The organism is Acidovorax sp. LjRoot74, assembly GCF_964254355.1.
Lineage (GTDB): Bacteria > Pseudomonadota > Gammaproteobacteria > Burkholderiales > Burkholderiaceae_C > Acidovorax.
Window position 1 is genome coordinate 5,615,011 of the sequence record NZ_CAXUTI020000001.1, and the last position, 56,385, is coordinate 5,671,395.

Annotated in this window: 46 protein-coding genes and 1 riboswitch (2 of these 47 cut by a window edge); of the genes, 14 read left to right on the forward strand and 32 right to left on the reverse strand. The window is 66.5% G+C overall.

The genetic code is table 11. The annotated features are described in order from the left end of the window. The 7 genes from ACSQ3O_RS26570 to cysC all read right to left on the reverse strand — a co-directional run. Positions 1-585: the 5' end (the start) of an HlyD family type I secretion periplasmic adaptor subunit gene (locus ACSQ3O_RS26570; RefSeq protein WP_137749436.1), read on the reverse strand. 774 nt of this gene lie to the left of the window's left edge; 585 of the gene's 1,359 nt are visible here — the first part of the coding sequence; its start codon is at positions 583-585; its stop codon lies off the left edge, out of view. A 49-nt stretch (positions 586-634) separates the two neighbouring features. Next, positions 635-2,380 (reverse strand): type I secretion system permease/ATPase, encoded by a 1,746-nt coding sequence (locus ACSQ3O_RS26575; protein ID WP_436141007.1) that lies wholly within the window; start codon positions 2,378-2,380, stop codon positions 635-637. Positions 2,381-2,407: 27 nt separating this feature from the next. Next, positions 2,408-4,135 (reverse strand): type I secretion system permease/ATPase, encoded by a 1,728-nt coding sequence (locus ACSQ3O_RS26580; protein ID WP_436141008.1) that lies wholly within the window; start codon positions 4,133-4,135, stop codon positions 2,408-2,410. 106 nt (positions 4,136-4,241) lie between these two features. After that, a complete protein-coding gene (locus ACSQ3O_RS26585) occupies positions 4,242-4,997 on the reverse strand; it encodes a hypothetical protein (protein ID WP_436139071.1) in 756 nt (251 codons plus the stop codon). Between the two features lie 65 nt (positions 4,998-5,062). Then, complete coding sequence (locus ACSQ3O_RS26590) at positions 5,063-11,665, reverse strand: DUF4347 domain-containing protein (RefSeq protein WP_436141009.1); 6,603 nt, start codon at positions 11,663-11,665, stop codon at positions 5,063-5,065. A 70-nt stretch (positions 11,666-11,735) separates the two neighbouring features. Further along, positions 11,736-12,596 (reverse strand): sulfotransferase family protein, encoded by an 861-nt coding sequence (locus tag ACSQ3O_RS26595; protein ID WP_436141010.1) that lies wholly within the window; start codon positions 12,594-12,596, stop codon positions 11,736-11,738. Next, positions 12,593-13,138: an adenylyl-sulfate kinase gene (gene cysC, locus ACSQ3O_RS26600; protein WP_436141011.1), complete on the reverse strand. Its 546-nt coding sequence runs from the start codon at positions 13,136-13,138 to the stop codon at positions 12,593-12,595. The genes ACSQ3O_RS26595 and cysC overlap by 4 nt, the downstream gene beginning before the upstream one ends. Before the next feature lie 398 nt (positions 13,139-13,536). On the opposite strand from cysC, the gene ACSQ3O_RS26605 reads away from it, so the two are divergent. The 3 genes from ACSQ3O_RS26605 (at position 13,537) to ACSQ3O_RS26615 (ending at position 17,102) form a co-directional block, all read left to right on the forward strand. Then, positions 13,537-15,882, forward strand: a complete 2,346-nt coding sequence (locus tag ACSQ3O_RS26605) for an NADP-dependent malic enzyme (RefSeq protein ID WP_436141012.1) — start codon at positions 13,537-13,539, stop codon at positions 15,880-15,882. 243 nt (positions 15,883-16,125) lie between these two features. Continuing rightward, positions 16,126-16,536 carry a ribonuclease domain-containing protein gene (locus tag ACSQ3O_RS26610; RefSeq protein WP_137746009.1) on the forward strand — a complete coding sequence of 137 codons (411 nt, stop codon included), beginning with the start codon at positions 16,126-16,128 and terminating at the stop codon, positions 16,534-16,536. A gap of 140 nt (positions 16,537-16,676) precedes the next feature. Beyond that, positions 16,677-17,102, forward strand: a complete 426-nt coding sequence (locus ACSQ3O_RS26615) for a barstar family protein (protein ID WP_063461487.1) — start codon at positions 16,677-16,679, stop codon at positions 17,100-17,102. A 469-nt stretch (positions 17,103-17,571) separates the two neighbouring features. On the opposite strand, the gene rsmA is transcribed toward ACSQ3O_RS26615, so the two are convergent. The 3 genes from rsmA to ACSQ3O_RS26630 form a co-directional block, all read right to left on the reverse strand. Next, positions 17,572-18,351: a 16S rRNA (adenine(1518)-N(6)/adenine(1519)-N(6))-dimethyltransferase RsmA gene (rsmA, locus tag ACSQ3O_RS26620; RefSeq protein ID WP_137746008.1), complete on the reverse strand. Its 780-nt coding sequence runs from the start codon at positions 18,349-18,351 to the stop codon at positions 17,572-17,574. Positions 18,352-18,416: 65 nt separating this feature from the next. Then, positions 18,417-19,835 (reverse strand): peptidylprolyl isomerase, encoded by a 1,419-nt coding sequence (locus ACSQ3O_RS26625; RefSeq protein ID WP_436141013.1) that lies wholly within the window; start codon positions 19,833-19,835, stop codon positions 18,417-18,419. Between the two features lie 4 nt (positions 19,836-19,839). Beyond that, complete coding sequence (locus ACSQ3O_RS26630) at positions 19,840-22,254, reverse strand: LPS-assembly protein LptD (protein ID WP_436141014.1); 2,415 nt, start codon at positions 22,252-22,254, stop codon at positions 19,840-19,842. 119 nt (positions 22,255-22,373) lie between these two features. On the opposite strand from ACSQ3O_RS26630, the gene ACSQ3O_RS26635 reads away from it, so the two are divergent. From ACSQ3O_RS26635 to ACSQ3O_RS26645, 3 genes are all read left to right on the forward strand, one after another. After that, positions 22,374-23,516 (forward strand): aminoglycoside phosphotransferase family protein, encoded by a 1,143-nt coding sequence (locus ACSQ3O_RS26635; protein ID WP_436141015.1) that lies wholly within the window; start codon positions 22,374-22,376, stop codon positions 23,514-23,516. A 91-nt stretch (positions 23,517-23,607) separates the two neighbouring features. Beyond that, positions 23,608-24,348: a 16S rRNA (uracil(1498)-N(3))-methyltransferase gene (locus ACSQ3O_RS26640; protein ID WP_436141016.1), complete on the forward strand. Its 741-nt coding sequence runs from the start codon at positions 23,608-23,610 to the stop codon at positions 24,346-24,348. Between the two features lie 86 nt (positions 24,349-24,434). Further along, on the forward strand, positions 24,435-25,598 hold the full coding sequence (locus ACSQ3O_RS26645) for a diguanylate cyclase (RefSeq protein WP_436141017.1): 1,164 nt from the start codon (positions 24,435-24,437) through the stop codon (positions 25,596-25,598). On the opposite strand, the gene ACSQ3O_RS26650 is transcribed toward ACSQ3O_RS26645, so the two are convergent. Then, on the reverse strand, positions 25,582-26,142 hold the full coding sequence (locus ACSQ3O_RS26650) for a DUF3617 domain-containing protein (RefSeq protein ID WP_436141018.1): 561 nt from the start codon (positions 26,140-26,142) through the stop codon (positions 25,582-25,584). The two genes, ACSQ3O_RS26645 and ACSQ3O_RS26650, sit on opposite strands and share 17 nt — an antisense overlap. A gap of 120 nt (positions 26,143-26,262) precedes the next feature. Next, positions 26,263-27,561, reverse strand: coding sequence for an acyl-CoA dehydrogenase family protein (locus ACSQ3O_RS26655; protein ID WP_436141019.1), 1,299 nt, complete (start codon positions 27,559-27,561; stop codon positions 26,263-26,265). A gap of 187 nt (positions 27,562-27,748) precedes the next feature. Here ACSQ3O_RS26655 and ACSQ3O_RS26660 point away from each other — a divergent pair, with 187 nt between their 5' ends. Continuing rightward, positions 27,749-28,480: an SOS response-associated peptidase gene (locus ACSQ3O_RS26660; protein ID WP_436141020.1), complete on the forward strand. Its 732-nt coding sequence runs from the start codon at positions 27,749-27,751 to the stop codon at positions 28,478-28,480. Positions 28,481-28,511: 31 nt separating this feature from the next. On the opposite strand, the gene ACSQ3O_RS26665 is transcribed toward ACSQ3O_RS26660, so the two are convergent. Both ACSQ3O_RS26665 and ACSQ3O_RS26670 read right to left on the reverse strand, forming a co-directional pair. After that, positions 28,512-29,771 carry a branched-chain amino acid ABC transporter substrate-binding protein gene (locus tag ACSQ3O_RS26665; RefSeq protein WP_436141021.1) on the reverse strand — a complete coding sequence of 420 codons (1,260 nt, stop codon included), beginning with the start codon at positions 29,769-29,771 and terminating at the stop codon, positions 28,512-28,514. A 73-nt stretch (positions 29,772-29,844) separates the two neighbouring features. Then, a complete protein-coding gene (locus tag ACSQ3O_RS26670) occupies positions 29,845-31,485 on the reverse strand; it encodes a long-chain-fatty-acid--CoA ligase (RefSeq protein WP_436141022.1) in 1,641 nt (546 codons plus the stop codon). A 265-nt stretch (positions 31,486-31,750) separates the two neighbouring features. Between ACSQ3O_RS26670 and ACSQ3O_RS26675 the strand changes: the two genes are divergently transcribed. Then, entirely contained in the window at positions 31,751-32,326 is a 576-nt protein-coding gene (locus ACSQ3O_RS26675) for an HNH endonuclease (protein ID WP_436141023.1), read from the forward strand. A 116-nt stretch (positions 32,327-32,442) separates the two neighbouring features. On the opposite strand, the gene ubiD is transcribed toward ACSQ3O_RS26675, so the two are convergent. The 7 genes from ubiD to ubiU form a co-directional block, all read right to left on the reverse strand. Continuing rightward, complete coding sequence (gene ubiD / locus ACSQ3O_RS26680; RefSeq protein WP_436141024.1) at positions 32,443-33,930, reverse strand: 4-hydroxy-3-polyprenylbenzoate decarboxylase; 1,488 nt, start codon at positions 33,928-33,930, stop codon at positions 32,443-32,445. A 78-nt stretch (positions 33,931-34,008) separates the two neighbouring features. Continuing rightward, a complete protein-coding gene (locus ACSQ3O_RS26685; RefSeq protein ID WP_436141025.1) occupies positions 34,009-34,593 on the reverse strand; it encodes a UbiX family flavin prenyltransferase in 585 nt (194 codons plus the stop codon). Continuing rightward, entirely contained in the window at positions 34,586-34,993 is a 408-nt protein-coding gene (locus ACSQ3O_RS26690; protein ID WP_436141026.1) for a putative zinc-binding protein, read from the reverse strand. The genes ACSQ3O_RS26685 and ACSQ3O_RS26690 overlap by 8 nt, the downstream gene beginning before the upstream one ends. Then, positions 34,990-35,547 (reverse strand): ubiquinone anaerobic biosynthesis accessory factor UbiT, encoded by a 558-nt coding sequence (gene ubiT / locus ACSQ3O_RS26695; RefSeq protein ID WP_436141027.1) that lies wholly within the window; start codon positions 35,545-35,547, stop codon positions 34,990-34,992. The genes ACSQ3O_RS26690 and ubiT overlap by 4 nt, the downstream gene beginning before the upstream one ends. 44 nt (positions 35,548-35,591) lie before the next feature. Continuing rightward, complete coding sequence (gene trhA / locus ACSQ3O_RS26700; protein ID WP_436141028.1) at positions 35,592-36,212, reverse strand: PAQR family membrane homeostasis protein TrhA; 621 nt, start codon at positions 36,210-36,212, stop codon at positions 35,592-35,594. A 2-nt stretch (positions 36,213-36,214) separates the two neighbouring features. Next, positions 36,215-37,174 (reverse strand): U32 family peptidase, encoded by a 960-nt coding sequence (locus tag ACSQ3O_RS26705; RefSeq protein WP_436141029.1) that lies wholly within the window; start codon positions 37,172-37,174, stop codon positions 36,215-36,217. 193 nt (positions 37,175-37,367) lie between these two features. Then, positions 37,368-38,423 (reverse strand): ubiquinone anaerobic biosynthesis protein UbiU, encoded by a 1,056-nt coding sequence (gene ubiU / locus ACSQ3O_RS26710; protein ID WP_436141030.1) that lies wholly within the window; start codon positions 38,421-38,423, stop codon positions 37,368-37,370. A 166-nt stretch (positions 38,424-38,589) separates the two neighbouring features. Between ubiU and ACSQ3O_RS26715 the strand changes: the two genes are divergently transcribed. Then, a complete protein-coding gene (locus ACSQ3O_RS26715) occupies positions 38,590-39,774 on the forward strand; it encodes an MFS transporter (protein ID WP_137745992.1) in 1,185 nt (394 codons plus the stop codon). On the opposite strand, the gene ACSQ3O_RS26720 is transcribed toward ACSQ3O_RS26715, so the two are convergent. Next, positions 39,758-40,675, reverse strand: coding sequence for a LysR substrate-binding domain-containing protein (locus ACSQ3O_RS26720; protein ID WP_298454139.1), 918 nt, complete (start codon positions 40,673-40,675; stop codon positions 39,758-39,760). The genes ACSQ3O_RS26715 and ACSQ3O_RS26720 overlap by 17 nt on opposite strands. 162 nt (positions 40,676-40,837) lie before the next feature. Between ACSQ3O_RS26720 and ACSQ3O_RS26725 the strand changes: the two genes are divergently transcribed. Together ACSQ3O_RS26725 and ACSQ3O_RS26730 are read left to right on the forward strand one after the other, a co-directional pair. Next, entirely contained in the window at positions 40,838-42,205 is a 1,368-nt protein-coding gene (locus ACSQ3O_RS26725; RefSeq protein WP_436141031.1) for a M20/M25/M40 family metallo-hydrolase, read from the forward strand. 301 nt (positions 42,206-42,506) lie between these two features. Then, positions 42,507-42,986: a YidB family protein gene (locus ACSQ3O_RS26730; protein WP_436141032.1), complete on the forward strand. Its 480-nt coding sequence runs from the start codon at positions 42,507-42,509 to the stop codon at positions 42,984-42,986. Between the two features lie 58 nt (positions 42,987-43,044). Here the strand turns inward: ACSQ3O_RS26730 and ACSQ3O_RS26735 are convergent, their stop codons facing one another. From ACSQ3O_RS26735 to otnI, 6 genes are all read right to left on the reverse strand, one after another. Next, positions 43,045-43,914: an alpha/beta hydrolase gene (locus ACSQ3O_RS26735; RefSeq protein WP_291468152.1), complete on the reverse strand. Its 870-nt coding sequence runs from the start codon at positions 43,912-43,914 to the stop codon at positions 43,045-43,047. A 132-nt stretch (positions 43,915-44,046) separates the two neighbouring features. Beyond that, positions 44,047-44,571, reverse strand: coding sequence for a TlpA family protein disulfide reductase (locus tag ACSQ3O_RS26740; protein ID WP_436141033.1), 525 nt, complete (start codon positions 44,569-44,571; stop codon positions 44,047-44,049). Positions 44,572-44,632: 61 nt separating this feature from the next. Further along, entirely contained in the window at positions 44,633-46,123 is a 1,491-nt protein-coding gene (locus tag ACSQ3O_RS26745; protein ID WP_137745986.1) for a M20 family metallopeptidase, read from the reverse strand. A gap of 201 nt (positions 46,124-46,324) precedes the next feature. Next, positions 46,325-47,584 carry a GGDEF domain-containing protein gene (locus ACSQ3O_RS26750; protein ID WP_436141034.1) on the reverse strand — a complete coding sequence of 420 codons (1,260 nt, stop codon included), beginning with the start codon at positions 47,582-47,584 and terminating at the stop codon, positions 46,325-46,327. A 143-nt stretch (positions 47,585-47,727) separates the two neighbouring features. Further along, positions 47,728-49,752, reverse strand: a complete 2,025-nt coding sequence (locus ACSQ3O_RS26755) for a methyl-accepting chemotaxis protein (protein WP_436141035.1) — start codon at positions 49,750-49,752, stop codon at positions 47,728-47,730. Between the two features lie 164 nt (positions 49,753-49,916). Continuing rightward, complete coding sequence (otnI, locus tag ACSQ3O_RS26760) at positions 49,917-50,744, reverse strand: 2-oxo-tetronate isomerase (RefSeq protein WP_436141036.1); 828 nt, start codon at positions 50,742-50,744, stop codon at positions 49,917-49,919. 191 nt (positions 50,745-50,935) lie between these two features. Here otnI and ACSQ3O_RS26765 point away from each other — a divergent pair, with 191 nt between their 5' ends. Both ACSQ3O_RS26765 and ACSQ3O_RS26770 read left to right on the forward strand, forming a co-directional pair. After that, positions 50,936-51,382, forward strand: a complete 447-nt coding sequence (locus tag ACSQ3O_RS26765) for a MerR family transcriptional regulator (protein WP_436141037.1) — start codon at positions 50,936-50,938, stop codon at positions 51,380-51,382. A gap of 62 nt (positions 51,383-51,444) precedes the next feature. Continuing rightward, positions 51,445-52,107 (forward strand): NAD(P)H-dependent oxidoreductase, encoded by a 663-nt coding sequence (locus ACSQ3O_RS26770; protein WP_436141038.1) that lies wholly within the window; start codon positions 51,445-51,447, stop codon positions 52,105-52,107. On the opposite strand, the gene ACSQ3O_RS26775 is transcribed toward ACSQ3O_RS26770, so the two are convergent. From ACSQ3O_RS26775 to ACSQ3O_RS26790, 4 genes are all read right to left on the reverse strand, one after another. Continuing rightward, positions 52,073-53,221: a glycerophosphodiester phosphodiesterase gene (locus ACSQ3O_RS26775; protein WP_436141039.1), complete on the reverse strand. Its 1,149-nt coding sequence runs from the start codon at positions 53,219-53,221 to the stop codon at positions 52,073-52,075. The genes ACSQ3O_RS26770 and ACSQ3O_RS26775 overlap by 35 nt on opposite strands. An 83-nt stretch (positions 53,222-53,304) precedes the next feature. Further along, a complete protein-coding gene (gene metW / locus ACSQ3O_RS26780; RefSeq protein ID WP_298454157.1) occupies positions 53,305-53,889 on the reverse strand; it encodes a methionine biosynthesis protein MetW in 585 nt (194 codons plus the stop codon). Beyond that, positions 53,886-55,016, reverse strand: a complete 1,131-nt coding sequence (metX, locus tag ACSQ3O_RS26785) for a homoserine O-succinyltransferase MetX (protein WP_436141040.1) — start codon at positions 55,014-55,016, stop codon at positions 53,886-53,888. Before metX ends, metW begins: the two co-directional genes overlap by 4 nt. Before the next feature lie 144 nt (positions 55,017-55,160). Continuing rightward, on the reverse strand, positions 55,161-55,730 hold the full coding sequence (locus ACSQ3O_RS26790; RefSeq protein ID WP_436141041.1) for a TMEM165/GDT1 family protein: 570 nt from the start codon (positions 55,728-55,730) through the stop codon (positions 55,161-55,163). 5 nt (positions 55,731-55,735) lie between these two features. Next, positions 55,736-55,927, reverse strand: a riboswitch (yybP-ykoY riboswitch). Positions 55,928-56,172: 245 nt separating this feature from the next. On the opposite strand from ACSQ3O_RS26790, the gene ACSQ3O_RS26795 reads away from it, so the two are divergent. After that, positions 56,173-56,385, forward strand: partial view of an RNA recognition motif domain-containing protein gene (locus ACSQ3O_RS26795; protein WP_108616140.1) — the 5' portion only. The gene runs 195 nt beyond the window's last position; 213 of the gene's 408 nt are visible here — the first part of the coding sequence; it begins with the start codon at positions 56,173-56,175; its stop codon lies beyond the right edge, outside the window.

The window sequence follows — 56,385 nt, forward strand, 5'->3', positions numbered from 1 at the left end:
GCCCGCATAGGCCTGCAGCAAGGCGTTCTGGCCCTGGATACTCTCTTCGATGCCCTGCAGGTCCGCACGCAGGGCCGCGCGCCGCGATTGGATCAGTTGCTCCTGATTCTTCATCTGCTGCTGAATCAGCGGGTCTGCCACCGCAGCCTGCAAGTCCGGGTGAAACACGATGGCGGCAGCACCCGACTGCTCGGCCAGCAACCGCCCCTGGACCGCCCGCAAACCCAGGTACCGCTGGCGGACCGCCTCGTAGTTGGCTTTGGCCACCGCGTCATCCAGAGATATCAACGGTTGCCCCGCCTGCACCACGTCACCCTCGCGCACAAAGACCTGCTTGACGATGCCCCCGCTGAGGTGCTGCACCGCTTTGCGTTTGGTGTCGATCGCAACCACGCCCTGACTGGGCACCCCCTCGTCCAGGGGAGCAACAGCCGCCCACAGCAAAAATCCCCCCAGGCCCAGGCCCAGCACCCACAGCCCAGTGCGCGCCGCACGCCCGGTATCCGAGGGAGGCAGGGGCGCCGATCGGGCTCCCGGCAGTGAGGAGATCGAAGGTGCTTGTTTCAAGGGTTCAGTGTGGGCCATGGGCGGATGTTCAGAAAATGTTCGCTCGTATCGAATGCGCACAACGCGCTCAGGCGGGCAGCGGCTGCGGGGCAGGCAAAGACCCAGCAGCTGAAGGGGAGGGGGCTTGGCGTGCCGCCTGCAGCTGCGCCAGGACTTCGTCACGCGGGCCTTTCAGCTGTACCTGACCGTCCTGCAGAACCAGCACCTGATCTGCAAGTGCAAGCACTCCCGCCCGATGCGTCACCATCACGACGGTCTTGCCGCGCTCCTTGAGCTGGCGCATGGCCCCGAGCAAGGCCGCTTCGCCCACGTCGTCCAGGTGGGCGTTGGGCTCATCGAGCACCAAGAGCGCTGGATCACCGTACAGAGCCCGGGCCAGTCCGATGCGTTGGCGTTGCCCCCCCGAAAGCAAGCGCCCGCCCTCTCCAATCGGCGTGTCATAGCCTTTGGGGAATCTCAGCACCATCTCATGCAGGCCCGCGCATTGGGCCGCAGCAATGACCTTGGCAGAATCCACCGCTGCAAAACGTGCGATGTTCTCGGCAATCGTCCCGCCGAACAAAACCGTATCCTGTGGCAGGTAACCTACCTGAGGGCCCAAGGTCTCATGGCTCCAGGCGGTGGGGGGCTGGCCATCAAACAACAACTCTCCCTGCGATACGGGCCAGACTCCCACCAGCACGCGCGCCAGCGTGGATTTGCCGGAACCCGAGGGGCCCAACACCACCGTCAGCGAACCCGGCGGAGCATGCAGGTCCACCTGCTGAAGAATCGGCGTCACCCGCCCCGGCGCAGTGGCATGCACATCGCGCAGCTGAACATCCCCTTGCAGACGCGGGGCTGCAGAGATCTTGGGCAACGGCGGATGCTCTTGCAGCAGTTGCTCCAACCGAAAGAAGGCCGCGCGGGCCCCCAAAAAGCCGCGCCACGCACTCACCACCTGGTCAATCGGAGCCAAGGCGCGGGTCATCAGCACGTTGGCAGCAATCATGGCTCCGGCCGATAGCTGGCCATCGATCACCAGCAAAGCACCCACCGCCAGCGACAGCGCCTGCTGCGCATAACGCACAGACTTGCTCCAGGCCGTGATGCGGTGCGTCAGGCCCTGGGCTGCCGCGTGCAGTTCGGCATAGCGCGCTTGCAGCAACGCCCAACGGTGGTGCAACTGCTGCAACATGCCCATGGCCTCAACCGCCTCGGCATTGCGCAACTTGCCATTTAGATAGGCATGCGACCGGCCCTGCGCCTTGGCCAGGGATTCGGAAGGCTCCACCGTGCGCTGGTGCCCCAGCCATGCCAAGGCGGCCTGGATCAGAGCAAAGACCACGGCCACGGCGCCCAGCAGGGGGTGCAGCAAGAACAGCACCCCGATGTAGATAGGGGCCCATGGCAGATCGAAAAAGGCAAAAATGCTGGGGCCCGTCAGGAACTGGCGCACCTCCGTCAGGTCCGTGAACGACTGGCCAGGGCTTCCCCCGCCCTCACGGACGCTGCGCGCGAAACCTGCCGAGAAAACACGCTCCCCCAGCAACCGGTCCAGACGCACCCCCGCGCGCACAAGCAGCCGGGACCGCGCCCATTCCGCAAATGCCATGGCGGCAAACAGGAACAGGATAAGCAGCGAGACCACCAGCAAGGTGAGCTCGTTGCGGCTGACCAGCACACGGTCGTAGATCTGCAGCATGTACAGCGTGGGTGCCAGCATGAGCAGATTGGCCACCATGCTGAAAATTGCGATCACGACCCATTCACGCTGCAGGCTCCGCAGGGCCTGGGTGATTTCGCTGCGCGAGAAAAATCCGCTGATGGACATGGTGTCAGTTGGGTTGGAAGAAGGGGATCAGGCGGCACGCGGCGCGATGGCGGCAGCCGGAGCACCCGCAGAAGCATTTCGCAATGCCGCCAGCACATCATCTCGGGGGCCAAAGGCCTGCTGCCCCCCACCCTGCATGATGAGTAATTTATCCGCCACCGCCAGCACGCTGGGCAGATGGGTCATCACCACAAAAGTGGTGCCCCGGGCCTTGAACTCCTGTAAGGCCCGGCTCAATGCGATATTGCCATCCTCGTCCAGGCTGGCGTTGGGCTCGTCCAGCACGACAAAAACCGGATTGCCATAGAGAGCACGTGCCAACGCGATTCGCTGGCGTTGCCCGCCGGAGAGCATCACGCCGGCCGCCCCCACAGGGGTGGCATAACCTTGTGGGAGCGATGTGATCCAGGTGTGCACACCCACCGCCTGTGCGGCATCCACCATGGCCTTTTCGTCCACCTCGCCAAAGCGGACGATGTTCTCGCCCAGCGTGCCTTCCAACAGTTCGACGTCCTGCGGCACATAACCCACGTGGGGCCCCAGCTCCGCCTTGTTCCAAACACTGACATCCACTCCGTCCAGCCGGACGCTGCCCGCCACGGGAGGCCACAGCCCCATCAGCATGCGGGCCAAGGTGGTCTTGCCCGCAGCAGACGCGCCCAGGACCGCAAGCACTTCCCCCGGTTGCAATGAAAAGGCAACCCCTTTGACAAAAGGCGGTGCACCAGCAGAAGCCCCTGCGACCAGGCTCTCGACCGTCACACGCCCCCGTGGCTTGGGCAGTGGCATCCCCTGCACAGGGGGCGGCAACCGCTCCAGAAGCTGCCCAAGCCGCCCCCATGCAGCCTGCGCCTGCACCACCGCACGCCACTGCGACACCATTTGCACCAGAGGCGCCAGTACACGCCCGCCCAGCACCGACCCCACGATCAGCATCCCAGGCCCGCCGAGCAACTGGTCATGCATCAAAAGCCAGGCACCCAAGCCCAAAAGCGCCGACGACAAAGTCGTCTGCAGCATCTTGCCCAGCGCCTGCAACACCCCTGCACGGTCAGACGCCAGTGACTGCAATCCCAGACCCTCCTCGTGCTGTGCCAACCAGCGGCGGCGCATGTTTTTCTCCATGCCCATGGCCGCAATCACGTCGCTGTGGCGCAAGGTGCCATCCACATAGGCCCGCGCGCCCATGTCCGACTGATTGGCCCGCAGCAAGGCTGGACTGGTGCTGCGCTCGTTCAGCCACGAGAGTCCAACCTGAAGCAGAGCACCAGCAAGGGATACCCACCCCAGCAGTGGATGAATCACAAACAGAAGAACCAACATCACCAGGGCCACCGGCGTTTCCATCGCAGCCCCCAGTGCAGGTCCGTGAAAAAAGTCACGCACGGCCCGCAAATCCATCAAGGGTTGGGCTCCCGCAGCCCCCCCCTGCCTCAGATGCGCAGCATGAATGGCTGTGAAAACACGGGGGGCCAACGCACGGTCCAGGGCCGCACCCGCCTCACGCAAGGTTTCCGAACGAGCCCATTCCAGCACTTCCATCACACCGATGGCCAAAAACACGGCCAGCGTCAGCATGGCGAGGGTCATGGCGTTGCGGCTGTTCACCACGCGGTCGTACACCTCGAACATGTAGACAGTAGGCGCCAGAACCAGAAGCCCCGCCAGCACACTCAGGCAGAGAGCCCGCCAAAAATAGGGCGTAAGCCTTGCCAGAGCCTGGTGGATTTCGGATGGCGCTGCAGATACGGACATGCGGAAAAGATCTGGTGAATGTGTACTCTTCTGTGCACACAGTACAAACGCCCGGCATTTGCCAATGCAAAGCCAGGCCCTGGGATGGTTTTAATTGTCCGTGAAATTACTTTGCGAAGAAGACCGCAGTCCCTCGGGTCTCGTCCGCGCTCGTCACCACCACCGTCAGCCCATTCTTGGCCACGTTGAGCGTACCCACCCCATTGAATGCAGTCTTGCTCCCGTCCGCGCAGCTTTCGTTGAAGCTGACGCTGTACGCAGCCGTGCTGGCCATCGCCGCTACGTTGCCCGTGTAAGAACACCCCGTGGTCGAGCTCCCTGTCATGCTGCCGGTCGCCGCAAGACTCCACTGCACAGTCTGGGCATTGCCTCCCAATGTGGCACTCCAGTTGCCCTGCACTTCTGCCTGGACTGCAGGGGTCGCCAGTGCATCGCTCTGGGTCAAGGTCCCCGTGTTCAGGCCCGTGAATGCAATCGTCTTGGGGCTGGCCGCAAGTGCCGCGTTGACCTGGCCTGTCACCGCCTGGCCTGTGGCGTTGGCTTGCCCCAGCGCGTAGCTTTTCCCGTTGGCGCTGCTGTCACTGCGCACCACCAGCTTGACCAGCCGGCTGGCGTCCTGGGCCAGCAGCCAGGCGCTGGCGGTTCCGTTGGCCTCGGGCACCACCACGGCGGTCGTGGCCGGTGCCACGCCTGCAGCGGTGACCCAGCGTCCCTTGAGCTGGGCGGGGTCGATGGTGGGGCCGGAAGCATCGCCCCCACCACCGCCTCCGCAAGCCGCCAGCAGGCTGCTCAGGACGAGTGCTGCTGCAGGCAGCTTGCGCAAAGCGCGCCGAGGTGCCGCCATGGGCGTGTTGGTTGTCATCGATGTTCTCCGTTTCATGTTGTCAGATCTGTCAGGACGAGGCTATTGCCAGTATGCGGGGCTACTCAGAACCAGAAAGGATGGGATCCCACATCCGGCGCCAGCCCCACAATCGACAGCGCCATGTGCCCTGGCGCCCCTGGGTCCGTGATGATGCCGTCCGCCTTGCCGTCCGCATCGAACTGCCCTCCGTCCTCGATGTGGAAGTCCAGCCTTACCCGCCCCCCTTCCATCACCATCTTGCCCCCATACGGCTCGCTCGCAAGGTTCACCCATTGCCCGTGGCTGTCCTGCTTCCAGTAGCCGTTCACCCCCAGCGCCGGGTCTACGTACAGGCTGAAGTTCTCTCCTGTCTTGCCCGCTCCAAGCTGCACCGTGAAGCTCACCAGCCCTATCGGCATTTGCAGGCCCGCTGGCAGCCCCGTCGGTGCATCCTTTTGCACCAGGCTCGTGATGCGTGCATTGTCGTTGCCGCTGCCCACCTTGCCATTGGTGCTGCTGGCCACCAGTGTCGTGAAGGTGGGTGGCGCACTTCCGGGGTTGCTCTGCCCTGTGGGGCTGAGCACGAAGCCTGTCGAGGCCACTCCCGGCTGTTCGCTGTCCCTGACGCCGTCTCCGTTGCCGTCCCCGGGGGTTGTGGTGCCACCGGGGCCAGGGATCCCTGGGGTCAGGTCTTCTATGGCGTTAGGTACTCCGTCGTTGTCCGGCACTCCGGGTACCGGGTCAGGCGTGGGCACAGGGGGGACCGGGGTCGGGTCAGGGTCTGCGGGGGTGAGGTTGGTCACGGGCCGCGCGGCGAAGCTCGCTGCGTCATTGCCTGCTGCGTCCTGGACAGCATTGGCGTCGTTGCCGCCTGTGGGATCGGTGTAGGCGACGGTGACGGTCTGGCCGGCGCCTACTACATAGGTCAGGGTCAGAGTGACGGTTTTAGCGGCTGCGTTGACCGCTACGGCAGTGACGGCGTTGGCAGAGCCTCCCGCCGTCACCGCAAAGGCGCCAATGGGCGCGGTGTTCACGGCGTCCAGTGTGGTCGCTTCGGTGTAGCTCAGGACCAGCTGGTTGGCGGTGACGGTGGCTGTGCTCACCACCGGGGGGGTGGTGTCCAGTGTGTTGTTGGTGACCGGTGTCACGCCCAGGCTGGCGGCGTCGTTGCCCTGGATGTCCTGGATGGCGTTGGCGTCGTTGCCTGCCGTGGGGTCGGTGTAGGCGACGGTGACGCTCTGGCCATAATCCACCGGGGTGCCCAGGGTCAGGGTGACGGTTTTAGCGGCAGCGTTCACGGCCACGCCGGTCACGGTGTTGGCGATTCCACCGGAGACCACGGCGAAGGCGCCTGTAGCTGGCGGGTTGACGGCGTCCAGGTCGCTGGCGTCGGTGTAGGTCAGCACCAGGCTGGCGCCGTTGGCGCTGGCTGATGCGAATACGGGGGCGTTCGGGTCGTTGCCGGCCACAGTGACGCCGTTGCCTGTGAGGTCGGCGATGGCCACGGCAGGGTCGGCGCCTGCTGCCCAGTCTTCGGCGAAGGCCAGGTTGTAGGTGGTCCCACCCAGGGAGGCTGTGCCGTCTTTGTTGAACAGCAGGGCGACTGCGGCCTTGTCGGTGGCCGACAAGGTCAGGGTGAAGCTGGTGGCTGAGGTGATATCGACGTTGCCGGTATCGGTCAAGACATAGGTCGCGCCCCCCTGGCCCAGCAAGGTGAGCTTGTTGGCAATGATGTCGTTCAAGGCTCCTGCCGCGGAGGTGAGTCCTGTGCCGGTCACGACCAGCACGCCTGTGCCTACGTTGTAGGTGGCGCTGGTGACGGTGGGGACTGCGACGTTGCTGACCGTAACGCCGTTGCCGGTGAGGTCGGCGATGACCACCGCAGCGTCTGCACCCGCGCTCCAGTCTTCTGCGGCGATGAGGTTGTAGGTGTTGGCACTGGTGGAGCTGGTGCCGTTCTTGTTCAGGATCAGGTTGGCAGCCGCCCTGTCCGCCGCGCTCAGGCTCAGGGTGAAGCTGGTGGCAGAGGTGATCTCCACGTTGGCCGTGGTGGTCAGTGTGTAGCTGGCACCTCCTTCGCCTTGCAGGCTGAATTTGTTGGCCACGATGTCATTGATGGCCCCCGCCAGGCTGGAGAACCCGGTGCCCGTCACGACAAGCGCTCCGGTGCTGGCGTCGTAGGTGGCAGATGTGATGGCCGGTACTGCAACGTTGCTGACGGTGAGTGCGTTGGTGCCATCAGCGATGTCGCTGCCTGTGATCACGCTGTTCCAGTCGTCCGCAGCAACCAGGTTGTAGGTGCTGCCGCCTGTGGACGTGGTGCCGTTCTTGTTGAGCAGGGCTTCTACGGCTGCGATGTCTGCACCCGAGAGGGTGACGCTGAAGCTGGTGGCCGAGGTGACTTCCACATTGCCTGTGGTGCTCAGGGTGCGGGTGGCTGCGCCTTCGCCAACGATGGTGAGTTTGCTGACGGTAATGTCGTTGGTGGCGCCCACGGTCTTGACCAGGTTGGTGCCGGTCACGGTCAGCACGTGGGTGCTGGCATCGTAGGTGGCGCTGGTGATGGTGGGGGCCGCAACGTTCGATACCGTCACGCCGTTGCCGGTGAGGTCTGCACTCGATGTGGTGCTCGCATCCCAGTTGGCGGCTGCCGCCAGGTTGAAGGTGGTGGTGTCCACCGCGCTGGTGCCGTTGTTGTTCAGGATGCCGTTAATGGCCAATTTGTCGGCGGCGTTGAGCGTGACCGTGAAGCTGGTCGCACTGGCTGCGGTGACATTGGGGCTGGTGAGGGTGTAGCTGCCGCCTTGGCCTGCAAGACTCAACTTGCTCACGTCGATGGTGTCGCCGCCGACAATGTTCAGTGCCGTGACCGTGAGCACGCCGGTGCTGGCGTCGTAGCTGGCCGACTGAATGCCAGGTGCAGCGTTGCTGACGGTGATGCCGTTGCCGGTAAGGTCGGCGATGTTGCCGCCGGTGACGACGCTGTTCCAGTCATCTGCCGCAGCGATGTTGTAGGTGGTGGCGCTGGCTGAGGATGTGCCGTTCTTGTTGAGCAGGTTGCTCACGCCAGCGATGTCTGCCCCTGTCAGGGTGATGGAGAAGCTGGTGGCCGAGGTGACCTCTACGTTGCCCGTGGTGGACAGGGTGTAGGTGGCGCCGCCTTCGCCGGTGATCGTCAGTTTGCTGACGGTGATGTCGTTGGTAGCGCCGATGGTCTTGACCAGGCCGGTGCCGGTGACCACCAGCACGTTGGTCGTGCCGTCGAAGGTGGCGCTGGTGATAGTGGGGGCTGCCACGTTGGAGACGGTGACGCCATTGCCCGTGAGGTCGGCGCTGCTGGTGCGGCTGGCATCCCAGCTGGCGGCTGCCGCCAAGTTGAACGTCGTGGTGTCCACGGCCGTGGTGCCGTTGGTGTTCAAGATGCCGTTGACGTTGCGCTGGTCGGCTGCGTTCAGGGTGACCGTGAAGCTGGTGGAGCTGGCGGCCGTGACGTTGGCGCTGGTGAGGGTGTAGCTACCGCCCTGGCCGGTGAGGCTGAGCTTGGAGACGTCGATGGTGTCGCCGGTGACCATGTTGGCGCCGGTGACCACCAAGGAGCCTGTAGAGGCGTCGTAGGTGGCGCTGGTAACAAGGGGAGCGGCGTTGGCGACGGTGATGCCGTTGCCCGTGAGGTCGGCGATGTTGCCGCCGGTGATGACGCTGTCCCAGTCGTCGGCCGCCGCCAGGTTGTAGGTGGTGCTGCTGAGTGCCGAGGTGCCGTTCTTGTTGAGAAGGGCACCGACTCCAGCGATGTCTGCGCCAGAAAGGGTGATGGAGAAGCTGGTGGCCGAGGTGACCTCTACGTTGCCCGTGGTGGACAGGGTGTAGGTGGCGCCGCCTTCGCCGGTGATAGTCAGTTTGCCGACGGTGATGTCGTTGGTGGCGCCGATCGTCTTGACCAGGCCCGTGCCGGTGACCACGAGCACGTTGGTCGATCCGTCGAAGGTGGCGCTGGTGATGGTGGGGGCGCCAACGTTGGAGACCGTCACGGCGTTGCCGGTGAGGTCGGCGGATGTCGTGCGGCTGGCATCCCACGAAGCGGCGGCGGCCAGATTGAAGGTGGTGGTGTCCACCGCCGAGGTGCCGTTCTTGTTCAGAATGCCGTTGATATTGACTTGGTCGGCGGCGTTGAGCGTGACGGTGAACGAGGTGGCGCTGGCGGCCGTCACGTTGGGGCTGGTCAGGGTGTAGCTGCCGCCCTGGCCTGCAAGACTCAGCTTGCTCACGTCGATGGTGTCGCCGGTGACCATGTTGGCGCCGGTGACCACCAAGGAGCCTGTAGAGGCGTCGTAGGTGGCGCTGGTAACAAGGGGAGCGGCGTTGGAGACGGTGATGCCGTTGCCCGTGAGGTCGGCGATGTTGCCGCCGGTGATGACACTGTCCCAGTCGTCGGCCGCCGCCAGGTTGTAGGTGGTGCTGCTGAGTGCCGAGGTGCCGTTCTTGTTGAGAAGGGCACCGACTCCAGCGATGTCTGCGCCAGAAAGGGTGATGGAGAAGCTGGTGGCCGAGGTGACCTCTACGTTGCCCGTGGTGGACAGGGTGTAGGTGGCGCCGCCTTCGCCGGTGATAGTCAGTTTGCCGACGGTGATGTCGTTGGTGGCGCCGATCGTCTTGACCAGGCCCGTGCCGGTGACCACCAGCACGTTGGTGGCGCCGTCGAAGGTGGCGCTGGTGATGGTGGGGGCTGCAACGTTGCTGACCGTGACAGCGTTGCCGGTCAGGTCGGCTGCAGCGCTCTGCGTAGAGTCCCAGTTGGCCGCCGCCGCCAGATTGAAGGTGGTGGTGTCCACCGCCGAGGTGCCGTTCTTGTTCAGGATGCCGTTGATGTTGACTTGGTCGACGGCGTTGAGTGTGACGGTGAACGAGGTGGCGCTGGCGGCCGTCACGTTGGCGCTGGTGAGGGTGTAGCTGCCGCCCTGGCCAGCCACACTCAGCTTGCTCACGTCGATGGTGTCGCCGGTGACCATGTTGGTACCAGTGACCACCAAACTGCCAGTGCTCGCGTCGTAAGTAGCACTGGTGATGGACGCAGGAGGAACATAAGGCGTCACGGTTCCACGGACGCCATTTGTACTGGCGCCTGTGGCGCCCGGGTTGTTGCCCGTTCCAGTAGCCCCGCCACCGCTGCCTCCGGCACCAACATTGCCTGTAGACAGCGAATTGGAAGAGGTGGTGTCCATGCTGAGCGTACCCGTGGACCAAATGCCCCCGATCCCCAGGCCACCGGCTCCACCATTGCCTGTGCCGACGTAATTACCCGCGCCACCACCGCCACCGCCACCGCCGGCACCGATATTGTTGGTGATCTGGCTGTTCGTGATGGTGAGCGTCCCGCTGTTGTAGATCCCTCCTACGGCTGAACCACCTACGCCCCCTGTGTTGTTGCCACCGGCGCCGCCACCGCCGCCGCCAATAGAGATGGAACCATTGTTCGCAGTGCCGCCAGAGCCCCCAACAGAATAACCACTCGTATTCCCATAGCTGCCGCCTGCACCACCGCTGGTCGAACCACCATCGCCGCCCCCGCTGGTCCGAGCCCCGCCGGGGCCTCCGTTACCCCCAACGCCTGCACTGGGGCTGGTAGAGGGGCCCGTGCCATACCCACTGGAGCCCCCGAAGCCACCCAACCCTGGGCCAAAGCCCCCCCCGCCGCCCCCGCCGCCATTGTTCAAGCTGGCGCTGCCCCCCGAACCGCCACCGCCAGAAGCCTTGTTCGCGGTGATGGTGCTGTTGGATATCGTCAAGACACCGGCGTTGAGAATCCCGCCGCCGAAGCCGCTGAAGCCCCCAACCCCGGCAGTACGGTCACTGCTAGCACCGCCCCCTGCGATCAACCCGTTGGTGATGGTCAGGTTGTCAATGGAGACCGCACTCCCCGCCCCACTGGTGGCAACATCGAGAACCCGCGCCAGATTCCCACCACTGAGCGTGAAGCCACCGCCCACGATGGTCATGGTCTGCCCATCCGTCACGTTGATGAAGATGGCATCCGACGCCGAGGCAAAGGTCATGTTGCCCGTCAGCGTGATGGTGTCCGCAAAACCGTCAGTACTGCCTGTTGTGATGGCGGCCTTCAGCTGGGCCACCGTGCTGACACTGGTCGTGTGCAGGCTGAAGTCATAACCCTCCAGTGCCTGCACATCCAGTGCAGCGGTCGCCTCAATCTGCCCCGTGGTGACTTCCAGATCCCAATCGCCTCCACGCACCGCACCTGCCGTGCTGTCGTTCGAGGCCGCCACGTCCGCCCCTGTCAGTTGCGCCAGGGCCTGAAGGAACTGCGCTCCTGCCTCGCCTGCACCCACATCGCAGCCATACAACAGCAGGTCCCCGTCCGCACCCAGGGCTGCGCCTATGGCTTTGAGCTGCGCCTGGTATTGCTCCAGGTTGCCACTGAACAGCGGGCCGTTGCCCAGCAGCAGCACCCCTTCATCGCCGTGCGACACCACGCTGATGGACGCCAGGCCATGCAGCCCCTCCAGTGCCTTGGCCATCTGCGCCACGCCACTTTCGCTGGGGTCCAGGATGACCACCTTCACTCCGGGCCGGGCGGCTGCCATGATGGCCTGCAAGTCCGGCACCCGGCTGTCAATGAAGAGCACCTCTTGTACAGGCGATGGGAGGGCGGCGGATGTGTGGTCAGTGGTCATGATTTTTTGAATAAATTTCGGCTTCTGCGCCTGTCAGCATTGCAAAATTAGCTATCAATATTGAAGCAAATCAATGGCTCTCTGTTGAAGCGGCGGGTTTGGCTGTGATCACATTGGCCCTGCTATGGGCCTGGTCCTGCCAGAACGACAGCTTGCTGTATTGCTCGAACAGGTCTGGCGGAAGGATGCTCTCGCGCCGCTGCAGCCCCACCTGCGGGCGCACCTGGTGCAAGCCGTGCAAGCCCAGCGCTTCATCAAACTCCGGTGCGTCGTATTTCACGTGCTCAAAGTTGTGCGTGTACTCGGGCTCGCCCAGGAACTGGTAGATCAGGGGCAGCACTTTCTGCGGCGCCTGTGCCAGCAGGTCGTAGTCCACCAAAAGCAGTGAGCTGGCATGTTCTCCGTAGAACGCTTCTTTCAGCGCCGTCCAGGGGTAGCCCACCATGCGGTTGCGCTGGGCCAAGGTCTCCACGCGGCTGTAGACGGTGTTGCGCTCGGTGTCGTCGCTGAACAGGCGGGTGATTTCGTAGGGGTTGGCGCGGTATCTGCGTTCTATGCTGTCCATCACCCAGGCCACGTTGCGCACGCAGGCAATCAGTTTGGCCCCCGGAAAGAGGTCCATGAGGGCAGGCATTTGCGCGCTCCACATGCGGTTGGTGTCAAAGATGACTTCTTTTTCGCCCACCTGGTCTGCGTAGTAGCTGTCAAACAGCCCCCGCGACAGCCGCCTGCGTTGCTCTTTGGTGACCACCGGCCCAAATTCGCTGCCCGCACCCAGTTGGTTGAGCATGTTGCGAAACAGTCCACCCACCGGGCTGGTCATGCCTGCGTGACAGCGTGGGTTCTGCAGCAGCAGTGCTGACAACAGGGTGGAGCCCGATCGGGGCAGGCCTGTGATGAAGTGGTAGCGCAATGCTTGTGGTGTGTTCATGTGGATTGTTCTGCTATCGCGCTCCAGCCATTGAGCATCTGCTGCACGGCCTGCTCCACATGGATCACGCTGGTGTCCAGGCGAAGCGCTGGTGCCACAGGCACCTCGTAGCTCGCCTGTATACCGGTCATCTGTGTCAACTGGTTGGCCCGCGCCTTGGCATACAGCCCCTTGGGGTCTCGCTGCTCGCATACGGCCAGGGGCGTGCTCACATGGATTTCCTTGCACCGGTCTGCACCTATCGCGGAGTACGCTGCGGCACGTGCAGCCGAGGCAGGAGAAACCATGGCAACTATGGCGTGAATGGCATTGGCGTTGAGCATCTGCGCAAGGTGTGCTGCACGGCGCACGTTTTCTGCGCGACTGGCTTCGTCAAACCCCAGGTCTTTGCACAGCCCCATGCGCAGTTCATCGCCATCGATCACACATGCAGCCTCGCCGCGCAGCCGCAAGCTCTGCGCCAGAGCCTGGGCGAGGGTGGTCTTTCCTGAGCCCGGCAGACCCGTGAGCCACCAGGTGGTGGCCTTTTCTGGTTTCTTCATAAAAAGGGGCACTCAGCATTCCTGCGGGTTCAGCAGGTATAGCGTTGGGGCACTCACAGCCCTGGCCTCAATGGATTAACAATTTGTAGACCATGGGTTTTAACCAATGCCCCCTCTGTTGTCACTCTTTATTTCTCCGGGAAATCGTGATCCGTAAATACAACACGCCGGCATTGATCAATGCCTTCATCGTGGGAGATCCGGAACAGGTGCCCAGGTGCCGCAAGAAAAGTCACAACACCTGCACCCACATAAGCAGATTCGCTTACTAGGGTTTTTACGGCCCGCCCCCTACAATCGCAGACCCTTACAAAGCTGACAGCCCGCTGCAGCCCCACTGCGGCACGGTTTTTTTGCTCCCATCCTGACTGACTGATTGACTGCGCTGGAGACACTGAATGCCCGAGAACACCACGGCCGAGAACAACAACAGCCATTCCGACAAACGCGCCCAGTTGCGCCGTGCCGCTCTCGAGTACCACGAGTTTCCCAAGCCGGGCAAGCTGGCGATTGCTGCCACCAAGCAGATGATCAACCAGCACGATCTCGCGCTGGCCTACTCGCCCGGTGTGGCAGCCCCTTGTGAAGAGATCGTCAAGGACCCGGCCAACGCCTTCCGCTACACCTCGCGCGGCAACCTGGTGGCCGTGATCTCCAACGGCACCGCGGTGCTGGGCTTGGGCGACATTGGCGCGCTGGCCTCCAAGCCGGTGATGGAAGGCAAGGCCGTTCTGTTCAAGAAGTTCGCCGGTGTGGACGTGTTCGACATCGAGATCGATGAAAAGGACCCCGCCAAGCTGGTGGAAGTGATCGCCGCGCTGGAGCCGACCTTCGGCGCCATCAACCTCGAAGACATCAAGGCCCCGGATTGCTTCTATGTGGAGCGCGAGCTGCGCAAGCGCATGAAGATACCGGTCTTCCACGACGACCAGCACGGCACGGCCATCACGGTGGCGGCCGCCATCGTCAACGCGCTCAAGGTTGCCAACAAGAAGATCGAGGACGTGAAGCTCGTGACCAGCGGCGCGGGCGCAGCGGCCCTGGCATGCCTGAACCTGCTGCTCAAGGTGGGCGTTCAGCGCAAAAACGTGTTCGTCACCGACCTGGCCGGTGTGGTCTATGAGGGCCGCGAAGAGTTGATGGACGACGACAAGCGCCAGTTCATGCAGAAAACCGACGCGCGCAAGCTGGCCGAGGTGATGGTCGGCGCCGACGTGTTCCTGGGCCTGTCGGCCGGCAACGTGCTCAAGCCCGAAATGGTGGCCACCATGGCCGAGCGCCCGGTGATCTTTGCCCTGGCGAACCCCAACCCCGAGATCACGCCTGAGCTGGCGCACAGCGTGCGCAGCGACATCATCATGGCCACGGGCCGTTCGGACTACCCCAATCAGGTGAACAACGTCCTGTGCTTCCCGTACATCTTCCGGGGCGCGCTGGACTGCGGTGCCACCACCATCACCGATGAGATGGAAATTGCCGCTGTGCACGCGATTGCCGAGCTGGCCCAGGCCGAGCAGAGCGAAGTGGTGGCAGCCGCCTACGTGGGCGAGAAGCTCACCTTTGGCCCCGAATACCTGATCCCCAAGCCGTTCGACCCACGCCTGATGATGAAGATCGCCCCAGCCGTGGCCCAGGCGGCCATGGACAGTGGTGTGGCGCAGCGCCCCATCACCGACATGGATGCGTACCGCGACCGGCTGCAGACCTTTGTGTATGCCTCGGGCACGACGATGAAGCCCATCTTCGACGCGGCCCGCAATGCGGCCAAGAAGCGTGTGGCCTACGCCGAGGGTGAGGAAGAACGCGTGCTGCGCGCCGCGCAGATCGTGGTGGATGAGCGCGTGGCCCGCCCCACGCTGATCGGCCGTCCGGCCATCATTGCCCAGCGCATCGAAAAGTTTGGCCTGCGCCTGAAGGAAGGCGTGGACTATGACGTGGTCAACACCGACTTCGACCACCGCTACAACGACTTCTGGCAAACCTACCACCGCATGACGGAGCGCAAGGGCATCACCCAGCAGGTAGCCAAGATCGAGATGCGCCGCCGCCTCACGCTGATCGGCGCGATGATGCTGCACAAGGGCGAGGTGGACGGCCTGATCTGCGGCACCTGGGGCACCACGGCCAACCACCTGCTCTACATTGACCAGGTGATTGGCAAACACGCGGGCGGCGCCGACAGCACCGCGCAGGACGTGCCGGTGTATGCCTGCATGAACGGCCTGATGCTGCCGGGCCGCCAGGTGTTCCTGGTAGATACGCATGTGAACTACGACCCCACGCCCCAGGAGCTGGCCGAGATCACCGCCCTGGCTGCCGAGGAAATGATGCGCTTTGGCATCAAGCCCAAGGCCGCGCTGCTGTCGCACTCCAACTTTGGCACCAGCAACCACCCCAGCGCCGTGAAGATGCGCCAGACCCTGGAGCTGCTGCGCCAGCAGGCCCCCTGGCTGGAAGTGGACGGCGAAATGCACGGCGATGTGGCACTGGACGGCAAGGCGCGCGCGGCCCTCATGCCCAGCAGTGAACTCACGGGCGATGCCAATCTGCTCGTGTTCCCCAACATTGATGCCGCCAACATTGCCTACAACCTGCTCAAGACCGCAGCCGGTGGCGGCATTGCGATTGGCCCCGTGCTGCTGGGTGCAGCCAAGCCGGTCCACATCCTGACACCCAGCGCCACGGTGCGCCGGATTGTCAATATGACAGCCTTGACGGTGGCCGACGCCAACGTTTCAAGATAAGCCACAAATCGGTAGCAAGTGCTAACTTAATGCACTTGTACAACCCTTCAGCGTCTGCCCAATCTTTGTGCAGACGCTTGCTTTTTGGGGGCCGTTGAGCGACACTAGCGGCTCGAAATTTCGGGTTAACCCGTAGGTTTCTGGACGCTGGACTTATGCAAACAAGGGGGCATGAAGCGCGTTGTTAGAGGACAGGCGATCTGCCTGTTCCCGAATTGCATAAGTCGTGTGAAAGGTTCGTTGATGTTGAAGGCTGTAGCCACCCGGGCGCGCAAAGCAGGGTTTTTGTGTGTTCTGGGTGTTGCGTTCGTGTTGTCTCCGGTCGTGGGGCAGGCACGGAACTCCCCGTCCACTGACGGCGCCATCCCCCCCATCGCATTGGCCGAGTTGCCGCCCCAAGGGCGCGCCACTTATGCGCTGATCCTTGAAGGAGGGCCCTTTCCGTATGACAAGGACGGAACAGTTTTCGGCAACCGCGAGCGGCTGTTGCCCGCCCACAAGCGGGGCTACTACCGCGAGTACACCGTCAGAACACCAGGATCGCGCAACCGGGGAGCCCGGCGCATCGTGTGTGGTGGCAAGCAACCCCGGACGCCGGACGCCTGCTACTACACCAGCGATCACTACGCCAGTTTTCGCGAAATCGTCGAGTGACCCCCGTTGCGCTGCACGCAGGCCAGAGATACGCTGGCAGCGGTCAGCGCGCCCCCTTGAATCCCCCACCCGCAGGCTGCATCCCGCAGCCCTGCGGAGAGCCAGAAGTTTGTGGACTTTATAAAGAAAGAGTAGCGGAGATGCAGACGCCACTTCGTAAAGACCTGGAAACGCCACTGCGTGGCGTGCGCACCAACATCGTGCAATCCATTCGCGCCTTCCGCGTGCAGGATTTGCAGGATGCGGCCACCTCCATGGGTCACCATTTCTTGTACGCCAATCTGGCCCACGCGCAGTCCAAGCAGGATGTGCTGGACCTGATCGCAGCACAGTTCACCTTTCCGTCGCACTTCGGCAAGAACTTCGATGCGCTGTACGACTGCATGACGGACCCCTTGCACAAATCGGGCCCGCAGCCCGGGTTCATCGTGGTGCTGGAACAGATCCCCGCCACGGCCAAGTTCGACAAGGAAGCGCGCGAGCAGCTGCTCGACATCTTCCGCGATGCGGCCGACTACTGGGGCGATCGCAAGATCCCGTTCCGGTGTTTCTATTCTTTTCTGTAGCCCGTTCTGCATCCACCAGCCAAGCAGAACGGGCGAACGAGGCTACGGATGCCCAAGAGGTGAAGGGCATCGAAATCTCCGCAGAATCCGCCGAAAAGATGCCAACCGACAAGCTCGTGGACGTGTCGCCCATGGCGTTGCGCATGAGCAGCCCGTTCAATGCGGGTTACTGGCTCAGCGCCGCCTGAATTCGGCACATCCCCCTGAGGCGCTTTGCGCCTTTCCCCTTCTCTCGAATTGCTACGCAATTCGGGAAGGAGGAGGACACCAGCGCGGCGGGGTGGCCCTTGCGCGGTGTCACTGGCCTGGGCCGTGCCAGTTGCCACTGGCAGTGGAGAAATGAGGCGCCGAAGCTGCAAGCGCGACGCCATCCCATCGCAGGCGGGGGGCAACATCGCCCGATACGTCCCCATATCCATGGCCAATATGGTGTCTTGCGCGCGTCCAGCAAGCACCAACAGCTATCAATTTAAGAGCAAACTTGCGCCAGCGCCACGTATTCGGCCACGGGCACTTCTTCGGCGCGACGTTGGGTGTCGAAGTTGCCGGAGAACTGGCGGGCTTCGAGCCAGCGGCCCAGGGTGTGGCGCAGCAGCTTGCGGCGCTGGCTGAAGGCGACCTGCACCAGTTCTTCGAGCACGGGCACCGACAGCGGCGCGGGCTCGGCGTGGGGCACCATGCGCACCACGGCGCTGTCCACGCGCGGGGGCGGGTCGAAACTCTCGGGCGGCACGAAGAGCACGTTCTCCATCGCATAGCGCCACTGCAGCATCACCGACAGGCGGCCGTAGTCGCCCGTGGCGGGGCTGGCCACCATGCGGTCGATCACCTCTTTTTGCAGCATGAAGTGCTGGTCTTCGATGACCTGCACATGCGCGAGCAGGTGGAACAGGATGGGTGTCGAGATGTTGTAGGGCAGGTTGCCCACCACGCGCAATCGAAGGCCGGGCTGCGCGGCCTTCTCGCGCATCGCCTGCGCCAGCGCCGTGAAGTCCACCTTGAGCACGTCGGACTCGATCACATCGAGCTGGCCATGCAGCCGCAGGCGCAGTGCTAGGTCGCGGTCCAGCTCGATGACGGTGAGGCGCCCCAGGCGCTCCACCAGGGGCTGGGTGAGGGCGGCCAGGCCGGGGCCGATCTCGACCATGGGCTGGCCCGGCTGCGGAGCAATGGCCGACACGATGCCATCAATGATGCCGTGGTCGGACAGGAAATGCTGCCCGAAGCGCTTGCGGGGGATGTGTTTCAACGCGGCCTTGCCTGTCTTGTCACGGAAGTGGGGGATGGGTGAGCTGCTGCCAATGCTGCTGATGCTTACTGAGGCGGATCGCGGTATTCAACGTAGGCTCGGCCGCGCAGCTCCTGCGCCCAGGTGGCATAGGCTTCGTCGAGTTTCTTCTCACGCACGGTGCCACGCGCCATATCGCGCTGTTCGCGCTGGGTCAGCTTGGCCTCGCGGCGCTCCAGCAGCTGGACCAGGTGCACACCAAAACGCGACACCAGCGGCTCGCTGACTTCACCGGGCTTGAGGGTGTCCAGTGCCTGCTCAAACTCGGGCACATACCGGCCCGGGTTGGCCCAGCCCAGGTCGCCGCCGTCCTTGGCGCTGCCGTCTTGCGAATGTTCACGCGCCAGGGCCGCAAAGTCGGCCTGGCCTGCAAGCACGCGGCGGCGGTAGTCGGCCAGGCGGGCGACCGCAGCGGTCTCGGACAACTGGGGGCCAGTGCGCAGCAGAATGTGGCGGGCGTGGTTCTGCACCACCGTGGCAGGCATGCCCGCCGTGACCCGCTCCACCACCTTGAGCACGTGGAAGCCCGCCGGGGACCGCACGGGGCCCACGATGGAGCCCACGGGCAGGCCGAGTGTGGAGTTCACGAACAGCTCCGGGTACCGGTCGGCCGGGCGCAGGCCCAGCAGGCCCCCCGCACGCTGGCCCTCGGCCGCATCCGAAAACTCGCGCGCCACGGCGGCAAAGTCTTCGCCGGCCCGCACCTTGTCGGCCGCGCGCTGGGCCCGTGCCCGGCGCTCGGCCACCTGCACGGGGCTGGCGTTCTCGGGCACCAGCACCAGCACATGGCCCAGGTTGATTTCCATGGCGGAAGGGTCTGCGCCCTTCTGTTCCTCACGCAGGAACTGGTCCACGTCCATGTCGGACACCTTGACCCGTGCTTCCACCTCGCGTTCACGCAGACGCTGCTGCAGCAGCTGGTTGCGCAGTTCTTCGCGAAAGCGTTCACGGCTCATGCCGTCGCGGGCCAGGCGCGCGTACAGCTGCTCCACGGTCATGTCGTTCTGGCGGGCCACACCTTGTTCGGCCTGCGCCACCGCCACATCGTCCACCTTGATGCCGGATTCGCGCGCCTGCTGGAGCTGCACCTTCTCCAGGATGATACGTTCCAGCACCTCGCGCGCGAGCAGGTCGCGCGGGGGCATGGCGCCGCCCTGCTTGGCCAGCTGGGCTTCGGCCCGGGCCAGACGCGAACGCACTTCGTAGTTGGTCACGGGCTCGGAATTGACCACCGCCACGATGAAATCGGCCGAGCGGGGCGCCGCGCCCACACCAGGCTCTGGCAGCGTGATCGACGGTGTGGCCGGGGGGCGCGCCGAGGGCGCGGACAGGCCACTCTTGCCGGACGGAGACGCACCCGACGGGCGCAGCCCCTGCGCCGCAGCGCCTTGCAGGCTCATGGAGGCCAGGGTGGCGAGGGCCAGTGCAAAAACTCGGTGATTCATGGCGTTAGTCGTAGTTGCTGAAGCGGCTGGGCGTAGAGACCTGCTCGCGCAGGTTCTGGTAGCGCGGCACGTTGTTCTTGAAGGTTTCCAGCGGGCTGGAGCCCAGGCTGAGGCGGGAGAATCCCACAAACTCGATCTGGAACAGCAGGCGCGTGTTGGACGTGGTCACGCTGCTTTGCAAGCGCTCCAGCACCACGCGGCCAATCCAGCAGCAGCTGTCGTATTCAAAGCCCACCACGGTGTCCACCAGCTTGCGGTCCTGCAAGCTGTAGTTGAGGCGGCCCACGCTGTACCAGCGCCCGCCGCCCTGGCCCCGGCCCGCGCCCAGGTCCTTGCCCTTGTCGCCCCACAGGTCGTTGAGCGGCCACTGCCAGCCGATGTCGATCTGCTCGCTGGTGCCGCGCTGCAGGCGGTAGGCCGCACTCACGGTGCGGTAGTTGCCGGGGCTGTAGCGCGCGCCGATGGTCGAGCGGATGGAGCGGCCCGTCTTGGGGTTGTACTGCACGGTGGAGTCAAAGCCCCACTGCGGCGTCCAGGTGATGCCCGCGCCCAGCAGCAGGTCGGACAGGCGCTCGCTGACCGGTGCCACGCCCGGCAGGGTGACCTTCTGGTCCGAAAAACGCAGGCGCTGGGCGATGCCGAACCGTGCGGCCTCGGCACCCGTGTTCGGGTCCAGCAGCCGCGTGGTCACGCCCAGGGTGAGCAGGTTGTTGTCCGCCAGCCGGTCGTTGCCGCCAAACGCGTTCTCGGTGTAGACGGTGGCAAAGTTGAAGTCGTTGGCCGCCGTGTCGTACACCGGCAGGCGGCTTTGGTCACGGTAGGGCGTATAGGTGTAGAACGCGCGCGGCTCCAGCGTCTGCAGGAAGGCACGGCCAAAGTAGGCCGCATCGCGCTCGAATACCAGGCCGCTGTCCAGACTGAAGGTGGGCAGGGTGCGGCTGGCCGAGCGGTCGCCGTTGGACAAGGGGCTGTCGAACTGGTACGTGGTGGTGTGCAGCTGCAGGCGCGGCGTGATGAACCCACCAGGCGCAAGAAACGGCCGGCTGATCTGCGCCATGGCATAGCTGCGGTCGGCATTGGGCTGGCCCGTGAGGGCGCGCGCGGCCTGGAAGCGTGTGGTGTCAAGCTCCACGCTGGCATCCAGCCCGCCGCCCAGTTGCGACGGGGCATAACGCCACTGCAGCTGGGGCATGCGGTCATAGGGCGGAACGATGGGCGCGTTCACGTCCTGCAGCGTCTGCCACTTCAGGGTGCGGATCCGGGCGCTCATGTCGTTGCGCGCCCAGGACAACGTAGCGTCGCCGGGCAGCAGGCGCTGGCGCAGCGGCTCGGAGGCCCGGCCAAAGTCGCGCCAGTAGTTGTCGTCGCTCACGCGGTTGATGTTGAGGTTCAGCCCCAGGCCACCGATGCCGGTGTCAAACGCGCCTTGGTGCTGGCCTGAAAAGCTCCAGCGCATGCGGTCCCGCAAGCGGTCAGAGGGCATCACATCCCCGCTGATCTGGCCTGAGTACGTGGGTTCCAGGTAGCGAAACTCGCCGCCCAGGTTGGCGCCCCGCTTGGTCATGAGTGCGGCACGCAGCGTGGCGTCACGGTTGGGGGCGATGTTCCAGTAATAGGGCTGGATGTAGGCCACGCCGTCCCGGCTGTCGAGGCCGATGGTGGGCGGCAGCAGGCCCGATTTGCGCTTGTCCGACAGCGGGAAGGTGATGTAGGGGATGGGCAGCACCGGGACGCCCTTGAACTCCAGCACGGCATCCTCGGCCGTGCCCACTTCTTCCTCGTTGTCCAGGCGCAGCGTGCCCGCGCGCAGCACCCAGTCGGGCTCCCAGCTCTCTTCGTTGCCGCGCTCGCAGGTGGTGTAGGTGGCGTTGTGCACCACGGCCCGGTAGCGGTCGATGAAGTCCACGCGCGTGGCGTCGCCGTGCGCCTGCGTGGCCAGGAACTTGTAGCGCGCGTCGCTGAAGAAGCCTTCAAAGGCGTCTACGCGCAGCTCCAGCGCCGTGCCCTCGTACACATTGCCCGCACGGTTGATGCGCACCTTGCCGTTGGCCTTGGCCAGGTCTTCGGGCACGTTGTAGTCCAGCCGGTCGGCATGGATCACGGTGTCGCCCCGGCGCAACTCGGCGTTGCCCTCGATCACCGCATTCAGGTCCGTCTGGCCGCTGATATGGTCGCCCTTCACAAACACGGGCAACTGGGGGCGCACGGCGTCCGGGATCTTCTCTTGCAGCAGGGGCGAGGTGCGCAGCGCAGGCGGGGCATCCCAGGCGCTGGGCGCCGGGCCCTGGGCCAGGGCCGCCAGCGGCCAGCTGCAGCAGGCCAGCGCCACACCATAGGCCAGTGCGCGCGGCACCGGGGCGCACTGGCGCACCGCCTGTGACGTGGCGGGCCGGGACCGGAGGGAAGGGGGGGTCTGCACGGTGGGGGGCTGGCAGCGTGGCACGTGGGGTGGTGGTTCGGGCGGTGGCAGAAGAAGAAGGCCCGCCCCAGGCTCTGCGGGGGCGCGTGCCCAAAGCGGGTTTTAAAATCGGATTATCCATGAGCCACCCCTTCCCCCCATCACCCGCCGGTGCGCCCCTGGGCGCGGCCGCTGCCGCCACCGCCCTGCCCCCCGTGACCTGGCCCGACACCGCCCGCAAAGCGGCCTTCGATGCCTGGCTGGCCCCGCTGGTGGGCGGGCAGCAGCTGCTGCCCGCCACACTGCGCCCCGCCTCGGCCGACGCGAGCTTCCGCCGCTACCTGCGCATCGACACGGCCACGGGCGCCAGCCGCATCGTGATGGATGCCCCGCCCGACAAGGAGAACTGCAAACCCTTTGTGCAGGTGCAGGGCCTGATGGCCGCCGCCGGGCTGAATGTGCCGCAGATCCTGGCGTTTGACGAGCCCACCGGCTTCATGCTGCTGTCCGACCTGGGCCACCAGACCGTGATCGAGCGGCTGAACCCCGACAAGCCCCAGGACGCCTACGCCTGGTACCAGCAGGCCACCGACGTGCTGCTGGACTGGCAGAAAGCCTCCACCCTCGGCGTGCTGCCCGCCTACGATGAGGCCCTGTTGCGCCGCGAGCTGGCGCTGTTCCCCGACTGGTACCTCGCCAAGCACCGCGCCGTCACACTGGACGACCAACAGCAGGTCACGCTGAAAAGCGCCTTTGACGCCATCGTGGCGCACAACCTGGCAGCACCCCAGGTCTATGTGCACCGCGACTTCATGACCCGCAACCTGATGGCGCCGATTGAAACAGGCGCGCCCCTGGGCGTGCTGGACTTCCAGGACGCGGTCTACGGCCCCATCACCTACGACATTGCCAGCCTGCTGCGCGACGCGTTCATCAGCTGGGAAGAAGAATTCATCATCGACATTACCGTGCGCTACTGGGAGAAGGCGCGCAAGGTCGGGCTGCTGGGCGCCACCAGCGCCAGCGGCTGGGGCGATGACTTTGGCGAGTTCTACCGCGCGGTGGAATGGATGGGCCTGCAGCGCCACCTCAAGGTCGCGGGCATTTTTGCGCGCCTGACGCTGCGCGACGGCAAGCCCAAGTACCTGGCCGACGCGCCCCGGTTCATGGCCTACATCCGCGCCACCGCCAACCGCTACCGCCAGCTGGGCCCGCTGCTCAAGATGCTCGACCAGATCGAAGGCACCGAGCCCGTTGTGGGCTTTGCCTATGGCCGCATGTAGGCAGGCAACACTGCCCAACAGCCAAAATTCAAGCCCAAACAGCCCTCTGCGCTCGACCATAAAGCGCAGATAGCTATCAAATAAATAGCAAATGCCCCGTTTCCACTGCCCTGCACCGCTGGCCACGGGTGCCGAAATCGAACTGCCCCCCGGCGCCGCGCGCCATGTGCAGGTGCTGCGCCAGCAGCCCGGCGATGCGCTGACGCTCTTCAACGGTGACGGGGGCGAGTTCGACGCCACCGTGCTGAAGATGGGCCGCAGCGACGTGTGGGTGCAGGTGGGCGCCCACCACGCCACCGAGCGCGAAGCGCCACGCGCCGTGCACCTGCTCGCCGGCATCACCGCCAACGAGCGCATGGACTGGCTCGTAGAAAAAGCCACCGAACTCGGCGTGGCCAGCATCACCCCGCTGGTGGCCGAGCGCAGCGTGCTCAAGCTCAAGGGCGAGCGCGCCGACAAGAAAATCGCCCACTGGCAGGCCGTGGCCGTGGCCGCCTGCGAACAATGTGGCCGCAACCGCGTGCCCGTGGTGCACCCCGCCATCGACCTGACGGGCTGGGTGCGCGCGCAGGCCCCTGCGGCCACCGCGTCCGGCGAGGCCGGGGCGGCGCAGCGCCTGCTGCTGTCGCTGCGCACGGGCACCCTGCCGCTGCAGCAGGCGGCAGCCCCGGCCGGGCCGGTGCTGTTCCTCTCGGGCCCCGAAGGCGGGCTCAGCAGTGCCGAAGAGGACCTGGCCCTGCAACACGGCTTTGCCCCCGTCACGCTGGGCGCCCGCGTGCTGCGCGCCGAAACCGCGCCACTGGCGGCCCTGGCGGCGCTCACACTGTTATAGGGATGTACGCGCAGCCCCCTGCGGCCTAAAATGCGCGATCGGCCGCGCCCCGCGCCTAGCCCCACCCTCTGGCAGGAGCCCCCACCTTGCGCCCACCTTCCCGCTGGCAGCGCCTCAGGGACGTGATCCTCTCCACCGATCCCCGGCGGCGCACGCTGGTGGGGATGGCGCTACTGGCCCTGCTTCTGATGGCCGCCAGCGCAGGTGTGATGCTGCTGGTGGCGCATGCCAGCGCTGCCCTCAACCCCACTGCCGTGCACTGGTGGGCCGCCCTCTCAGTGGGCGGGCTGGCCGTGATGACGGCCTTCATCCGGTCTGGCGCCACGCTTGCTCTGCGCGACCCCTCGCTCACCCTGCCGCAGATGGCCTGGACCATCACCAGCGGCGCCGTGGCCTATGTGCTGGCGGGCGAGGCGCGCGGGCTGGTGCCCAGCGTGCTGGCCATGATCCTGTTCTTTGGCACCTTCGGCCTCACGGTGGCCGAGGTGATCGGCATCGGCATCTATGCGCTGGTGGCCTTTGGCTGCGCGATTGGCGTGAGTTCGCGCCTGAGCGCCAACGCCTCGGGCTACCTCGACACGGCCTATGCCCTCATGGTCGTGATCGTGCTCGGGGGCTGTGTGGCGCTGAACCTGCGCATCCACCGCATCCGCGCGCGGCTGCAGCAGCAGCGCGAGGCCCTGGCGCAGGCGCTGGACATCAACCGCGAGCTGGCCACACGCGATGAGCTGACCGGGCTCATCAACCGCCGCGCCATGCTCGACCTGATGGAGCTGGAACACCGCCGCAGCCTGCGCAACGGCCGCCCGATGCTGCTCGTGCAGCTCGACATCGACCACTTCAAGCCCATCAACGACCAGCACGGCCATGCCACGGGCGACCGTGCACTGCAGGCCTTTGCGGGCACCGTGCGCGCCCATGTGCGCGACACCGATGTGCTGGCCCGCTGGGGCGGCGAGGAGTTTGTGCTGATGCTGTGCGACACCCAGCTGGACGACGCACGCGAGCTGCTCGAACGCGTGCGGCTGGCGGTGGAGGCGCTGGAGATCCCCCACGCCACCGGCTCGCTGCGCCTGACCGTGTCAGCAGGCCTGGCCCTGCATCTGCCGGGCGACACCGTGGTGCACACGCTGGAGCGCGCCGACCAGGCGCTCTACACCGCCAAGGCCCTGGGGCGCAACCGGTGGGTGGTGGCGCCCAATGGCCCCCAGCGGCCAGCTGGAGCAGGCCCGCTCAACGCACGGGTTTGAGCGCGCCGCAGTCGGCGGCCAGCCACTTGCCGGTCTGCGCCATGTCGAGCTGGTCGGGCTTGCCGTTGGTGGTGGTTGTGACCTTGAACTGGCCCGTGTAGGCCGTGGGGCCGTTGAAAGTCATGGCGCCCTCGCCCGTGGTGGGCGGCTGGCCCTGCGCGCCCTTGCAGCTGAAGCGCATGGCCACGGCGTTCGGCCCGGTGCGATTCACGGTCTGTGTGCAGCCCTCCTGCGGCGGGATGCGGTCCAGGTCGGCCTGCTCGGGGCTGATGCACACCTTCACCGTGCTGGTGTTGCCCCCGGGGCCCATGGCCACACCCTGCTGCGCCAGCATCTGCTCCATCTGCTTGCGCTGCGCGGGCGTCATGCTGGCCATGGACTTCTGCATCTGCGCCATGGCGGCCTCCATCTGGCCGCTCTGGCTTTTCATCACCACGCTGTGCTCCCAGAGGCCGGGGCGCAACTTCTGCACCTGGGCATGGGCGGGCGCCAGCGCGCCGGTCAAAAACAGGGCCGTGGTCAGGGCGAGGGCGGGCTGGCGCATGGTGGCTTCCAGAGTGGGAACAAGGTGACCAGTATCTCCAAGCCGCCCCGCGCTGCCAAGTGGGGGCAGACCGGGCAACCTTGTCTGCCTGCGCGGTGCCGCCTGCATGCGCGAGGCCTGTCACGCGCTCAGGTGTGGCGGCGCGCGCAGCTGCTCGGGCGTGGTGAACCAGGCGGCCGATTCGCCCAGCCCTGCGCGCGCCCGCGCCAGCTCATGCCGCGCCACGGTGCGCAGGTGCACTTCGTCGGGCCCGTCCATCAGCCTCAGTGCGCGGCCCCAGGTCCAGAAGGCCGCCAGCGGCGTGTCGGGCGACAGGCCCATGGCGCCGAAGACCTGCATGGCGCGGTCCACCACGCGCTGCTGCAGGCGCGCCGCCACCACCTTGATGGCGGCGACCTGGGCACGCACGGCGCGCGCGTCTGCCGCGTCGCCCTGGTCCAGCAGCCAGGCCGCGTGCAGCACCAGCAGGCGCGCCTGGTCGATCTCGATGCGCGACTCGGCCAGCCATTCCTGCACATTGGCCTGCTCGGCCAGCGGCTTGCCAAACGCCGTGCGCTCCAGCGCGCGTTCGGTCGCCAGGGAGAGCGCCAGCTCGCACTGGCCGATGGTGCGCATGCAGTGGTGCACACGGCCCGGCCCCAGGCGTGCCTGCGCCATCGCAAACCCTGCGCCCCAGTCGCCCAGCAGGTGGTCCGCAGGCACGCGCACGCTGCGCAGCAGAATCTCGCAATGCCCCTCGGGCGCGTGGTGGTGCAGCACGGGGATGTTGCGCACGATCTGCACACCCGGCATGTCTACAGGCACCAGCACCATGCTGTGGCAGTGGTGGCTGCCGGTCTGGTCGGCATTTTCGGCATCCGCATTGCGGCACAGCACGATGAGCAGCTTGCAATGCGGGTGCGCCGCGCCGGTGATGAACCACTTGCGGCCGCTGAGCACCAGGTCATCGCCCTCGCGCCGCACTGTGGTCTGCAAGTTGGTGGGGTCGGACGAGGCCACATCGGGCTCGCTCATCGCAAAGGCCGAGCGCAGCTGTCCGTGCAGCAACGGCACCAGCCAGCGGGTGCGCTGGGCGGGTGTGGCAAAGCGGTGCAGCAGCTCGATGTTGCCGGTGTCTGGCGCCTGGCAGTTGAACACCTCGGCCGCCCAGGGCAGGCGGCCCATGGCCTCGGCCAGCGGCGCGTAGTCAAGGTTGTTCAGGCGCGTGCCCGGCTCGTCCTCGCGCAGCGTGGGCAAGAAGAGGTTCCACAAACCCTCCTCACGCGCCAGCGCCTTGAGGTCTTCGACAAACGGCGGCGGGTAGTCGCCCGCAGCCACGGCCGCGTGCCAGGCGGCGTTGTAAGGCAGCAGGTAGCGGTCCATGAACGCGGTCAGGCGTTCATGCAGTTCACGGGCCAGGGGCGAAGGTGCAAAGTCCATGCGGCCATTGTCAAAACCGCGCCCGCCCCCGTCACAACGCAGGCGACAAGCGGCTTGACGCACATCAGGGCCGTAGCAGTGCGGGGAGGTCGATAACTACATTTTTCATAGCTAAAAACCTTTACTGGATGCGCGGAAACGCCGATTTTTATTCACAAACCCAGCCGCCAACCGCTACCATCGCCCCATGGCCACCCACTACGAAACCCTGCACCCCGCCGACCGCTACCAAGAGGCCTTTGCGGTGGAGCCGCCCCCCACCCCACTGGAACGCCACCTCCGCCCGCGCAAGCCCGGGGCCTGCATCGTGCCCGCCACCAGCGCTGCCGCCCTGGGTGCGACGCCGCCCGGGCCAGCGGACGATGCGAGCAGCGCCCCGGCAACGCGCCTGCTGGTGCCCGCGCAATGGGGCCTGGTGCCACACTGGGTCAAGTCCGCATCCGACGCCAAGCTGCGCGCGCCCAAGCTGACCCACGCCAAGGCCGACCTGGCCTCCACCGGCACCGCGTTCCGCGATGCGTGGCTGAACGGCCAGCGCTGCATCGTGCCCATGGCAGCCTTTTTTGAAGACGACTGGCGCACCGGCAAGGCCGTGCCCACCCGCATCGCCCGCGTGGACGGCAAACCCCTGGGCGTGGCGGGCCTGTGGGCGCGCTGGCAGGGCGCCGACGGCGAGGTGATCGTGAGCTACTGCCTGCTCACCGTGAACGCCAACAACCACGCGCTGCTGCACCGCTACGGCCCACCGGGCAGCGAGAAGAACATGCCCGCCATCCTGAACGAGGGCGCCTACGACGCCTGGCTGTCCGCACGCCCCGACAAGGCCAAGGAGTTTCTGCGCCAGTACGCCGCGCAGTCGCTGCTGGCCAACCCGGTGGAGAAGAAGGCGGACAAGGTGCCCAAGGGGTGGCTGGACTGAAGGCAGTCCCCGCCACCCGCCATGCGTCCGCTCAGGATGGCCGCTTCATCTGGCAGGACGTGGGCTGGGCGCTGATGTAGTTGTCCCACGCCACTTCGGAGCGGAAGCCGTAGCCGGTCTTCTCGGCGTCGTACTTCACACCCTTGCTGCCCTGCTTGGCCCAGATACCCAGGTACAGCGGCGCTTCGAGCTGGTGGTCGGTCTTGCGCATGCGCACCTCGCCCATGGGGCTCTTGTAGGTCATGTTTTCCAACGCGAAGGCCACCTTCTTGGGGTCGGTGGACTGGGCCTTGCGCATGGCATCGCGCAGCATGTGCATGCTGTTCCAGTGGGCCGCAAACACAAAGTCGTCGCCCGTCTTCTTCTTGTAGTCCACGTAGATCTTTTCCAGCTCGGGGGTGGGCGCGTTGTGCACCCAGTTCCAGATCACACCGACCTTGCCCTCGCCCCAGGGCCCGATCTGCGCAGGCGTGCCGGGGTTGTTGGCGTTGAGCGTGAAGTAGTTGATGTTCAGGCCGTAGTCGCGCGAGGACTTGAACAGCAGCGTGAGGTCGCTGCCCCAGTTGGAGGTGATGACGGTGTCGGCCTTGGCGGCCGCGATCTTGGCCACGTACGAAGCGAAGTCGCGCGTCTGCGCGATGGGGATGAAGTCATCACCCACGACCTCGATGTCCGGCCGCTTGCGGGCCAGGTATTCTTTGGCGGCCTTGGAGACCTGGCGGCCGTGGGTGTAGTCCTGGTTGAGCAGGTACACGCGCTTCACATCCTTGCGGCCCTGCAGGTAGGTGGTCAGTGCTTCCATCTTCATCTCGCTCGACGGATAGAAGCGGAAGTGCCAGAAGCTGCAGCGGTCGTTGGTGAGCTGCGGGTCCATGGCGGCGTAGTTCAGGTACACCGTCGCGCGCTCGGGGTCGCGCTCGGCGAGCTTGTTGAGCGCATCCACCAGCGCAAGCGCCACGCCCGAGCCGCCGCCCTGGGTGATGTAGCGCACGCCCCGGTCGGTGGCGGCCTTCAGCGCGTTCAGGCTCTCCTGCGGCGTGCCCTTGTTGTCGAAGTCCATCACCTCAAACTTGGGCTCGTTGGGCCCGGCCTTGGCGTTGACCTGCGCCACCACCTCGCGCAGCTGGTTCAGCGAGCTTTGGCCGGTGAGCGCGAAGGGGCCGGACAGCAGGTCGATGAAGCCGATCTTCACCGTCTCGGCCGCCCCGGCGTGCGCCGCCATCACCAGCGCTGCGGCGCATGCGCCGACCTTCAACCAATGGCGTGGCCATTTCCTGGGAACCATGTTCATGTGTGTCTCCGTGGGGTGGGTGAGTGGGAACGAAAGGAAAGCCAAAACCGAAAACCGTCAGCGCGCTGCGGTGTCATTCGCCGCCGAACACCGCGCCATGGCGTTGCCGCAACTCGTTTTTCTGGACCTTGCCGGTGCCGCCCAGCGGCAGGCTTTCGACAAACAGCACGTCGTCGGGCAGCCACCACTTGGCAACCCGCTCTGCGAGGAAGTCCAGAATCTGCGCCTTGTCCAGCACCTGCCCGGGCTTGCGCACGATGAAGAGCAGCGGGCGCTCGTCCCACTTGGGGTGCTTGACGCCGATGACCGCCGCCATGGCCACCGCCGGGTGCGCCACCGCGGCGTTCTCCAGGTCGATGGAGCTGATCCACTCGCCGCCCGACTTGATCACGTCCTTGGTGCGGTCGCGGATCTGTACCACGCCCTGCGGGTTGATGGTGGCGATGTCGCCCGTGGGGAACCAGCCATCGACCAGCGCCGAGCGCTCGGCCTTGTGGTAACGGTCCACGATCCACTGGCCGCGCACCATCAGCTCGCCCTGCGCCACGCCGTCGCGCGGCAGGCTGGCGCCGTTTTCATCCACCAGTTTGAGCTCGATGCCAAACACCGACTTGCCCTGCTTGGCCACCAGCGCATGGCGGTCTTCGGGCGGCAGCTCGGCGTCGGCAGCGCCCAGCACGCTCATGGTGGCGATGGCCGTGGTCTCGGTCATGCCCCAGCCGTGGCGCACCTCCACGTCGTACACGTCGTTGAACTTGGCGATCAGCGCCTTGGGCATGGCCGAACCGCCCACGCCCGTGCGCCGCATGGTGCTAAAGCGCAGCCCGTGCTGCTCCACATGCTGGATCAGGCCCATCCAGATCGTGGGCACGCCCGCGCTGACGGTGACGCGCTCGGTCTCCATCAGCTCGTACAGGCTGGCCGCATCCAGGCGCGGGCCGGGCAGCACCAGCTTGGCGCCGCCGATCAGCGCCGCATAGGGCAGGCACCAGGCGTTGATGTGGAACATGGGCACCACGGGCAGGATTGTCTCCCGCGCGCTGATGCTGAGCACGCCCGGCATGCAGGCCGACAGGGCGCTGAGCACCAGCGCCCGGTGCGAATACAGCACGCCCTTGGGGTTGCCGGTGGTGCCCGACGTGTAGCACAGCGCCGCGCCGGACTTTTCATCGCACGCGGGCCAGATGAAGCGGTCGTTCTGGCCGGCTACCAGCGTCTCGTACGCCTCGACGCCGGTGACTCCTTGCAGGTCGATGGAACCCAGCGTGTCGGCATCACACAGCGCCACCCAGTGCCTTACGCGGGGGCACGACGCCGCAATGGCGCGCACCAGCGGCGCAAAGGTGGTGTCGAACAGCACCACCTCGTCGTCGGCGTGGTTGACGATGTAGGCCAGCTGCTCGGGGTGCAGGCGCGGGTTGCAGGTGTGCATGACCATGCCGCTGCCCGACACGGCGTAGTACGCCTCCAGATGGCGGTGGTTGTTCCAGGCCAGCGACCCCACCACGCTGCCGGGGCGCAGGCCCAGCGCCTGCAGCGCATTGGCGAGCTGCCGGGCCCGCTGGGCCATGTCGGCAAAGCGGTAACGGTGCAGGCGGCCATCGGTGTCGCGCGAGACGATCCGCTGATCGCCGTACTGGTTCTCGCCATGCTCAAGAATGGCCGAAACCAGTAATGGCCGGTCCATCATGCTGCCGGGCTGGTGCTGCTGCATTGCCGTTGTCTCCTAGGGATGTGCGCCTTGATGCATCGCGGCATCCGAGGGGTGCCGGTGCAGAGCCCTCTTTACCGGGGCGGGTACATCGTCGCAAACAACGCGGGGCGGGCTTGTCTTTTGCGCGACTCGTCCAGCCAATCCGGGAAGGGCGCCGAGCGGCAAGGTGCTGTCGCGGCCCCACGCTGCAGTCCGCACGGTACAGTTTGCCTCGCAGGTTTATGGGATTTATCCGGTGCAGGTAGCCACGGCGGAAGGAAGCGCGATGAGCCGAAATAGTTTGGAAAAGTATCCAGGGCAACGCAATAAAGAAAAGCGTGAGCTATTCGGTCGATACCAACTTCGCGTAATTGAAAACCTGTACAAGCGGCGGTTCTTTGAGCACTTTGACAATCGCTGCTTCAAGTGCGGAATGCCAGAAAAGGTTAAACAGGAAGTCGGTTCTCCTCCAAACCTGTGTATGGACCATCATCTTTCAATGGCTCTTGGCGGGCACCTAACTCCTGGCAACCTTGTATCCCTATGCCGAAAATGCAACGGATTAAAGCTCGATAGAGCTCCGGCGGACTTCTACACGCAAGAGGAACTGGCGCGCCTTCAGCCACTACTCGACGCTCAAAATTACCTCTTTGCCTTTTCTTTTGACAGGGATCAGTGGACTCGCGACAGAGAAACTTACCTGCTCGCGGTCGGCGTAGATCAAGACGTCGTGCATGCGGCGCTTAATGACGAGGACTTTGTTGGATACGTAGGCAAAGAAGAGAAGCAGATTGGCATCACCATCACCATCACCATTGACGATGCGTTGCTCCCGCAGATTCTTGAAAACAGACAGAAGTGATGATGTCGAGCGAACAAGATTTGCTTGATTGATCGTTCAAGTGAGGGGCAGTTCTGCACGCGCCTTCCTGGACAAGCTTGGACCGACAAGTCGCGTGGTGCCGCAAAAAATTTCCGTCAAAGCGCTAACCCCTTAAACAGCGCCTCCACCCGCTTCACCACTCCCTCATCCATCCGCATCGGACGCCCCCACTCCCGCTGCGTCTCCCCCGGCCATTTGTTCGTGGCATCCATGCCCATCTTGCTGCCCAGGCCGCTCACGGGCGAGGCGAAGTCCAGGTAGTCGATGGGTGTGTGCTCCACCAGCAGGGTGTCGCGGGCAGGGTCCATGCGGGTGGTGATAGCCCAGATCACGTCCTTCCAGTCGCGCACGTCCACATCGGCATCCACCACCACGATGAACTTGGTGTACATGAACTGGCGCAGGTGGCTCCACACGCCCATCATCACGCGCCGGGCGTGGCCTGCGTAGGCCTTGCGGATGCTGACCACCGCTAGCCGATAGCTGCAGCCTTCGGGCGGGAGGTAGAAATCCACGATCTCGGGGAACTGCTTTTGCAGCAGCGGGATGAACAGCTCGTTCATCGCCAGGCCCAGCACGGCGGGTTCGTCGGGCGGTTTGCCGGTGTAGGTGCTGTGGTAGATCGCGTCGCGCCGCAGCGTGATGCGGTCCACGGTGAGCACGGGGAACTCGGCGCATTCGTTGTAGTAGCCCGTGTGGTCGCCGTAGGGGCCTTCCAGCGCGTGCTGCCAGCCGCTTGGGTGATTGGCATCGGGCTGGATGTGGCCTTCGAGCACGATCTCTGCCGTGGCAGGCACCTGCAGCGGCACGCCGAGCGCGGGTGTGACCTCGGTGCGGGCACCGCGCAGCAAGCCCGCAAACTGGTACTCGCTCAAGCTGTCGGGCACGGGCGTGACGGCGCCCAGCAGCGTGGCGGGGTCCGCACCCAGGGCCACGGCCACGGGGTAGGGCTGGCCGGGGTGCTGGGCGCAGTGGTCGGCAAAGTCCAGCGCGCCGCCGCGGTGCGCCAGCCAGCGCACGATGACCTGGTTGCGCGAGAGCACCTGCTGGCGGTAGATGCCCAGGTTCTGCCGGGCCTTGCGCGGGCCGCGCGTGATGGTCAGGCCCCAGGTGATGAGCGGGGCCACGTCGCCGGGCCAGCAGTGCTGCACGGGCAGGCGGTCGAGATGAACGTCGGGGCCTTCCCACACCTCCTGCTGGCAAGGCGCGCCGCGCGCCACGGTGTGCGGCGCCATGTTCCACAGGGTCTTGAGCAGCTGGCCCATGCCCAGCATGTCCTTAAAGCCTTTGGGGGCCTCGGGCTCTTTCAGCGTGGCGAGCAGCTCGCCCAGGGCGCGCACACCGCGCAAGTCGGGCACACCCATGGCGCGGGCCACGCGGGCGGGTGTGCCGAACAGGTTGGTGAGCACCGGCATGTGGTGGCCCGTGGGCTGCTCGAACAGCAGCGCGGGCCCTCCGGCGCGCAGCACGCGGTCGCTGAGTGCAGTCATCTCCAGGTGGGGCGAGACGCTTTCGCCCACGCGGCGCAGGTCGCCCGTGGCTTCGAGCTGGGCCATGAAGTCGCGCAGGTCGCGGTAGGCCATATTAGTTATCAGAACATGAACAAAAAAGGCCGTTTGCGCGCGTCCATCATGCGCAAATAGCTATCAATACAATAGCAATCAATCCAATCCCTGCCAGCGAGGCATCAGGCTGTGCTCCACGCCGATCAGGTCCAGCACACGTGCCACGCTGGTGTCCACCACCTCGCCCACTGTCTGCGGGCGCAGATAGAAGGCGGGCAGCGGCGGGCAGACGATGCCGCCCATCTCGGTCACTACCACCATGTTGCGCAGGTGGGTGAGGTGCAGCGGCGACTCGCGCACCATCAGCACCAGGCGGCGGCGCTCCTTGAGCGCCACGTCGGCCGCGCGCGTGAGCAGGTTGTCGGCCAGGCCATGCGCAATGGCAGCCAGCGTGCGCATGGAGCAGGGCGCGACCACCATGGCGTGGCACTGGAACGAGCCGCTGGCAATGGTTGCGCCGACGTTGGCTACGTCGTGCACGCGGTGCGCCAGGGCCTCCACAGCGGGGCGGTCCATGTCCAGCTCGTGCTGCAGGTTCCGCCAGCCTGCGTCCGAGACGACCAGGTGGGTCTCGATGCCGCTCTGGCCCTGCAGCACCTGCAAGAGGCGCGCGCCGTACACGGCGCCGCTGGCGCCCGAGATGGCGACGATGACGCGGCGCAGGGAGGCGGACTCAGCCATGGGACACCCCTTCAGCAGCCGAGGCACGCAGCGGCTCGGCCAGCTGGTCGGCCTCGACCTGCTCCAGCACCAGCGCGGCCTGCACGGGGTCGAAGTCTTCGTGCGCGCGTTTTTTCACGCCGTATTGCTGCAGCTGGTAATGCCGGTCGGCCGCAATGCCGTGGCGGGCGAGGGTGCTTTTGACGCAGACCAGCGGACAGCCGTCGAGCGCGATGATGGGGCGGCCCGAGCGCACAGTCTTCATGAGGTGCGGCACATCGCCGCCCACCCCGGCGATGCACGACATCTCGGCCACGCCGCGCCGGTCGAGCTGCAGCGCCACGTGGTTGGCCAGCTGCGCGGCGCTGGAGCAGCCGGAGCAGGAATACACCAGGGGATGGTCGGGGTGCGCGCCGCTCATGGCCGCACCCTCCGGCCCACACGGCGGGCCAGTGCGCCCAGCACTGCGTGCGGGGCCAGCCTGCGCAGCGCGCCGCCGGGCTGCAGCCACTGGCGCGGGTCGAGCACGGGGGTGTCGAGCGCGTCCAGCGCGTTCTTCACAGCCAGGCCCAGCTCGGTGTCGCCCTCCATGGCCAGGCGGCGGCAGAAGAACAGGGTGTCGGGGTCCTGCTTGCGCTGGGCCAGCCACAGAAAGTCCTGTGCGCTGGCGCGCAGCGTGAGGTCGGGCTCCGCAGGGGTGGCATGCAGGGGCGCGAAGCGCTGCCCGTCCCAGCCAAAGTCCAGCGCCACGCGCGCATCGCGCACGGCCATGCGCAGGCGCCGCCCGCGCAGCAGGGCCAGCACATCGGCAGGCAGATGCGGGGCCAGCACCAGGTTGAGCCCCACGGCCAGCGCGGCCGCGCCCGGCCAGGCTGGCAGGCGCGACAGCACGGCGCCCACGGGCGCGGGCAGGGTGAAGGGCTGCGCGGTGGGCGCAGCCGACGGGGCAGCGGAAAAGGGGCTCTCTGCAGTCATGGGGAGAAGTTCTGGGTGGTGGGTGGTGCGTGGGCAGGAGTGGCTCAGGCGACGTAGACCAGCACGGTGGTGAAGTGGCAGGCACTGCCCGCCAGCACAAACAAATGCCACAGCCCGTGGCCATGGGGAATGCGGTGGTCGGCCGCATAGAAGACCACGCCCAGCGTGTACGCCGCGCCACCGGCGGCCAGCCAGGCAAAACCGGCGGGCGAGAGCGCGCGCCACAGCGGCACCACAGCCACCAGTGCCAGCCAGCCCATGGCCACGTACAGCACCAGCGACAGGATGCGGGCGCCGCGCGCGAGCCAGATCTCCTGCACCACGCCCAGCGCCGCGAGCCCCCACACCACACCCAGCAGCGACCAGCCCCAGGCGCCGCGCAGCGACACCAGCGCAAACGGCGTGTAGCTGCCCGCGATCAGCAGGTAGATGCTGCAGTGGTCGAGCTTTTGCAGCACCGCCTTGGGTTTGCACGCACGCACACTGTGGTACGCGGTGGAGGCGGCGTACAGCAGCACGAGCATGGCGCCGTAGATGCTGAAGCTCACGATCTTCCAGGGGTCGCCCAGGCGTGTGGCCAGCACCACCAGCACGGCGGTGCCGGTGGCGGCCAGGGCTGCGCCCACCAGGTGGGTGAGGCTGTTGAGACGTTCGCCAGGGTACATGGCTAACCAGCGGCAGCCTTGCCAGCCGAGGGCGTGGCCTGCGCCGTGCGCGCGGGCCCCACGCGCCCCTGCTCCAGCCCGGGGCGGCCCTCCCAGAATCCGTTGCAGGGGGCATCGGGCAACAGCGGCTCGGCCTGCTGGGCGCAGCGCGCGGCCAGGGCGGCGTTGGTGGCGTCGCAGCGGGCGGCGTCGAACAGCGCCACCACCTCGGGCATGTGCCGGGCCTGGGGCGACAGGCGCACCAGGTCCACGCCCAGCGCAGCCATCTGCGGCAGCGCGTGCAGCAGCTGGTACACGCGGGCTGATTGCGTCTGGATGCCGTTGAGCACCAGAAAACCCTCGCCATCGCGCGTGCGCAGCGGCAGGCCGTCGGGGTGGCTCTGGCAGACAAATCCGCAGTCGTCCTTGGGCCGGTTGGCGTGGCGCGCAGTGAAACAGCGGGCCGAGTAGGCCAGCGGCAGCCGCCCGTGCGCAAACACCTCCGTCTGCAACCCGGCGGGCCGCGCGGCCTGGATGCGCGCGAGGTCGGCCTGGGGCATCTCCACGGGCATCACCCAGCGGGTGGCACCCAGCTGCGCGATCCAGCCTACGGCGCGCGGGTGGTACAGGTTCAGGTGGGGCCCGGCCACAAAACGCTGTCCGGCCTGGTGCAGGCAGTGCACGGCGCCCATGTCGTTGGCCTCCACCTCAAACCCGGGCTCGTTGGCCACGAGCTTGTGCATGGTGCCCACGTCAGCCGTGGATTCGAGCAGCACCTGGGTGGAGAGCACCACTTGCTTGCCTGCAGCGCGCAGCATCTCGCCCAGCGCCAGCCAGTCGGCCAGGCGCAGTTCGTGGCGGCGCGAGCACACGGTCTCACCCAGGTACACCACATCGAGCGGTGTTCCCGCCAGGGTCTCGTAGAAGTCAAACACCTGGCTGCGTGGCCAGTAGTACTGCAGGGGGCCCAAAGAGATTTTCATGGGAGCGGTCTCCGGGGTTTTCATCGGGTTGTTTCGGTTTCAAAGAGGCACACCAGCCTGCAATCCAGCGCGGGCCAGGCCAGCGACCGCCGCGCAAGGGCCGCCCCGCCGCGCTGGCGGTGTCTCCCTTCCCGCATCGCGCTAGCGAGGCGAGAGAAGGGGGAAGGCGCGCAGCGCCTCAGGGGGTTGTTCCTCATTTCCAGGGGCGGTGGTAGGCGCCCAGCGTGTGCTGCTGGCCCTCGGCCACCTGGTCGAGCTGGGCCATCCAGTGCGTGCGCGGGCGATAGCGCTGGGGCTGGGCCATGCAGTCGTCGATGGCAGCGCGCCACACCTGCGTGACCTGGGCCACATAGGCGGGGCTGCGCTGGCGGCCTTCGATCTTGATGGCGCGCACGCCCATCTGCACCAGCTGGGGCAGCAGCTCCAGCGTGTTCAGGCTGGTGGGCTCTTCCAGCGCGTAGTAGCCCTGGTCGTCCTCCACGTCAAAGCGGCCCTTGCACAGCGTGGGGTAGCCGGCTTTTTCGCCGGGCGCAAAGCGGTCTATCAGCACACCGCCCAGGCGCGACTCCATGCCGCCCTCTGTCTCCTGCCAGCGCACGGCCTTGGGGGGCGAGCACACGCCGTGGGTGTTGGGCGATTCGCCCGTGGCGTACGACGACAGTGCGCAGCGCCCCTCCACCATCACACACAGGCTGCCAAAGCCGAAGACCTCGATCTCGACCTCGGTGCGCTCGATCACCTGGCGCACCTGCGGAAGCGAGAGCACGCGCGGCAGCACGGCCCGCACGATGCCGAACTGCGCACGGTAGAAGTTGATGGCGTCGTGGTTGGTGGCCGAACCCTGCACCGACAGGTGCAGCCGCAGCCGGGGGTGGTGCTGCACTGCGTGCTGCATGAGGCCGGGGTCGGCCAGGATGACGGCGTCCACGCCCAGGTCCACCGCCTGGTCCAGCGCGCTCAGCCAGGGCGCCTCGCGCCCGGCCTGCGGGTAGGTGTTGAGCGCCATGAACACCTTGGCGCCGCGCGCGTGGGCGTAGGCAATGCCCTGCGCAATGGCGGCGGCGTCGAAGTTGAGCCCCGCAAAGTTGCGCGCGTTGGTGGCGTCGCGCAGGCCCAGGTAGACGCAGCTGGCGCCATGGTCCACGGCGGCCTTGAGGGCGGGCAAGCTGCCTGCGGGGCAGACCAGCTCGGGCGCCGCCAGCGGGGCTGCCGGGGCGGCAGCGAAAGAAGATACGGTCACGGAATCCATCGCGGTCCATCGTCCAAACAGGCCCGCACGGTACGGCGGCCGGGGGGCGCGTCCGCTGATCCCGATCAAAGCGGGCGCACAATGGCAGAGTTTTTTTGTCGGAATTGACCCAGATCCGGTCTCCGGCTTGACCCATTTCAAGTGCGCCTTGACGCACCTCCAGCCCATGAACCGCAACCTTTGGCTGCTGGCCCTGTGCCAGGGCCTGTTCCTCACCAACAACGTCGTCTTCATTGCCATCAACGGCCTGGTGGGCCTGCAGCTGGCCCCGTTTGGCTGGATGGCCACGCTGCCCGTGATGGGCTATGTGGTGGGCGGGGCGCTGTCCACCCCGCTGGTGGCGCACAGCCAGGCACGCTGGGGGCGCAAGGTGTCGTTCCAGATCGGGCTGGCCGTGGCCGTGGTGTCGGCCGCGCTGTGTGCCTGGGCGGCGTTCAGCGCCAGCTTCTGGCTGCTGTGCACGGCCACGGTGGTGGCGGGCTACTACAGCGCCAATGGCGGGCTGTACCGCTTTGCTGCGGCCGAACTGGCCACGCCAGACTACCGGGAAAAGGCCGTATCGCTGGTGCTGGCCGGTGGCCTGCTGGGCGCCGTGGCGGGCCCCAACCTGGCCAGCGCTACGCGCACGCTGTTCCCGGTGCCGTTTGCGGGCGCCTACATCGCGCTGATTGGCGTGGCGCTGTTGTCCATGCTGTGCATGTCGGCCATCCGCTTCGAGGTGCAACCCGTGGTGCTCAATGCTGCGGGCCAGCGCGAGCAGGGGCGCCCGCTCAAAGTCCTGATGCGCCAACCTGCCTTCATCGTGGCCATTGTGGGCGCCGCGCTGGGCTATGGCGTGATGAACCTGCTGATGGCTGCCACGCCGCTTGCCATGCAGGTGTGCGGGTTTGACTTCGACGCCTCGGCGCTGGTGCTGGAATGGCATGTGATCGGCATGTTTGCGCCCGGCTTTGTCACCGGCCACCTCATCAAGCGCTTTGGCGTGTTGCCCATCATGGGCGTGGGTGTGCTGCTGAACTTTGCCTGTGTGGCCGTGGCGCTGATGGGCCTGGAGCTGCACCACTTCGGCATTGCGCTGTTCTTCCTCGGCGTGGGCTGGAACTTCCTGTTCACAGGCTCCACCACGCTGGCGATGACGGCCTACCGCCCGGAAGAGAAGGACCGCGCCCAGGCAGCCATCAACTTCTGCGTGTACGCCACGCTGGCACTGAGTGCGTTTTCGTCGGGCGTGCTGGTCACCACCCAGGGCTGGACGCTGCTCAACGCGGGCTCGCTGCTGCCCATCACCCTCACCGGGCTGGCACTGCTGTGGCTGGCGCTGCAGCGCCGCCGCCCTACGGCGGCGGTGTAAGGCCCCCGTCCCCGGCCGCCACCTCGGCCTGCAGCCACTGCATGAAGGCGGTCACCGTGGGGTCGGGTTCGCGTGCGGGTGGCATGAACAGGCTGTAGCCCCGGGCGCCCGTGTCGGCATGCGGGTGGGCCAGGGCCAGCGTGCCCGCGTCCAGTTCGCGCTGCACAAAATACTGCGGCACCAGGCCCACGCCCAGGTCGGCGCGCACGGCCTCCACCAGCATCGAGAACAGGTCGAACCGGTGGCCCCCCAGCCGGTGCTCGGGCACACGCGTAATGCCCGCGCCCGCAAACCAGTCGTCCCACACGCCCAGGCGCGAGCTGAGCTGCAGCAGCGGCACGGCGCGGAAGTCGCCACGCGCCATGGCCCGCCGGTGGCGTGCGCCGGGCGCACACACGGCCACCACCACCTCGCGCATCAGCGGCGTGGCTTGGGCGCCGGGCCAGCTCGCATCGTCGTACTGCACAGCCAGGTCAAACGGCACCTCGGACATGTAGGTCTGCGTAGGAAACACCTGCAGGTGCAGGCTGCAATGCCGGTGCCGGGCCAGGAAGGCGGGCAGGCGCGGCAGCAGCCAGCGCTCGGCAAACACGGGCACACATCCCACCAGCAGGCGCGTTCCATCGGGCCGCTGGGCCATGGCTTCGAGGGTGTGGTTCTGCAGCCGCAGCAGGTCACCCACCACCTGGCCGTGGTAGCGCCGCCCGGCGGGTGTGAGGCGCGAGCCACGTGCGCTGCGCTCGAACAGCAACACGCCCAGCTGGGCCTCCAGGTGGCGGATCTGCTGGCTGACGGCGCTGTGCGTGATGCACAGCTCTTCGGCCGCCTGGCTCACGCTGTGGTGGCGGGCCACGGCCTCGAAGGCCAGGAGGGCGCGGGTGCTGGGAATGTGGCGGTGCATGGAAGGGGCAGGCAAAGCAAGGGGGTGTAAGAAAAACTGTCAGCCCGCCAAATTAAAGCAAAGCGGGCGCCGCGCACTCGCGCGACGATGCGGGGCATGCAAGCTCCACGCCCACGGTGGGGAGCTGCGCCTTTTGTTGTTGCTTTGTTTTCCTTCCTCCTTATGACCTCCACCGCCTCCCGCCCACGCCGTCCCCACGCCACCCACGCGCTGTGCGCCATCGCCCTGGCTGCCGCCACCTGGACGGCGCCCGCCGCCGCACAAAGCGCCGTGGCCTCGGCGCCCGAACAACTCAGCCCCGCCGTGGAGACGGCCTTCACGCGCCTGCTGGCCTCGCCCCGCATCACCCAGCTGATGGACGCCGTGCGCGCCGACCACACCCGTTCCATCGACGACCTGAAGATGCTCACCGAGATCGAGGCGCCGCCCTTCAAGGAACAAAAGCGCGCCGAGGCCTTTCTGGCGCGGCTGCAGGCGCTGGGCCTGACCCACGCCGCCATCGACGCCGAAGGCAATGTGGTGGGCCTGCGCAAGGGCACGGGCAAGGGGCCCAAGCTGGTGGTCTCCGCCCACCTGGACACAGTGTTCCCAGCGGGCACCGACGTGAAGGTGAAGGAGCAGGACGGCAAGCTGATGGCCCCCGGCATTTCGGACAACACCCGCAGCCTGGCCGTGCTGCTGTCGTGGCTCAAGGTGCTGAACGAGCAGAAGATCGAGACCGTGGGCGACCTGCTGTTTGTGGGCAATGTGGGCGAGGAAGAGCTGGGCAACCTGCGCGGCATGAAGCACCTGTTTGCCGAACACCGCGACATCGACGGCATGGTGGCCCTGGAGCCCGCCGCCGACGGCAACGTGCTGGTGCTGGGCACGGGCAGCCACCGCTACGAGGTCACCTTCAAGGGCCCGGGCGGCCACAGCTATGCCGCGTTTGGCCGCGTGCCCAGCGCCATCCACGGCATGGGCCGCGCCATTGCCAAGATCGCCGACGTCAAAACCCCCAGCTACCCCAAGACCACCTTCACCGTGGGCACGGTGGGCGGCGGCACTTCGGTGAACACGATTGCGCCCGATGCGCGCATGGCGGTGGACATCCGCTCGGACGCGATGGCGCCGCTGCTGGAGACCGAGAAGAAGATCCTCGCCGCCATCGACGAGGCCGTGGCCGAGGAGAACCAGCGCTGGGGCGTGCAGTCGCTCAGCGTGTCGCACAAGCTGATTGGCGACCGCCCGGGCGGGCAGACCGCGTCCGACGCGCTCATCGTGCAGGCCGCTGTGCGCGCCAACCGTGCGCACGGCCGCAAGACCATCCTGGGCGGGGCCAGCACCGACGCCAACGTGCCCATGTCGCTGGGCATCCCGGCCATCGTGATTGGCGGCGGCGGCAAGACGGGCGGCTTCCATGCGCTGTCGGAGTGGATCGACCTGACCGATGCCTGGCAGGGCGCGCAGACCTCGCTGGTCACCGTGCTGGGCCTGGTGGGTGTGAAGGGGGTGAGCGAGCCCCTGCTGGAAAAGCGCCGGGCAAAGTAGCCCCCCTGAGCGGCTTCGCCGCTTCCCCCACAGGGGGACGCCACCAGCGCGGCGGGGCGGCCCTTGCGCGGTGGCACTGGCCCAGGCCGCGCCAGTCTTGGCGCGTGTGAGCGCGGCGACCGCTCATTGCTGCCCCACCCCCGAACCGTTCGGGCTGAGCCTGTCGGAGCCGGGGCACTGCGCAGGCAAAGCGCAGAACGAGGGAGCGCGGAATTCACCTTTGTTGACACAGGGCGCCCGCACGACTGCGTAAGAACGTGTTTACGATCTCTCTTTTGTTTTTCTTGCGCAGGAGATCACCATGGGCTTGCTCGATTCCGTCTTGGGTGCCGTCATCAACAGCGCGTCGCAGGGCGGCGCACAGGCGTCGGCGGGTGGCGCGGGCGGTGGGCTGGGCGGCTTGATCAGCCTGGCTGCGCAAAACCCGCAGCTCGTCCAGGCGGTGATGTCCCTGATCAGCAACGACGGCCCGGTGGGTGGCCTGCCCGGCCTGATGGCCAAGTTCCAGCAGGCGGGGCTGGGCAATGTGATTGCCTCGTGGCTCAGCGCCGGGCCCAACCAGGCGATCTCGGGCGATCAGCTGTCGCAGGTGCTGGGCAGCGGGCCGCTGTCACAGATCGCCACGCAGCTGGGTGTGGGCTCGGGCGCCGCCGCAGGGCAGCTGGCCCAGGTGTTGCCCGGCCTCATCGACCAGCTCAGCCCCCAGGGCCACGCACCGCAGGGCGGGTTTGGCAATGCCAACGATCTGTTCGGGATGCTGGGCGGCTTGCTTCAAAAATGATAGCTATCAGCGCATAATGGACGCGCGCAAACGGCTTTTTCTTCTCACATTCTGAGCACTACACCAGCGGGCAGCGCCGCACCAGCCACTGGCGCAGCAGGTCGAACACGGGCGCGGCCAGCTCGGGGCTTTCATTGAACAGCTCGTGGTACAGGGGCTCGAAGCAGTGCGACTGCACCAGGGCCTGGGGCGCGGCGGCGGCAAAGGCGCGGCTGCCTGCGGGGTTGACGAGCTTGTCGCTGCCCGCCCAGATCAACAGCGTGGGCACGCTCCAGTGCGCTGCGCGGGCCACGGTGGCGGGGCCGCCGTCGGCAATGAAGCGGGCCAGGCGTGCGCTGATGCGGTCGTGGCACAGCGGGTCAGCCAGGTAGGCGGCAGGCACGGCCGGGTCGTGCGAGAGGTACTGCGCATCAAGCCCGTTGCCCACGCGCAGGTTGGGCGCAAAACGCGGCAGCGTGGCCAGCAGCAGCTTTTGCACGGCGTTCAGGCCCGGGTCCAGCGCGGGGGATGACAACACCAGCGCATCGATGGGCCGCAGGTGCATGGCCACAAACCGCGCGGCCACCAGGCCGCCCATGCTGTGGCCCAGCAGCACCAGGGGCTGGCCTTGTGGCATGCGGGCGCGGGTGGCATCGACCAGGTCGGCCAGGTCGTCCAGCAAACGCAGGTCGCTGGTGAGTCCGCCACGCGGCCCGGAGGATTCGCCATGGCCGTAGTGGTCGTAGCCACGCACGGCAAACCCCCAGTCGTTCAGCCGGCGGGCCACAGGGTCGTAGCGACCCACATGCTCGCCCAGGCCATGCACAAGCAGCACGGTGCCCCGGCAGGGCTCGTCCTCGGGCAGGGGCCAGTCCTGCACGGCCAGGTTCTCGCCGTCACTGGCGGTGAAGGTGGTGAGGGTCGAGGGGGTCAGTTCGTCGGCGTTCATGGGCAGCAGGGGCTGTCAGGGGGATGGCACGCAGCATACCCCGCGCCTTTCAACTCTCGAAGGACTCAGTGGCAACCCCATCGCTCCAGCCCCAGGCTGTACCGGTTGAGGTCCCGCCTCATCCCGCCCAGCTCACGCGAGCGAGGTCCACAGGTCGTCCCAGTCTGCGGGCTGGAAGTTGCCCTCTCGCCGCAACACCTGCTGGTGCTGGCGGTTGAGGACATAGTGGGTGGGGCGACGGGTGATGGCGCCAAAGCTGTCCTGATGCCCGGCCGCATTGCGCCAGGCGATGGGAAAGCGTTGTTCTGCTGGCACAGACACTTTCAGCAGTTCGATGTACTGCATGAAGTCCGCACTTTTCTCGTCCATGTTCACGCCGAGCAGCACAAAGTCACGCTGACGGTTGTTGGTGTAGAACTCACGCATGAGCCGGAGTTCGTTGACGCACAGGGCGCAGCCCGCCGTAAAGAAACTCACCAGACACACCTTGCCCGCATAGTCCGCCAAGGCCAGAGGCTTGCCGTCACTGCTGGTGCCCGACAGCGTGTGGCGCGGGCCAGGGGAGGTGGCCGCGGGCGCCTGGGCATGCACAAGAGGCTGTACCGCAGCAGCCAGCGTGGTGGCCGCACAGGCATGCAGAAATGCGCGTTTTTCCATGGTTATCAGGGCCTGTTTCGAAAGAGTGGAAGAGCAGCGAAAGCCAGAACAATCGCGCCGGTCAGCCTGCCGCAGCGGCGGCCGCCTGGTGCTGCGCCATGCCGGCAATCACCTGCGCCACGGCAGCGGTGAGCTTCTTGGCATAGGGCACGTGCAAAAACTCGTTGGGGCCGTGTGCGTTGCTCTTGGGGCCCAGCACGCCGCAGACCATCATCTGCGCGGTAGGGAAGCCTTCGCTGAGCATGTTCATGAGCGGGATGGTGCCGCCCTGGCCGATGTAGCCGCAGGGCGCGCCAAAGTGGGCTTGCGACGCATCGTTGAGCGCCTGCTCGAACCAGGGCGTGGTGCTGGGCGCATTCCAGCCCGTGGCGCCGCTCGTGCCCTGGAAGGTGACCTTGGCCTGGTAGGGGGCGTTGTCTTCGAGCAGGGCTTTCAGCTCCTGCACTGCAGAGGCCGCGTCCACCAGGGGCGGCAGGCGCAGGCTGAGCTTGAAGGCGGTGTAGGGGCGCAGCACGTTGCCAGCGTCCTGCAGCGCAGGGAAGCCTTCGGCGCCGGTCACAGAGAGCGTGGGCTCCCAGGTGCGCTTGAGCAGGGCCTGCAGCGGGTCGGTGGTGGTGGGCAGCGCAAAGGTGGTGGAGCCGCCGCAGTCGTAGTGCGCCCAGGGGAAGCGCTTGTACACCTCTTCGCCCAGGATGCCCGCCGTGGCGCGGGCCTGGGCGAGGCGGTCGGCGGGCACTTCGCAATGGAAGCTCTGGGGCAGCAGGCGGCCGGTCTTGCTGTCTTCCAGGCGGTCGAGCACCTGGCGCATGATGCGGAAGGACGAGGGCACCAGGCCCGAGGCGTCGCCGGAGTGGATGCCTTCGGTGAGGATCTCGACCTTGAGCGTGCCGGTGGCCATGCCACGCAGGCTGGTGGTGAGCCACAGCTGGTCGTAGTTGCCCGCGCCCGAATCCAGGCACACCACCAGCGCCACGTTGCCCATGCGGGGCTTCAAGGCCTCGATGTAGGGCAGCAGGTCGCGCGAGCCGCTTTCCTCGCAGGTCTCGATCAGGCCGACGATGCGCGGGTGGGGCACGTTCTGGCGCTTCAACTCTTGCACGGCGGCGATGCTGGCGTAGACCGCGTAGCCGTCGTCGGCGCCGCCCCGGCCGTAGAGCTTGCCGTCCTCGTACTTGGGCGTCCAGGGGCCGAGGTCGTTGCGCCAGCCGCTGAACTCGGGTTGCTTGTCGAGGTGGCCGTACATGAGCACGGTGTCGGTGGCGCCTGCCTGGGTGGCGTCGATTTCAAAGAACAGCACCGGCGTGCGGCCTTCCAGGCGCACCACTTCGAGCTTCAGGCCTTCGACCTTTTGCGACTCGACCCATGCGGCAGCGTTGCGCACCACGGTGTCGAGCAGGCCCTGCGCGGCCCAGTCGGGCGAGAACATGGGCGACTTGGCGGGGATGGCGATGTAGTCGGTGAGCTGGCCCAGGATGTCGTTGTCCCAGGCCTGGCTGACCCTTTCGAGGGCCAGGGCGGGTTGCAGGGCGTGGGCGGGGACTCGGGCGTTCATGGACAGCTCTCCTGGATGTGGGGGGTGGGAACCTGGGGGCGGCCTCATGCAGGTCGCGCCGGGGGCCCGCAGGTTCTTGTGGACCAAAACCAGCATTCCAACACAACACCTGCGCGCGTGCCACGGGGCGCTGCCATACACCTGCGCAAGGTTCTGCTGCGCCGCAGCATGGGCCCTGCCTCTGCCGGGCGACCGCAGCGCTCAGTACCGGGAGACGGGGTGGGTTTCTGGGTTGTCCAGGGCGGCACGCTGCGCGGACGGGCGGCGCAGGCCCGTGGCCACCTCCACCCGGTTGCGGCCGTTTTCCTTGGCCTGGTAGAGCGCGCGGTCGGCGGCGGCGATCAGCATGTCCCAGCTGTCGCCCGACTCCAGGCGGCCGCCGAACACGCCAATGCTCACGGTGACAGCGATGCTGGTGCCCCCGCCCGGCTCGGGGCGGGCATCGCTGGCCCCTTCGGTGGCGCCCACGCGGCAGCGCGATTCGGCCACCGCGCGGCACAGCTCGCGCGCCAGCTGTTCGGCGCCCAGCAGCGTGGTGTCGGGCAGCACCACCATGAATTCCTCGCCGCCATAGCGGCCCACCAGGTCCTGCGCACGCACGCGGCCGCGCAGCACATTGACCACATGGCACAACACCTGGTCGCCTACCGGGTGGCCGTAGCGGTCGTTCACGCGCTTGAAGTGGTCGATGTCCACCATCATGAGGGCGATGGGCTCGCGCGTGCGCACGGCGCGCGAGACATCGCGGTCCAGCGCCGAGATCAGCGAGCGGCGGTTGGCCACGCCCGTGAGCGGGTCGATGGCCGCCATGATGCGGTTGTTCTCGTCGGCCCGGTCGCGCGCCATGAACACAAAGCCCATGGAGCTGATGAGGACCACCGAAAACGTGGCGAGAAAGGTGAGCGTCTGCAGCGCGTTGGCCTGCAGGATGCCCGAGGCCACAGCCGAGCTGCTCAGGGCCAGCAGGGCACGGCCACTGAGCACGGCGGCCTCCAGCCCCAGTCCCGCCACCAGCAGCCACTGGCCCCGTCCTACTGCGGCATCGCGGCGCTGAAGTGCCGTGGCCAGGGCCCACACCGCCTGCAGGCCAATCACCAGACCCACAAAACTCACGCGCGCCGGAAAGTTGTCGATGAAGGCAATCACAAAGCCGGTGACCAGCACCGGCGGCGCCACGAGCAAAGGCCACCGGGCAGGCTGCCCCTGGAACTGGTGGATCGCCGCAATCATGCCGACAAACACGCAGGACAGCAGCACGTTACCCAGCACCACCGACAGCACGTCGGGCACCACGCCCCGCAGCATGATGAGGCCGTGCCCGATGGCGTTGACCAGCAGGGCCGCCGCCCAGCGCCCCAGGCCGTCGCGTCGGCGCCCCCAGCCCACCACGGCCATGGAGGCGGCCATCATGAGCGAGCTGACAATGATCATTGCCAGCATGGTGGGAACGTGGGCTGCCATGGAGCGCTGGGGGCCTGTGGGTGGTGAGGGCGGTGGGTCAGCCCAGCATAAACCAAGCGGCGCGGCGCGCGAAACACCAATGTGCCACCCCGGTGGCAACAAGGAAGGCGCGGCGGGGCATCACCATCCCCCGCTGCGGTGCCTCAGTGCAGCTGCGCGGGTTCGCGCGCTGTGCGGGCATGGGTGGAGGTGCTGCCGGGCGCCTGCAGCGCGGGCAGGTCCGGCGGGGCATCGCCCGCACCGTGCCGCAGCTTGAACACCTGCACCGCGCCCGCCAGGCGCGTGGCCTGCTCACGCAGGCTTTGGGCGGCGGCGGCCGACTGCTCCACCAGCGCGGCGTTCTGCTGCGTCATCTGGTCGAGCTGGTTCACGGCGGTGTTGACCTGGCCAATGCCGTCCGACTGCTCGCCCGAAGCCGCTGTGATCTCGCCAATGATGTCACCCACGCGTTTGACCGACCCCACGATCTCGTCCATGGTGCTGCCCGCGTTCTGCACCAGGCGCGCGCCCGACTCCACGCGCTCCACCGAGGCACCGATGAGCGCCTTGATCTCCCGCGCGGCCTCGGCGCTGCGCCCAGCGAGGTTGCGCACCTCGCTGGCCACCACGGCAAAGCCCCGGCCCTGTTCGCCTGCACGCGCGGCTTCCACGGCCGCGTTGAGCGCCAGGATGTTGGTCTGGAACGCAATCGAATCGATCACGCCGATGATGTCGGCGATCTTGCGCGAACTCTGGTTGATGTCGCCCATGGTGGTAACCACCTCGCCCACCACCTGGCCGCCGCGTGCGGCCACCTCGGCGGCGGTGCTGGCCAGCTGGTTGGCCTGGCGCGCAGCATCGGCCGACTGGCGCACCGTGGCGGTGAGCTGGTCCATGCTCTGCGCGGTCTGCGCCAGGCTGCTGGCCGTGGCCTCGGTGCGGGCCGACAGGTCCTGGTTGCCGCTGGCGATCTCGGCGCTGGCGGTGGTGATGCTGTCCACCGCGTTGCGCACCTGCTGCAGCATCTGGGTGTAGCGCTGGCGCATGCCTTCGACCTCCTGCACCAGCGCGCCGATCTCGTCGCGCCGCGTGGTGCGGAAGGCCTCGGTCAGGTCGCCCTGCGCCACCAGTGTGATGGCCTGGGTCAGGTCCTGCAGCGGGCGGCTCACGCCCCGGCGCAGCATGACGAACAGGCCGATGGCCAGCAGCACCACGGCCACGGCCATCAGGCCCCACACGGCCAGCGTGACGCGCCGCTGGCTGGCCATGGCCTCACCGTCGGCCACCTCGGCCACCACCCACCAGCCGCCGCTGGTCTTGCGCACCAGCGCCCAGGGGTCGGTGGCGCCCGCACCCAGCACGGGGGCAGCCTCGCGCACAAAACCGTCTTGCGACGCTGCCAGGGCCTCGAAGAACGGGCGCGCCTGCGGATAGGCCTCCAGCACGCGCTTGCCGCGCGCCGTGGGGTGGTACACAAACACTGCCTTGTCGAGCGAGGTGCCTGGGTTGATCACGTAGGTGCCGCCATGCTCGAAAAATTTGGTCTGCGTGACCTGCTTTTGCAGCATGGCGTGGAACACGCTGATGTCGTTGCCGATGAACAGCAGCGCAATCACCTTGCCTGCGGCGTCCTTGGCGGGCAGATAGTGGCCCATGAAGGGCTTGCCACCCGCCACCGTGACGCCCGTGTAGGGCTCACCCTTGGACACCGTGGCATAGGCCGGGTCGTCCTTGCCCAGCGGTGTGCCCTGCTGGCGCTCGCCCTTGTCGTTTTTGACCGAGGTGGTGATGCGGATGAAGTCGTCGCCCTTCTTGGCAAACACCGTGGCGATGCCGCCGGTTTCGTTGGCGAATTTATCAACCGAGCCGTAGTCCTCGTTGACCAGCGCGCCGTAGCTGCGCAACTCGCCCGAGGCCTCGTCGAGCTGCATGGTGGCCTCGAAGTAGCGCTGGAAACCCTTCATGGTGAGCTGCACCAGCTCGCGGTTGGTGTTGTCGGCCGCATCCAGCGACTGCGCCACGCTCTGCGCCGTGTCGCCCACGCTGGCCACCACCTGCGCGCGGGTGCTGCGCTCGGTCAGCACGGCAATGGCCAAACCCACCAACACCAGCACCAGGGCCACCAGCGCAATGGCGGCCAGCGTGACCTGTCGCGCGACGGAACGGTTGTTGGCCAGGGATGCTGCCATGGGGGGTGTCTCCTGCTAGTGAACGCGAATGCACAAAGCCGGCTGGGCCGGTCTGCTCTGAATCTACGGCCAGAGTCTTGTTACATTTATTCACGCATTCCCTTACGCAATTGCGCGGACTGGAGGCGCGGGGCGATTGCGCTTAGAGGTCCTCTGTGCGGAGGTCAGCGCCCTGCAGATCCCACCAGCGCCCGGTCCCGCCATGCCAGGCCCGCCGAGGTATCGGCCGCCGGGCGGTATTCACACCCCACCCAGCCGCTGTAGCCCAGCGCGTCCAGCGTCTCGAACAGAAACGGGTAGTGCAGCTCGCCCCGGTCGGGCTCGTGGCGGCCGGGCACGCCCGCGATCTGGACGTGCGCCACGCGGCCTGTGGGCAGGTAGCGCTGCAGCTTGGTGGCCACATCGCCCTCCACGATCTGGCAGTGGTACAGGTCCATCAGCACCTTGAGGTTGTCGGCCTGCACAGCATCGAGCAGCTCATGCGCGTGGTCCTGGCGGTTCAGGAAATAGCGCGGCACGGCGCGCAGGTTGATGGGCTCGATCAGGATCTCGTGGCCCGCGCGCGCGGCCTCGGCCGCCGCCCAGCGCAGGTTGCCTGCGGACAGGTCCTTGAGCGATTCGCGCTCCACGCCCGGCGGCACGATGCCCGCGAGCACATGGATGCGCGGGCAGCCCAGCGCCTCGGCATAGCGCAGCGCCTGCTGCACGCCCGCACGGAACTCGGCCTCGCGCCCGGGCAGCGCAGCCGTGCCCCGCGCGCCTTGCTCCCAGGCCGTGGCCATGGCGGCGGGGTCCATCCCGCCGGCCGGGGCGTTCATCAGCACCAGCTGCAGGCCATGGTCCGCCAGCCGCGCGGCCACCTCGGCAGGCGCAAAGGCATATGGGAACTGGCACTCCACCGCCGTGAACCGGTCGCGCGCCGCAGCGGCAAAGCGGTCCAGGAAGGGCAGCTCGGGGTACATCAGGCTCAGGTTGGCAGCAAACTGGGGCATGGCGGGTGGGGGCGGGGGCCCAAGACAACAAGGAACGCAAGGAGAACGCGGCAGCTTATCCTGCACAGCGCGCACACCCTCGCACACCGAACCAAAATACAAGCAAAAAAGGCCGTCTGCGCGCGATGGATATGTCTTTATAGCTATATATTTGATAGCAACAAACTCAACCCACAGAACGCTCGCCCCACATGCGCATCGGAGAACTCGCCCACCGCACCGGCACCACGCCCAAGGCCATCCGCTTGTACGAAGCGCGGGGCCTGATGGGCGCCGTGGCGCGTGCGGGCAGCTACCGCCACTATGGCGAGGCCGATGTGGCGCGCGTGTTGCTGATCCGCCAGGCCCAGGCGCTGGGCTTTCGGCTGGCAGAGCTGGATGGCCTGCCCCACATGGACACCACCGCCGGCTGGGAGCGCATGGCGCAGCTGGTGGCCCGACGCCGCGTCGCCGTGGCGCAGGAGCTGGCCCGCCTGGCCACGCTGGATGCCCAACTGGCCGGGCTGGAGACCGAGCTGCACACCTGCGACACGCTGGCCGTGCCCGCCACGCCCCAGGCCTGCGTGGCGCCCAGCGCGCTGGCGGCCCCGGGGCCGCTGCCGCGTTCCACTTTCACGCCATCTGATCTGACCGCTTGACTCTGTCCCGTGGGGCAAGGTGAGCATGCCGCCATCAACAACTTCTGTGTGATGGAGATCCCGTGGCAAAACAACACATCCTGGTCATCTTGGGCCACCCCACCGCCGAGAGCCTGTGCGCCGGCATGGCACACGCCTATGCCGACGGCGCGCGGCAGTCGGGCGCCGAGGTGCGCTTTCTGGACCTGGGGCAGCTCACGTTCAACCCCCTGTTTCAGGGCTATGGCGCAGCGCAGCCGCTGGAGCCCGACCTGCTGGCCGCGCAGGCCGACATCACCTGGGCCGACCACCTGGTTTGGGTCTACCCCATCTGGTGGGGCGCCATGCCTGCGCTGCTCAAGGGTTTTATCGACCGCGTGCTGCTGCCGGGCTACGCGTTCAAGTACCGCACGGGTTCGTCGCTGTGGGACAAGCTGCTGGCCGGGCGCTCGGCCGAGCTGCTGGTGACCATGGACTCGCCGCCCTGGTACTTCCGCTGGGTCACGCGCATGCCGGGGCACCACCAGATGAAGAAGGCCATCCTGGAGTTCTGCGGCATCCGGCCGGTGCGTGTGCACAGCTTTGGCCCGGTGCGCAGCGCCAGCACCGAGCGCCTGGCGCAGTGGGTGGGCGCGGCACGCCAGCTGGGCGCGCGGCAGGCCCGGCGCGCGCCACCGGACCGCAGCGCACGGCCGGTGGCGCCGCCCTCGGCTACGGCTTCGGCGACACCTTCGACGACCCCGTGAAGGCCGACACCGCGGCCCGACCCACCGCCGGGTCGTCGGTGAAGAAGCCGTCGATGCCCGCACGCAGGTAGGCCGCGATCTCGGCCACGCTGTCGCCGCGCACGGTGCCATCGGTGGCGGGCGCCTTTTTCAGCCCGGCGGGCAGGAAGGCGTTTTCGGGCCGCAGCGTCCAGATGTGCACGCCCAGGCCTTCGGCACGGGCACGCGCCACCAGCGGGGTGGGCTCACCCGGCACGCCGTCCTTAACCGGCACCACCAGCGTCTTGAACGGACCGATGGCGTTGGCGTAGGTGGCCACCTGCTTGAGACCTTCGGGCGTGATCAGGTCGGCATAGGCGCGCGTGTTGGCCGCGCCCTGGGTCACGAAGTCATACGGCCGCCCGGAAGGGGCGACCAGCTGCACCAGGCGCACGCTGCTGAGCTTGCGGATCGCCTGCAGGTTGCTGACCTCGAACGACTGCACGAACACGGGCGCGTCCTTGTGGTTCCAGCCGTTCTTCTCCAGCGCGGCCAGCAGAGGCGCCTCCAGCGGCAGGCCGATGGACTGGAAGTAGGTGGGGTGTTTGGTCTCGGGGTAGATGCCGATGGTCCTGCCCGTCTTCGCGCTCTGGGCCTTGGCCAGGTCAATGACTTCCTGCAAGGTGGGCACCTCGAACTGGCCGTTGTAGGCCACGTTGGCCGGGCGCTGCGCGGGGATGCGTTCGCGGGCGCGCAGGGTTTTCAGCTCGGCCAGCGTGAAGTCTTCGGTAAACCAGCCGGTGATGGCCTGGCCGTCGATGGTCTTGGTGGTTTTGCGGCCCGCAAACTCGGGGCGGTCCACCACGTCGGTGGTGGCTTCCTTCACCGAGCCGTCGGCGCCCAGGATGGCGATGGCGTTCTCGTGCCGGGCCACCAGCACGCCGTCCTTGGTGATCACCAGGTCGGGCTCGATGATGTCGGCGCCGTCGTCAATGGCCTTCTGGTACGCAGCCAGCGTGTGCTCAGGCCGCAGGGCCGAAGCGCCCCGGTGGGCAATCACGGTAGGGGTGGGCGGCCAGGCCTGGGCCACGGCGCCCAGCGCCCAGGTGGTGAGCAGCGCGGCAGCGGTCACGGCGCGCAGTGCAATGCGTTTCATGCGGGTCTCCTACAAACGGAGCCCGCACCTTAGCCGATGCGGTTGACAGCGGTGTGTCGCCGGGGCGTACACCCCGGGAAGCGCTATGCGTGTTCGAAATGGAAGACGGCGGTGCCCGCGCGTGCATTCGGCAGCCAGCGCACCTCTTGCCCGTCCTGCAGCCCGAAGGAGTCGAGGATGCGCAGGCTGTTCTTGGTGGCCAGCACCTCGAAGTCCTTGTAGGTGCCGACGCGGATGTTGGGCGTGTCGTACCACTGGTAGGGCAGGCGCCGCGTCACGGGCATGCGCCCACGCAGGATGGACAGGCGGTTGGGCCAGTGCGCAAAGTTGGGGAAGGCCACCACACCGGTGCGGCCCACACGCGCCGTCTCGCGCAGCATGGTTTCGGCATTGCGCAGGTGCTGCAGCGTGTCGATCTGCAGCACCACGTCAAAGCTGTTGTCGTCAAACATGGCCAGCCCCTCGTCGAGGTTGAGCTGAAGAACTTGAACCCCACGCTGCACGCAGGCCAGCACGTTGGCGTCGTCGATCTCCACGCCGTAGCCACTGCAGCCGCGCTCGCGCTGCAGGTAGTCGAGCATGGCGCCGTTGCCACAGCCCAGGTCGAGCACGCGCGAACCAGAGGGCACCAGGCGCGCCAGGGCTTGCATTGCCGCTTTGTCCGTCATGCTTGCAACTCCTTGGCAATGCTATCGAAATAAGAGCGCATCACGCCCATGTAACGCGCGTCATCGAGCAAAAAAGCATCATGCCCATGGGGCGCGTCGATCTCGGCGTAGCTCACGCTACGGCGGTTGTCGAGCAGGGCCTTGACGATCTCGCGGCTGCGCTTGGGGGAAAACCGCCAGTCGGTAGTGAAGCTCACCAGCAGGAACTTCGCCGTGGCGCGGGCCAGGGCGCGCGTGAGGTTGCCGCCATGCGCACGGGCAGGGTCGAAGTAGTCCAGTGCGCGGGTGATCAGCAGGTAGGTGTTGGCGTCGAAGTAGTCGCTGAACTTGTCGCCCTGGTAGCGCAGGTAGCTTTCGATCTGGAACTCGATGTCCTGCGTGCTGTATTTCAGCTCCAGACCCTCCCTCAGCTGGCGTCCGAACTTCTCGTTCATCACGTCGTCGCTGAGGTAGGTGATGTGGCCGATCATGCGCGCGATGCGCAGGCCACGCTTGGGGATCACGCCGTGGCGGTAGAAGTGCCCGCCGTGGAAGTCCGGGTCGGTCACGATGGCGCGGCGGGCCACCTCGTTGAAGGCGATGTTCTCGGCCGTGAGGTTGGGCGCGCTGGCCACCACCACGGCGTGGAGCATGCGCTCGGGGTACTGCAGCGTCCAGCTGAGCGCCTGCATGCCGCCCAGGCTGCCGCCCAGCACGGCGGCCAGTTGCTGGATGCCGAGGCGGTCGAGCAAGCGCGCCTGGGCGTTGACCCAGTCTTCCACCGTGACCACCGGGAAGTCCGCGCCGTAGACCTCGCCCGTGTCGGGGTGCTGGTGCATCGGGCCGGTGGAGCCGAAGCACGAGCCCAGGTTGTTCACGCCGATGACGAAGAAGCGGTCGGTGTCCACGGGCTTGCCCGGGCCGATCATGTTGTCCCACCAGCCCTCGCTTTTGTCCTGCCCGGCGTACACGCCCGCCACGTGGTGCGAGGCGTTGAGGGCATGGCACACAAGCACGGCATTGGAGCGGTCGGCATTGAGCGCGCCGTAGGTCTCGTAGGCCAGGTGGTAGTCACGGATCGACGCGCCGCTTTGCAGCGGGAGCACCTCCGGGAAATGCATGGACTGGGGTGTGGCAAAAAACGACATAAAAAAACCCGGCGTCGCTAAAAACGAGGCCGGGCGGATGTGTCGGACGGGTCTTTAGCAGGATTTATAAAGCGCCCGCAAGCTGTGGCAAATCGGCGCGTTCGGCAAATATACCAAAACCGAAAACGTCGGCCACTGCGTCTGTCAGCTGCTCATGGGCGCAAAGATCGCCAGCAGCCCCAGCACCAGGAAGATCACGGCCGACACCACATGCACCGCGCGGATCGGCACGCGGCGCGTAATACGCTCGCCCAGCCAGACCACGGGCGCGTTGGCGATCATCATCCCGAGCGTGGTGCCCGCCACCACCCACAGGTAGGCGTTGTACTGCGCAGCCAGCATCACGGTGGCAATCTGGGTCTTGTCACCCATCTCGGCCAGGAAGAAAGCGACCACGGTGGTGCCGAACACGCCCCAGCGCGGCGAGCCGTCGGCCTCGCCTTCGTCGAGCTTGTCGGGGATCAGCATCCACACGGCCATCGCGATGAACGACGCGCCCAGGATCCAGCGCAGCACCTGCGGTCCCACGAAGGTAGTGACCCACGCGCCCACAGCCCCGGCCAGGCCGTGGTTGACCAGCGTGGCGACCAGGATGCCGAGCACTATGGGCCAGGGTTTGCGAAAGCGGGCAGCGAGCACCAGCGCCAGAAGCTGCGTCTTGTCGCCCATTTCGGCGAGCGCGACGATGGCGGTAGAGATGAAAAACGGTTCCATGTGGGGGTCCTATCCGGCCGGATGGGTGGAAAACGCATTGACTGCACCCCGACTCCGGCCAAGTGGATCGGTTTGCAGTCAATGGTCTCGCCCAGCTAAAAAGCCGCATACGCCATAGGCCCAACGGGCCCAAGTTTGTTGACGCATGCCCCCGGCGCATTGCACAGCCGGGCGGGCTACTCCCCAAAGACCCCACGATTTTACCCTATGGTTTGCCCGGGGATTGGCTTCAAAACCACGCAAATCGCCTGTTTTGGGGCGTCGGGCCCAGAAATAAACACCCACACTGCCCATAAAGTGATTGATAATGGGTTCGCTTTTCTGCTTGCAGAAGGGCAGCTAACTTAGCGGTGATTGGTCAGTTTCGCGTCTTTGAAGTCGTCACAGGTTTGTTGATTGCGTCGGGCTCCATCGCGTTTTCATGTTTTTTCAGGAGTCCTTCATGGGCAACAAACTCTACGTGGGCAACCTGCCCTATTCCTTCCGCGACCAAGATCTGGAACAAACCTTCAGCCAGTTCGGCTCCGTGGGCAGCGCCAAGGTCATGATGGAACGTGACACCGGCCGCTCCAAGGGTTTCGGCTTTGTCGAAATGGGCAGCGATGCTGAAGCCCAAGCCGCCATCCAAGGCGTGCATGGTCAAAACTTCGGCGGC

What these genes read in the sequence shown, in the direction of transcription:
- ACSQ3O_RS26575 (WP_436141007.1), bottom strand. Translation starts at nt 2,380, where the DNA reads ATGTCCATCAGCGGATTTTTCTCGCGCAGCGAAATCACCCAGGCCCTG.
- ACSQ3O_RS26580 (WP_436141008.1), bottom strand. Translation starts at nt 4,135, where the DNA reads ATGTCCGTATCTGCAGCGCCATCCGAAATCCACCAGGCTCTGGCAAGG.
- ACSQ3O_RS26585 (WP_436139071.1), bottom strand. Translation starts at nt 4,997, where the DNA reads ATGACAACCAACACGCCCATGGCGGCACCTCGGCGCGCTTTGCGCAAG.
- ACSQ3O_RS26590 (WP_436141009.1), bottom strand. Translation starts at nt 11,665, where the DNA reads ATGACCACTGACCACACATCCGCCGCCCTCCCATCGCCTGTACAAGAG.
- ACSQ3O_RS26595 (WP_436141010.1), bottom strand. Translation starts at nt 12,596, where the DNA reads ATGAACACACCACAAGCATTGCGCTACCACTTCATCACAGGCCTGCCC.
- cysC (WP_436141011.1), bottom strand. Translation starts at nt 13,138, where the DNA reads ATGAAGAAACCAGAAAAGGCCACCACCTGGTGGCTCACGGGTCTGCCG.
- ACSQ3O_RS26605 (WP_436141012.1), top strand. Translation starts at nt 13,537, where the DNA reads ATGCCCGAGAACACCACGGCCGAGAACAACAACAGCCATTCCGACAAA.
- ACSQ3O_RS26610 (WP_137746009.1), top strand. Translation starts at nt 16,126, where the DNA reads ATGTTGAAGGCTGTAGCCACCCGGGCGCGCAAAGCAGGGTTTTTGTGT.
- ACSQ3O_RS26615 (WP_063461487.1), top strand. Translation starts at nt 16,677, where the DNA reads ATGCAGACGCCACTTCGTAAAGACCTGGAAACGCCACTGCGTGGCGTG.
- ACSQ3O_RS26625 (WP_436141013.1), bottom strand. Translation starts at nt 19,835, where the DNA reads ATGAATCACCGAGTTTTTGCACTGGCCCTCGCCACCCTGGCCTCCATG.
- ACSQ3O_RS26635 (WP_436141015.1), top strand. Translation starts at nt 22,374, where the DNA reads ATGAGCCACCCCTTCCCCCCATCACCCGCCGGTGCGCCCCTGGGCGCG.
- ACSQ3O_RS26640 (WP_436141016.1), top strand. Translation starts at nt 23,608, where the DNA reads ATGCCCCGTTTCCACTGCCCTGCACCGCTGGCCACGGGTGCCGAAATC.
- ACSQ3O_RS26650 (WP_436141018.1), bottom strand. Translation starts at nt 26,142, where the DNA reads ATGCGCCAGCCCGCCCTCGCCCTGACCACGGCCCTGTTTTTGACCGGC.
- ACSQ3O_RS26655 (WP_436141019.1), bottom strand. Translation starts at nt 27,561, where the DNA reads ATGGACTTTGCACCTTCGCCCCTGGCCCGTGAACTGCATGAACGCCTG.
- ACSQ3O_RS26660 (WP_436141020.1), top strand. Translation starts at nt 27,749, where the DNA reads ATGGCCACCCACTACGAAACCCTGCACCCCGCCGACCGCTACCAAGAG.
- ACSQ3O_RS26665 (WP_436141021.1), bottom strand. Translation starts at nt 29,771, where the DNA reads ATGAACATGGTTCCCAGGAAATGGCCACGCCATTGGTTGAAGGTCGGC.
- ACSQ3O_RS26670 (WP_436141022.1), bottom strand. Translation starts at nt 31,485, where the DNA reads ATGCAGCAGCACCAGCCCGGCAGCATGATGGACCGGCCATTACTGGTT.
- ACSQ3O_RS26675 (WP_436141023.1), top strand. Translation starts at nt 31,751, where the DNA reads ATGAGCCGAAATAGTTTGGAAAAGTATCCAGGGCAACGCAATAAAGAA.
- ubiD (WP_436141024.1), bottom strand. Translation starts at nt 33,930, where the DNA reads ATGGCCTACCGCGACCTGCGCGACTTCATGGCCCAGCTCGAAGCCACG.
- ACSQ3O_RS26685 (WP_436141025.1), bottom strand. Translation starts at nt 34,593, where the DNA reads ATGGCTGAGTCCGCCTCCCTGCGCCGCGTCATCGTCGCCATCTCGGGC.
- ACSQ3O_RS26690 (WP_436141026.1), bottom strand. Translation starts at nt 34,993, where the DNA reads ATGAGCGGCGCGCACCCCGACCATCCCCTGGTGTATTCCTGCTCCGGC.
- ubiT (WP_436141027.1), bottom strand. Translation starts at nt 35,547, where the DNA reads ATGACTGCAGAGAGCCCCTTTTCCGCTGCCCCGTCGGCTGCGCCCACC.
- trhA (WP_436141028.1), bottom strand. Translation starts at nt 36,212, where the DNA reads ATGTACCCTGGCGAACGTCTCAACAGCCTCACCCACCTGGTGGGCGCA.
- ACSQ3O_RS26705 (WP_436141029.1), bottom strand. Translation starts at nt 37,174, where the DNA reads ATGAAAATCTCTTTGGGCCCCCTGCAGTACTACTGGCCACGCAGCCAG.
- ubiU (WP_436141030.1), bottom strand. Translation starts at nt 38,423, where the DNA reads ATGGATTCCGTGACCGTATCTTCTTTCGCTGCCGCCCCGGCAGCCCCG.
- ACSQ3O_RS26715 (WP_137745992.1), top strand. Translation starts at nt 38,590, where the DNA reads ATGAACCGCAACCTTTGGCTGCTGGCCCTGTGCCAGGGCCTGTTCCTC.
- ACSQ3O_RS26720 (WP_298454139.1), bottom strand. Translation starts at nt 40,675, where the DNA reads ATGCACCGCCACATTCCCAGCACCCGCGCCCTCCTGGCCTTCGAGGCC.
- ACSQ3O_RS26725 (WP_436141031.1), top strand. Translation starts at nt 40,838, where the DNA reads ATGACCTCCACCGCCTCCCGCCCACGCCGTCCCCACGCCACCCACGCG.
- ACSQ3O_RS26730 (WP_436141032.1), top strand. Translation starts at nt 42,507, where the DNA reads ATGGGCTTGCTCGATTCCGTCTTGGGTGCCGTCATCAACAGCGCGTCG.
- ACSQ3O_RS26735 (WP_291468152.1), bottom strand. Translation starts at nt 43,914, where the DNA reads ATGAACGCCGACGAACTGACCCCCTCGACCCTCACCACCTTCACCGCC.
- ACSQ3O_RS26740 (WP_436141033.1), bottom strand. Translation starts at nt 44,571, where the DNA reads ATGGAAAAACGCGCATTTCTGCATGCCTGTGCGGCCACCACGCTGGCT.
- ACSQ3O_RS26745 (WP_137745986.1), bottom strand. Translation starts at nt 46,123, where the DNA reads ATGAACGCCCGAGTCCCCGCCCACGCCCTGCAACCCGCCCTGGCCCTC.
- ACSQ3O_RS26750 (WP_436141034.1), bottom strand. Translation starts at nt 47,584, where the DNA reads ATGGCAGCCCACGTTCCCACCATGCTGGCAATGATCATTGTCAGCTCG.
- ACSQ3O_RS26755 (WP_436141035.1), bottom strand. Translation starts at nt 49,752, where the DNA reads ATGGCAGCATCCCTGGCCAACAACCGTTCCGTCGCGCGACAGGTCACG.
- otnI (WP_436141036.1), bottom strand. Translation starts at nt 50,744, where the DNA reads ATGCCCCAGTTTGCTGCCAACCTGAGCCTGATGTACCCCGAGCTGCCC.
- ACSQ3O_RS26765 (WP_436141037.1), top strand. Translation starts at nt 50,936, where the DNA reads ATGCGCATCGGAGAACTCGCCCACCGCACCGGCACCACGCCCAAGGCC.
- ACSQ3O_RS26775 (WP_436141039.1), bottom strand. Translation starts at nt 53,221, where the DNA reads ATGAAACGCATTGCACTGCGCGCCGTGACCGCTGCCGCGCTGCTCACC.
- metW (WP_298454157.1), bottom strand. Translation starts at nt 53,889, where the DNA reads ATGACGGACAAAGCGGCAATGCAAGCCCTGGCGCGCCTGGTGCCCTCT.
- metX (WP_436141040.1), bottom strand. Translation starts at nt 55,016, where the DNA reads ATGTCGTTTTTTGCCACACCCCAGTCCATGCATTTCCCGGAGGTGCTC.
- ACSQ3O_RS26790 (WP_436141041.1), bottom strand. Translation starts at nt 55,730, where the DNA reads ATGGAACCGTTTTTCATCTCTACCGCCATCGTCGCGCTCGCCGAAATG.